Annotated in this window: 53 protein-coding genes and 1 pseudogene (1 of these 54 only partly in view); 22 read left to right on the top strand and 32 right to left on the bottom strand. The window is 71.2% G+C overall.

Annotated elements, in window-relative coordinates:
• From ACIBAD_RS08485 to ACIBAD_RS08495, 3 genes are all read right to left on the bottom strand, one after another.
• A partial coding sequence (locus ACIBAD_RS08485; RefSeq protein WP_398905348.1) for an NADH-quinone oxidoreductase subunit C occupies window positions 1–751 on the bottom strand: 751 nt, incomplete at its 3' end.
• On the bottom strand, window positions 748–1,350 hold the full coding sequence (locus ACIBAD_RS08490; protein WP_134072076.1) for an NADH-quinone oxidoreductase subunit B family protein: 603 nt from the start codon (window positions 1,348–1,350) through the stop codon (window positions 748–750). The genes ACIBAD_RS08490 and ACIBAD_RS08485, both read right to left, overlap by 4 nt.
• Complete coding sequence (locus ACIBAD_RS08495) at window positions 1,341–1,748, bottom strand: NADH-quinone oxidoreductase subunit A (protein ID WP_030298105.1); 408 nt, start codon at window positions 1,746–1,748, stop codon at window positions 1,341–1,343. The genes ACIBAD_RS08490 and ACIBAD_RS08495 overlap by 10 nt, the downstream gene beginning before the upstream one ends.
• A 147-nt stretch (window positions 1,749–1,895) precedes the next feature.
• Here ACIBAD_RS08495 and ACIBAD_RS08500 point away from each other — a divergent pair, with 147 nt between their 5' ends.
• The 5 genes from ACIBAD_RS08500 to ACIBAD_RS08520 all read left to right on the top strand — a co-directional run bounded on the left by ACIBAD_RS08500 (window position 1,896) and on the right by ACIBAD_RS08520 (window position 8,951).
• The gene (locus ACIBAD_RS08500; RefSeq protein ID WP_134072078.1) at window positions 1,896–3,089 is read left to right on the top strand and encodes a sensor histidine kinase; all 1,194 of its coding nucleotides are present in this window, start codon (window positions 1,896–1,898) and stop codon (window positions 3,087–3,089) included.
• Window positions 3,090–3,441: 352 nt separating this feature from the next.
• Entirely contained in the window at window positions 3,442–4,797 is a 1,356-nt protein-coding gene (locus ACIBAD_RS08505) for a sensor histidine kinase (RefSeq protein WP_134074444.1), read from the top strand.
• Window positions 4,798–4,987: 190 nt separating this feature from the next.
• Window positions 4,988–5,647, top strand: coding sequence for a response regulator transcription factor (locus tag ACIBAD_RS08510; protein ID WP_030161942.1), 660 nt, complete (start codon window positions 4,988–4,990; stop codon window positions 5,645–5,647).
• A gap of 300 nt (window positions 5,648–5,947) precedes the next feature.
• Window positions 5,948–7,891 carry a 2-oxoacid:acceptor oxidoreductase subunit alpha gene (locus ACIBAD_RS08515; RefSeq protein ID WP_134072080.1) on the top strand — a complete coding sequence of 648 codons (1,944 nt, stop codon included), beginning with the start codon at window positions 5,948–5,950 and terminating at the stop codon, window positions 7,889–7,891.
• Window positions 7,884–8,951 (top strand): 2-oxoacid:ferredoxin oxidoreductase subunit beta, encoded by a 1,068-nt coding sequence (locus ACIBAD_RS08520; protein WP_134072082.1) that lies wholly within the window; start codon window positions 7,884–7,886, stop codon window positions 8,949–8,951. Before ACIBAD_RS08515 ends, ACIBAD_RS08520 begins: the two co-directional genes overlap by 8 nt.
• 38 nt (window positions 8,952–8,989) lie before the next feature.
• Here ACIBAD_RS08520 and ACIBAD_RS08525 read toward each other — a convergent pair whose 3' ends face one another.
• Window positions 8,990–9,352: a helix-turn-helix domain-containing protein gene (locus tag ACIBAD_RS08525; RefSeq protein WP_134072084.1), complete on the bottom strand. Its 363-nt coding sequence runs from the start codon at window positions 9,350–9,352 to the stop codon at window positions 8,990–8,992.
• Between the two features lie 107 nt (window positions 9,353–9,459).
• Here ACIBAD_RS08525 and ACIBAD_RS08530 point away from each other — a divergent pair, with 107 nt between their 5' ends.
• The 3 genes from ACIBAD_RS08530 (at window position 9,460) to ACIBAD_RS08540 (ending at window position 12,999) form a co-directional block, all read left to right on the top strand.
• Complete coding sequence (locus ACIBAD_RS08530; RefSeq protein ID WP_134072086.1) at window positions 9,460–10,314, top strand: SDR family oxidoreductase; 855 nt, start codon at window positions 9,460–9,462, stop codon at window positions 10,312–10,314.
• 201 nt (window positions 10,315–10,515) lie between these two features.
• The gene (gene rarD, locus ACIBAD_RS08535) at window positions 10,516–11,472 is read left to right on the top strand and encodes an EamA family transporter RarD (protein WP_134072088.1); all 957 of its coding nucleotides are present in this window, start codon (window positions 10,516–10,518) and stop codon (window positions 11,470–11,472) included.
• Between the two features lie 210 nt (window positions 11,473–11,682).
• Window positions 11,683–12,999, top strand: a complete 1,317-nt coding sequence (locus ACIBAD_RS08540; RefSeq protein WP_398905354.1) for a M28 family metallopeptidase — start codon at window positions 11,683–11,685, stop codon at window positions 12,997–12,999.
• Between the two features lie 13 nt (window positions 13,000–13,012).
• On the opposite strand, the gene ACIBAD_RS08545 is transcribed toward ACIBAD_RS08540, so the two are convergent.
• The 4 genes from ACIBAD_RS08545 to ACIBAD_RS08560 form a co-directional block, all read right to left on the bottom strand.
• A complete protein-coding gene (locus ACIBAD_RS08545) occupies window positions 13,013–13,408 on the bottom strand; it encodes a hypothetical protein (RefSeq protein WP_389012140.1) in 396 nt (131 codons plus the stop codon).
• A complete protein-coding gene (locus tag ACIBAD_RS08550; protein WP_134072092.1) occupies window positions 13,405–13,674 on the bottom strand; it encodes a plasmid partition protein ParG in 270 nt (89 codons plus the stop codon). Before ACIBAD_RS08550 ends, ACIBAD_RS08545 begins: the two co-directional genes overlap by 4 nt.
• 43 nt (window positions 13,675–13,717) lie before the next feature.
• Window positions 13,718–14,935, bottom strand: a complete 1,218-nt coding sequence (locus ACIBAD_RS08555; RefSeq protein ID WP_398905357.1) for an outer membrane lipoprotein carrier protein LolA — start codon at window positions 14,933–14,935, stop codon at window positions 13,718–13,720.
• Window positions 14,936–15,142: 207 nt separating this feature from the next.
• Window positions 15,143–16,153, bottom strand: a complete 1,011-nt coding sequence (locus ACIBAD_RS08560) for a polyprenyl synthetase family protein (RefSeq protein ID WP_398905359.1) — start codon at window positions 16,151–16,153, stop codon at window positions 15,143–15,145.
• A gap of 311 nt (window positions 16,154–16,464) precedes the next feature.
• Between ACIBAD_RS08560 and ACIBAD_RS08565 the strand changes: the two are divergent.
• A pseudogene (locus ACIBAD_RS08565) lies at window positions 16,465–16,763 on the top strand (MFS transporter); the annotation flags it as partial.
• Between the two features lie 34 nt (window positions 16,764–16,797).
• Window positions 16,798–18,804 (top strand): CocE/NonD family hydrolase, encoded by a 2,007-nt coding sequence (locus tag ACIBAD_RS08570; protein WP_398905360.1) that lies wholly within the window; start codon window positions 16,798–16,800, stop codon window positions 18,802–18,804.
• 93 nt (window positions 18,805–18,897) lie between these two features.
• Here the strand turns inward: ACIBAD_RS08570 and ACIBAD_RS08575 are convergent, their stop codons facing one another.
• Window positions 18,898–19,719, bottom strand: a complete 822-nt coding sequence (locus ACIBAD_RS08575) for an HAD family hydrolase (RefSeq protein WP_398905362.1) — start codon at window positions 19,717–19,719, stop codon at window positions 18,898–18,900.
• Window positions 19,720–19,859: 140 nt separating this feature from the next.
• Here ACIBAD_RS08575 and fahA point away from each other — a divergent pair, with 140 nt between their 5' ends.
• The 7 genes from fahA to ACIBAD_RS08610 all read left to right on the top strand — a co-directional run bounded on the left by fahA (window position 19,860) and on the right by ACIBAD_RS08610 (window position 28,241).
• On the top strand, window positions 19,860–21,098 hold the full coding sequence (gene fahA / locus ACIBAD_RS08580; protein ID WP_398905364.1) for a fumarylacetoacetase: 1,239 nt from the start codon (window positions 19,860–19,862) through the stop codon (window positions 21,096–21,098).
• A gap of 151 nt (window positions 21,099–21,249) precedes the next feature.
• Entirely contained in the window at window positions 21,250–22,020 is a 771-nt protein-coding gene (locus tag ACIBAD_RS08585) for a GntR family transcriptional regulator (protein WP_398905366.1), read from the top strand.
• Window positions 22,021–22,052: 32 nt separating this feature from the next.
• Window positions 22,053–22,280, top strand: coding sequence for a ferredoxin family protein (locus tag ACIBAD_RS08590; protein WP_030011381.1), 228 nt, complete (start codon window positions 22,053–22,055; stop codon window positions 22,278–22,280).
• Window positions 22,281–22,294: 14 nt separating this feature from the next.
• Window positions 22,295–23,653: an ABC transporter substrate-binding protein gene (locus ACIBAD_RS08595; protein WP_398905368.1), complete on the top strand. Its 1,359-nt coding sequence runs from the start codon at window positions 22,295–22,297 to the stop codon at window positions 23,651–23,653.
• A complete protein-coding gene (locus ACIBAD_RS08600) occupies window positions 23,650–24,528 on the top strand; it encodes an ABC transporter permease (RefSeq protein WP_398905370.1) in 879 nt (292 codons plus the stop codon). Before ACIBAD_RS08595 ends, ACIBAD_RS08600 begins: the two co-directional genes overlap by 4 nt.
• Window positions 24,529–24,645: 117 nt before the next feature.
• The gene (locus ACIBAD_RS08605) at window positions 24,646–25,407 is read left to right on the top strand and encodes an ABC transporter ATP-binding protein (RefSeq protein ID WP_398905372.1); all 762 of its coding nucleotides are present in this window, start codon (window positions 24,646–24,648) and stop codon (window positions 25,405–25,407) included.
• Window positions 25,408–25,490: 83 nt separating this feature from the next.
• A complete protein-coding gene (locus tag ACIBAD_RS08610) occupies window positions 25,491–28,241 on the top strand; it encodes a fumarate reductase/succinate dehydrogenase flavoprotein subunit (protein WP_398905374.1) in 2,751 nt (916 codons plus the stop codon).
• 95 nt (window positions 28,242–28,336) lie between these two features.
• Here the strand turns inward: ACIBAD_RS08610 and ACIBAD_RS08615 are convergent, their stop codons facing one another.
• The 20 genes from ACIBAD_RS08615 to ACIBAD_RS08710 form a co-directional block, all read right to left on the bottom strand.
• Entirely contained in the window at window positions 28,337–28,993 is a 657-nt protein-coding gene (locus tag ACIBAD_RS08615) for a contact-dependent growth inhibition system immunity protein (RefSeq protein WP_134072113.1), read from the bottom strand.
• Window positions 28,994–29,005: 12 nt separating this feature from the next.
• Complete coding sequence (locus ACIBAD_RS08620) at window positions 29,006–29,305, bottom strand: RNase A-like domain-containing protein (protein ID WP_398905377.1); 300 nt, start codon at window positions 29,303–29,305, stop codon at window positions 29,006–29,008.
• A gap of 12 nt (window positions 29,306–29,317) precedes the next feature.
• A complete protein-coding gene (locus ACIBAD_RS08625) occupies window positions 29,318–29,911 on the bottom strand; it encodes a hypothetical protein (protein WP_134072117.1) in 594 nt (197 codons plus the stop codon).
• Window positions 29,908–31,689: an RNase A-like domain-containing protein gene (locus ACIBAD_RS08630; RefSeq protein ID WP_134072119.1), complete on the bottom strand. Its 1,782-nt coding sequence runs from the start codon at window positions 31,687–31,689 to the stop codon at window positions 29,908–29,910. Before ACIBAD_RS08630 ends, ACIBAD_RS08625 begins: the two co-directional genes overlap by 4 nt.
• Entirely contained in the window at window positions 31,689–31,994 is a 306-nt protein-coding gene (locus ACIBAD_RS08635) for a WXG100 family type VII secretion target (protein ID WP_134072122.1), read from the bottom strand. The genes ACIBAD_RS08630 and ACIBAD_RS08635 overlap by 1 nt, the downstream gene beginning before the upstream one ends.
• Before the next feature lie 23 nt (window positions 31,995–32,017).
• Window positions 32,018–32,413 carry a WXG100 family type VII secretion target gene (locus tag ACIBAD_RS08640; protein ID WP_398905380.1) on the bottom strand — a complete coding sequence of 132 codons (396 nt, stop codon included), beginning with the start codon at window positions 32,411–32,413 and terminating at the stop codon, window positions 32,018–32,020.
• A gap of 175 nt (window positions 32,414–32,588) precedes the next feature.
• Window positions 32,589–34,235, bottom strand: a complete 1,647-nt coding sequence (nuoN, locus tag ACIBAD_RS08645) for an NADH-quinone oxidoreductase subunit NuoN (RefSeq protein ID WP_208329000.1) — start codon at window positions 34,233–34,235, stop codon at window positions 32,589–32,591.
• A 5-nt stretch (window positions 34,236–34,240) separates the two neighbouring features.
• Window positions 34,241–35,842 carry an NADH-quinone oxidoreductase subunit M gene (locus ACIBAD_RS08650; RefSeq protein WP_134072126.1) on the bottom strand — a complete coding sequence of 534 codons (1,602 nt, stop codon included), beginning with the start codon at window positions 35,840–35,842 and terminating at the stop codon, window positions 34,241–34,243.
• A gap of 1 nt (window position 35,843) precedes the next feature.
• The gene (gene nuoL, locus ACIBAD_RS08655; RefSeq protein ID WP_134072128.1) at window positions 35,844–37,739 is read right to left on the bottom strand and encodes an NADH-quinone oxidoreductase subunit L; all 1,896 of its coding nucleotides are present in this window, start codon (window positions 37,737–37,739) and stop codon (window positions 35,844–35,846) included.
• A gap of 12 nt (window positions 37,740–37,751) precedes the next feature.
• On the bottom strand, window positions 37,752–38,051 hold the full coding sequence (gene nuoK, locus ACIBAD_RS08660) for an NADH-quinone oxidoreductase subunit NuoK (RefSeq protein ID WP_030864698.1): 300 nt from the start codon (window positions 38,049–38,051) through the stop codon (window positions 37,752–37,754).
• Window positions 38,048–38,857 (bottom strand): NADH-quinone oxidoreductase subunit J, encoded by an 810-nt coding sequence (locus tag ACIBAD_RS08665; protein ID WP_134072131.1) that lies wholly within the window; start codon window positions 38,855–38,857, stop codon window positions 38,048–38,050. The genes nuoK and ACIBAD_RS08665 overlap by 4 nt, the downstream gene beginning before the upstream one ends.
• Window positions 38,854–39,468 carry an NADH-quinone oxidoreductase subunit NuoI gene (gene nuoI / locus ACIBAD_RS08670; protein ID WP_398905384.1) on the bottom strand — a complete coding sequence of 205 codons (615 nt, stop codon included), beginning with the start codon at window positions 39,466–39,468 and terminating at the stop codon, window positions 38,854–38,856. Before nuoI ends, ACIBAD_RS08665 begins: the two co-directional genes overlap by 4 nt.
• Window positions 39,461–40,831, bottom strand: coding sequence for an NADH-quinone oxidoreductase subunit NuoH (gene nuoH / locus ACIBAD_RS08675; RefSeq protein ID WP_134072135.1), 1,371 nt, complete (start codon window positions 40,829–40,831; stop codon window positions 39,461–39,463). The genes nuoI and nuoH overlap by 8 nt, the downstream gene beginning before the upstream one ends.
• Window positions 40,828–43,335 carry an NADH-quinone oxidoreductase subunit G gene (locus ACIBAD_RS08680; RefSeq protein ID WP_134072137.1) on the bottom strand — a complete coding sequence of 836 codons (2,508 nt, stop codon included), beginning with the start codon at window positions 43,333–43,335 and terminating at the stop codon, window positions 40,828–40,830. Before ACIBAD_RS08680 ends, nuoH begins: the two co-directional genes overlap by 4 nt.
• Window positions 43,332–44,678: an NADH-quinone oxidoreductase subunit NuoF gene (gene nuoF / locus ACIBAD_RS08685; RefSeq protein WP_134072139.1), complete on the bottom strand. Its 1,347-nt coding sequence runs from the start codon at window positions 44,676–44,678 to the stop codon at window positions 43,332–43,334. Before nuoF ends, ACIBAD_RS08680 begins: the two co-directional genes overlap by 4 nt.
• A complete protein-coding gene (gene nuoE / locus ACIBAD_RS08690; RefSeq protein ID WP_053693695.1) occupies window positions 44,678–45,442 on the bottom strand; it encodes an NADH-quinone oxidoreductase subunit NuoE in 765 nt (254 codons plus the stop codon). The genes nuoF and nuoE overlap by 1 nt, the downstream gene beginning before the upstream one ends.
• Window positions 45,439–46,779 (bottom strand): NADH-quinone oxidoreductase subunit D, encoded by a 1,341-nt coding sequence (locus ACIBAD_RS08695; RefSeq protein WP_134072141.1) that lies wholly within the window; start codon window positions 46,777–46,779, stop codon window positions 45,439–45,441. The genes nuoE and ACIBAD_RS08695 overlap by 4 nt, the downstream gene beginning before the upstream one ends.
• On the bottom strand, window positions 46,779–47,516 hold the full coding sequence (locus tag ACIBAD_RS08700) for an NADH-quinone oxidoreductase subunit C (RefSeq protein WP_134072143.1): 738 nt from the start codon (window positions 47,514–47,516) through the stop codon (window positions 46,779–46,781). Before ACIBAD_RS08700 ends, ACIBAD_RS08695 begins: the two co-directional genes overlap by 1 nt.
• Window positions 47,513–48,067 (bottom strand): NADH-quinone oxidoreductase subunit B family protein, encoded by a 555-nt coding sequence (locus ACIBAD_RS08705; RefSeq protein WP_030028258.1) that lies wholly within the window; start codon window positions 48,065–48,067, stop codon window positions 47,513–47,515. The genes ACIBAD_RS08700 and ACIBAD_RS08705 overlap by 4 nt, the downstream gene beginning before the upstream one ends.
• A 15-nt stretch (window positions 48,068–48,082) precedes the next feature.
• Window positions 48,083–48,442, bottom strand: a complete 360-nt coding sequence (locus ACIBAD_RS08710; protein WP_030028256.1) for an NADH-quinone oxidoreductase subunit A — start codon at window positions 48,440–48,442, stop codon at window positions 48,083–48,085.
• A gap of 803 nt (window positions 48,443–49,245) precedes the next feature.
• Between ACIBAD_RS08710 and ACIBAD_RS08715 the strand changes: the two genes are divergently transcribed.
• Both ACIBAD_RS08715 and ACIBAD_RS08720 read left to right on the top strand, forming a co-directional pair.
• The gene (locus ACIBAD_RS08715; RefSeq protein WP_134072145.1) at window positions 49,246–50,082 is read left to right on the top strand and encodes a C40 family peptidase; all 837 of its coding nucleotides are present in this window, start codon (window positions 49,246–49,248) and stop codon (window positions 50,080–50,082) included.
• Between the two features lie 213 nt (window positions 50,083–50,295).
• Window positions 50,296–50,613: a hypothetical protein gene (locus ACIBAD_RS08720; RefSeq protein WP_134072147.1), complete on the top strand. Its 318-nt coding sequence runs from the start codon at window positions 50,296–50,298 to the stop codon at window positions 50,611–50,613.
• Between the two features lie 13 nt (window positions 50,614–50,626).
• Here ACIBAD_RS08720 and ACIBAD_RS08725 read toward each other — a convergent pair whose 3' ends face one another.
• On the bottom strand, window positions 50,627–51,910 hold the full coding sequence (locus tag ACIBAD_RS08725; RefSeq protein WP_134072149.1) for a geranylgeranyl reductase family protein: 1,284 nt from the start codon (window positions 51,908–51,910) through the stop codon (window positions 50,627–50,629).
• A 98-nt stretch (window positions 51,911–52,008) separates the two neighbouring features.
• On the opposite strand from ACIBAD_RS08725, the gene ACIBAD_RS08730 reads away from it, so the two are divergent.
• Complete coding sequence (locus tag ACIBAD_RS08730; RefSeq protein ID WP_398905390.1) at window positions 52,009–52,572, top strand: GNAT family N-acetyltransferase; 564 nt, start codon at window positions 52,009–52,011, stop codon at window positions 52,570–52,572.
• A gap of 24 nt (window positions 52,573–52,596) precedes the next feature.
• On the opposite strand, the gene ACIBAD_RS08735 is transcribed toward ACIBAD_RS08730, so the two are convergent.
• Together ACIBAD_RS08735 and ACIBAD_RS08740 are read right to left on the bottom strand one after the other, a co-directional pair.
• Window positions 52,597–53,508: a glutaminase gene (locus ACIBAD_RS08735; protein WP_208329001.1), complete on the bottom strand. Its 912-nt coding sequence runs from the start codon at window positions 53,506–53,508 to the stop codon at window positions 52,597–52,599.
• Window positions 53,509–53,514: 6 nt separating this feature from the next.
• Window positions 53,515–54,210: a demethylmenaquinone methyltransferase gene (locus ACIBAD_RS08740; protein ID WP_398905393.1), complete on the bottom strand. Its 696-nt coding sequence runs from the start codon at window positions 54,208–54,210 to the stop codon at window positions 53,515–53,517.
• Between the two features lie 199 nt (window positions 54,211–54,409).
• On the opposite strand from ACIBAD_RS08740, the gene ACIBAD_RS08745 reads away from it, so the two are divergent.
• Entirely contained in the window at window positions 54,410–55,336 is a 927-nt protein-coding gene (locus ACIBAD_RS08745) for a DUF3152 domain-containing protein (protein ID WP_134072153.1), read from the top strand.
• 50 nt (window positions 55,337–55,386) lie between these two features.
• A protein-coding gene (locus ACIBAD_RS08750) for a helix-turn-helix transcriptional regulator (RefSeq protein ID WP_166682054.1) crosses the window boundary here: on the top strand, window positions 55,387–55,596 show its 5' portion. 102 nt of this gene lie beyond the right edge of the window; the window shows 210 of its 312 coding nt (coding positions 1–210); its start codon is at window positions 55,387–55,389; its stop codon lies beyond the right edge, outside the window.

Below are 55,596 nucleotides of genomic sequence, written 5' to 3' on the forward strand. Positions count from 1 at the left end.
CGGCCGCGGCATCCGCCGGGGGGACGGCCTGGCTCGTCGAGCCGTCCGCCACCGAGCGGGTGCGGCGCGGCGGGCGGGTGGGGGCTTCGGCTCCCGGCGCGCCCGCTCCCGCGCCGGCGGCCGCCGCGCGGGGGGTGCGGGCGGCGCGGGCGGGTCGGGTGGGGGCCGGGGGGAGCTGGCCCTTCAGGGGGCCCCAGTCGTTGGGGTCCGGGACGCCCGGCGGAAGCATCTGGCGGCGCTTCGGGGCGTCGGGGTCGTGCGCCTCGCCCGGCTCCTTGGCTCCCGGCCAGGCCTTCGCGACGCGCGCGGCCAGGACGAAGTCCTTCCGCAGGGGGTGGCCTTCGAAGTTCTCCGGGAGCAGGAGGGGGACCAGGTGCGGGTGGTCCGTGAAGACCACTCCGAACATCTCGTACGTCTCGCGCTCGTGCCATTCCGCTCCCGCGTAGACCGCGACCGCGGAGGGGAGGGAGGGGGCCGTGTGCGGCACCGTCGTACGCAGGAGCAGGCGGCGTACGCGGCGGTTTTCGAGGGACACGACGTGCGCGCAGACACGGAAGCCCTCGCCCGGCTCGTCCACCGCGCTCAGCCAGTCGAAGTACGTGCAGCCCAGCTTGTCCCGGGCGATCTCCAGCGCCGGGATCCAGCTTCCGACCGGGACGTCCACCGTCAGGACCTCGTACGCGTACGAGGCGGTCGCCTCCGCGCCGAAGACCGTGGCGGCAGCGTCGGGGAGGGAGTCGTAGAGGTTCATGCGCCCGCTCCGGGGGCCGGCGGGGGCTTGACCAGGCCGCTCGTGAGCTGGGCCGTCGAGGGGTCGGTCGCGTAGCGGTCCGCCAGCGACTCCCTGGCGATCTTCTCCTGGAGCTTCAGGATGCCCTGGAGCAGCGCCTCCGGCCGCGGCGGGCAGCCGGGGACGTAGACGTCGACCGGGATGATCTGGTCGACGCCCTTCGTCACCGAGTAGGAGTCCCAGTACGGCCCGCCGCAGTTGGAGCAGGCGCCGAAGGAGATGACGTACTTCGGCTCCGGCATCTGCTCGTACAGCCGCTTCACGGCCGGCGCCATCTTGTCCGTGACCGTGCCCGAGACGATCATCAGGTCCGCCTGGCGCGGGCCGGGCGCGAACGGGATGACGCCGAGCCGGATGAAGTCGTGCCGGGCCATCGACGCGGCGATGAACTCGATCGCGCAGCAGGCGAGGCCGAAGTTGAAGACCCACAGGCTGTAGCGGCGGCCCCAGTTCAGGACCACCTTCATGGGCTCGGGCGCAAGGCGGGAGAGGACTCCCAGGCGCTTGGGCTCCGGGAGCAGCTGGGGCTCGGCCGGGATCCCGGCCGGTGTCACGTCCATTCGAGGACGCCCTTCTTGTACGCGTAGAGCAGGCCGACGGCCAGGAAGCCCAGGAAGACGAACATCTCCACGAGCGTGGTGGCGCCGTAGCCGGCGGCGGCGAAAACCGTCGCCCACGGGAAGAGGAAGATCGAGTCGACGGCGAAGATGACGTAGAGGAACGCGTAGACGTAGTAGCGGACCTGGGTGTGCGCCCAGCCCTCGCCGACGGGGTCCACGCCGCACTCGTACGTCAGCAGCTTCTCGGGGGTCGGGACGACCGGTCTCAGCAGGCGGCCCGCACCGAACGCGACGGCCACGAAGAGCACACCGAGGACGGCCAGCAGGCCGACGACCGAATAACTCCGGAAATAGTCCGCCGCGAGCACGGTTACGGTCGATACCGTTGGGTCGGGCACGTCCGTTCCTCGCTCCTTGGCCACTGTCGATGATCTGGTACGGACGGGAGTCTAGGGCCTGGTCCACACAGGGTGGGGTTATCCCCCGTTTACAGGGGCCCGGCTCCCCCATGGCACCGGCGAGCCGGAATTGGCAGGCTGTGCCGCATGACCGCGCGCATTCAAGTCTCCCACCCGGGCCCCGACAACGACCGGCCTCCGCCCGTACGCCCCGCCCTGGGCGCCGTGGCGTGGAAGGAGACCGTCCATCTGCTGGGCAATCTTCCGCTCGCGCTCGTCGGTTTCGTCTACACGGTGACCATGGTGGCGACCGCGGGCGGCCTGTCCGTGACCGCGATCGGCCTTCCGCTGCTCGCGGTCGGCCTGCTCGGGTCCCGCCAGTTGGGACGGGTCGAGCGGGCGCGGGCGCGCGTGTTGCTGGGCGTACGGGTGGAGGAGCCGACTCCGCTGCCGGGGCCGCGGCGGGCCGGCGGGTTCTTCCCCTGGCTGTGGGCGGGGGTGAAGGACCCGGTGGCGTGGCGGACCGTGCTCTACGAGCTGATGCGGCTGCCGTGGGGGGTGCTGACGTTCACGGTGGCGCTGGTGGGGCTGCTGGTGTTGTGGCCGGTGCTGCCGTACGTGGTGCGCTGGCTGTCGAACGTGGACCGGCTGATGGTGCGAGGGCTGCTGTCGCCCTCGGACGAGCTGGAGCGGCGCATCGCGGAGCTGGAGTCCGACCGCGGGGTGGTCGTGGACACGGCGGCGGCCGACATGCGGCGCATCGAGCGGGACCTGCACGACGGGGCGCAGGCGCGGCTGGTGGCGCTCGCGATGGGGCTGGGCCTGGCCAAGGAGAAGCTGCTGGAGGATCCGGACGCGGCGGCGGCGATGGTCGACGAGGCGCACGGGGAAGTGAAGCTGGCGCTTCAGGAGCTGCGGGACCTGGCCCGGGGGATCCACCCGGCGGTGCTGACGGACCGGGGGCTGGACGCGGCGCTGTCGGCGGTGGCCTCGCGGTGCGTGGTGCCGGTGAAGGTGGCGGTGGACCTGGAGGAGCGGCCCGCGGCCGCGATCGAGGGGATCGCGTACTTCACGGTGTCGGAGCTGCTGCAGAACGTGAGCAAGCACGCGCGGGCGCGGGGGGCGAGCGTCGAGGTCCGCCGGACCTCCGGGACCGCCTCGGGGCGGCTGCTGATCCGGGTTTCGGATGACGGGCGGGGCGGGGCCGGTGTCGGGGGCGGGTCGGGGCTGGCGGGGCTGGCCGAGCGGCTGCGCGCGGTGGACGGGGTGTTCGCCGTCGACTCCCCCGAGGGGGAGGGGACGGTGGTGACGGCGGAGCTGCCGTGGCGCGGGCGCGGCTGATTTCGCCTTTCGCCGACCGCGGTCTTCGATCGGGACTCCCGTCCGGTGTGGGGCGGGGGTCCCCGTCGTTTCCGAGGCCGGTGTCGTCTTCCGGGCGCCGGTGGTGTTTCCGGGGCCGGTGTCGTCTTCCGGGCGCCGGTGGTGTTTCCGGGGCCGGTGTCGTCTTCCGGGCGCCGGTGGTGTTTCCGGGGCCGGCGTCGTCTTCCCGGGCGCAGGTGCCGGGGCCGGTGTCGTCTCCCGGGCGCCGGTGGTGTCTGCCGGATCCCGGCGGCCCGGGATCGGGGGCGGATCCAGGGCTGCTGGCTCGGGGGGTGGTGGGGTTATCCCCACCATGGGGACGCCTACCCGCCCGATGGTTCGGGGGGCTCCCGGGCGGGAGGGTGGGGGTGTGGTTACGGGAAGTGTCGAGAGGGCGGGTTGGATGATGGGTTTCGGCCGTGCGTTGCGTGCTCCCCTTGAGGGACGGACCTGGCGGGAGTTCGGGTACCTGGTGCTCGGCCTGCCGCTGAGCCTGCTGTACTTCTCGCTCGCGATCACCGGCGTCAGCCTCGGCGCCGGGCTGCTCGTCACCTTCCTCGGGATCCCGGTCCTCGCCGGGGTGCTCGCCATGTGCCGCGGGTTCGGGCGGCTCGAGCGGGGCCGGGCGCGGGCCATGCTCGGGGTCGACATCGCCGAGCCGGCGCCGATCCGGGCGGACAAGCGCGGGCCGCTCGCCGCCATGGGGGCCCTGCTCAAGAGCGGCAGCGCCTGGCGGCACGCGCTGTACTCCGTGATCCACCTCCCCTGGGCGATCTTCGCCTTCACCCTGGCACTGGTGTTCTGGGCGTACGGCTGGGCCTTCCTGCTGTACCCGGTCTGGTTCTGGGTCTTCCCGGCCTACACCGACTGGCCCGGGCTCCAGCTCTTCCAGAACGGCGACTACACCTTCTACCTCGACTCCCCCGCCGAGATCGCCCTCGCCTTCCTGGCAGGGCTGGCCTTCACGCTGGCCACGCCCTGGGTGGTGCGGGCCCTGACCACCGTCGACCGCGTCCTCATCGCGGGGCTGCTCGGGCCCTCGCGCCTCGACCACCGGGTCACGGAGCTGGAGTCCGACCGCGGGGTCGTCGTCGACACCGCCGCCGCCGACCTGCGGCGCATCGAGCGCGATCTGCACGACGGCGCGCAGGCCCGCCTGGTGGCGCTGGCCATGGACCTCGGACTGGCCAAGGAGAAGCTCGCCGAGGACCCGCAGGCGGCCGCCCGGATGGTGGACGAGGCACACGGAGAGGTGAAGGTCGCGCTCCAGGAGCTGCGCGACCTGGCCCGCGGGATCCACCCGGCCGTGCTGACCGACCGCGGTCTGGACGCGGCGCTCTCCTCCGTGGCGTCCCGCTGCACGGTGCCGGTAAGGGTGTCCGCGGACCTGCCGGACCGGCCCGCCTCCGCCGTCGAGGGGATCGCGTACTTCACCGTCTCGGAGCTCCTCCAGAACATCAGCAAGCACTCCGGGGCCCGTACCGCGAGCGTGGACGTCTGGAGGTCCGGGGACCGGCTGCTGATCCAGGTCGCTGACGACGGGCGCGGCGGCGCGCGCAGCGAGGGCTCCGGCACGGGGCTGGCCGGACTCACCGAGCGGCTGGACGCCGTGGACGGGGTGCTGGTGGTCGATTCCCCGGCCGGCGGCGGCACCACCGTCACCGCCGAGCTCCCCTGGCGTTCCCGGTAACCGCGATTGCCTCCGGTCGTTCCTTCCGGCCGTTCCTGCCGGCGCCCCGTTCGTTCCCGGCTCCCGCTCCCGCGCCCGCCTCATTCGATGATCCCGACTCGCCTCCATCCGGCCTCCGGGCTGGGATGCTTGGCTGCGTCAGGTACATCGGACGACGTGGACTCGGGAGCTGCTGGACGTGGAAGACAGGGTGCGGGTGGTCATCGCCGAGGATTCGGTGCTGCTGCGTGAGGGCCTGACCCGGTTGCTGACCGACCGGGGACATGACGTCGTGGCCGGCGTCGGGGACGCGGAAGCCCTGATCAAGACGGTGGCGGAGCTGGCCGCAGAGGACGCGCTGCCGGATGTGGTGGTGGCCGACGTACGGATGCCGCCGACGCACACCGACGAGGGCGTACGAGCGGCGGTACGGCTGCGGCGCGAGCATCCCGGGATAGGCGTGCTCGTGCTGTCGCAGTACGTGGAGGAGCAGTACGCCACCGAACTGCTGGCCGGTTCCAGCACCGGGGTGGGGTATCTGCTCAAGGACCGGGTGGCCGACGTGCGGGAGTTCCTGGACGCCGTCGTGCGCGTGGCCCGGGGCGGGACCGCCCTGGACCCGGAGGTGGTCGCCCAGCTGCTCGGCCGCAGCCGGAAGCAGGACGTCCTGGCGGGGCTGACCCCGCGCGAGCGCGAGGTGCTGGGCCTGATGGCCGAGGGGCGCACCAATTCGGCCGTGGCCAAGCAGCTCGTGGTCAGCGACGGGGCGGTGGAGAAGCACGTCAGCAACATCTTCATGAAGCTCGGGCTGTCACCGAGCGACGGGGACCACCGGCGGGTCCTGGCCGTTCTCACCTACCTGCGGTCTTGATCGAAAGACGCGGGGCATTGATCAAAGCCTTGATCAACTGACACCCTGTCAGGCGCGGCGTTACCGCACCCTGGCCGCTGGGGCTCGCACTATTTCTGCACGGCACGAATCTCGGAATCTCTCGGAAATCTCTCGGAATCTCTCGGAATCCCGTGGACCCGCTCAATCCCACGGGATTCTCTCGACAGACCGCCGCAGAAGACGGTCCAGAATACGAGCGTCCCCCGGGAAGGCCACTCCTACCGACGTAGGGTTGACCTTGGGAACGGGAACGCCACGCCTCGAAGGAGGTCCAGTTCAGTGACCAGCCAGGTCAGTAGTCCAGCCGAACAGGCCGACGGGGCCGAAGGTGCCGTAGTCGGCGAACAACGGACACCCCCGGCCCCCGGCGGCAAGGAAGTGCGCCGCCTGGACCGGGTGATCATCCGCTTCGCGGGTGACTCGGGGGACGGCATGCAGCTCACGGGGGACCGGTTCACCTCGGAGACGGCTTCCTTCGGGAACGACCTCTCCACGCTGCCGAACTTCCCGGCCGAGATCCGCGCCCCCGCCGGCACCCTGCCGGGCGTGTCGTCATTCCAGCTGCATTTCGCCGATCACGACATCCTGACGCCGGGCGACGCCCCGAACGTACTGGTCGCGATGAATCCTGCGGCGCTGAAGGCGAACATCGCGGACGTCCCGCGCGGCGCCGAGATCATCATCAATACCGATGAATTCACCAAGCGCCCGATGGCGAAGGTGGGCTACGAGACCTCGCCGCTGGAAGACGGTTCGCTGGGCGCCTACAACATCCACCAGGTGCCGCTGACCACGCTCACCGTCGAGGCGCTGAAGGACTTCGGGCTCCCCCGCAAGGAGGCCGAGCGCAGCAAGAACATGTTCGCGCTCGGGCTGCTGAGCTGGATGTACCACCGGCCCACCGAGGGTACGGAGGCGTTCCTGCGGCAGAAGTTCGCGAAGAAGCCCGACATCGCCGAGGCGAACGTGGCCGCCTTCCGGGCGGGCTGGAACTTCGGCGAGACGACCGAGGACTTCGCCGTCTCGTACGAGGTGGCCCCGGCGACCCGGGCCTTCCCCACGGGCACGTACCGGAACATCTCCGGGAACCTGGCCCTGTCGTACGGGCTGATCGCGGCGAGCCGGCAGGCCGATCTGCCGCTCTACCTGGGCTCTTACCCGATCACCCCGGCGTCGGACATCCTGCACGAGCTGAGCAGGCACAAGAACTTCGGCGTGCGGACCTTCCAGGCGGAGGACGAGATCGCCGGCATCGGCGCGGCGCTCGGCGCGGCCTTCGGCGGCGCGCTCGGGGTGACCACCACCTCCGGGCCCGGAGTCGCGCTCAAGTCCGAGACGATCGGGCTCGCGGTCTCGCTGGAGCTGCCGCTGCTGGTCGTGGACATCCAGCGCGGCGGCCCGTCGACGGGTCTGCCGACGAAGACGGAGCAGGCGGACCTGCTCCAGGCGATGTACGGGCGCAACGGCGAGGCCCCGGTGCCGATCGTGGCGCCCCGGACCCCGGCGGACTGCTTCGACGCAGCCCTCGACGCCGCGCGGATCGCGCTGACGTACCGGACGCCGGTCTTCCTGCTGTCCGACGGGTACCTCGCGAACGGCTCCGAACCCTGGCGGATCCCGGACGTCGCCGACCTGCCGGACCTGAAGGTCCAGTTCGCCGCGGCGCCCAACCAGCAGCTCGCGGACGGCACGGAGGCGTTCTGGCCGTTCAAGCGCGACCCGCAGACGCTGGCCCGCCCGTGGGCGGTCCCGGGCACGCCCGGACTCGAACACCGCATCGGCGGCATCGAGAAGCAGGACGGCACCGGCAACATCTCCTACGACCCGGCCAACCACGACTTCATGGTCCGCACCCGCCAGGCCAAGATCGACGGGATCCGGGTCCCCGACCTGGAGGTCGACGACCCGGACGGCGCCCGGACCCTGGTCCTGGGCTGGGGCTCCACCTACGGCCCCATCACCGCCGCCGTCCGCCGCCTGCGGGGCGTCGGCACCCCCGTCGCACAGGCCCACCTGCGCCACGTCAACCCGTTCCCGAGGAATCTCGGGGAGGTCCTGAAGCGTTACGAGAAGGTAGTGGTGCCTGAGATGAACCTCGGGCAGCTCGCCACCCTGATCCGGGCGAAGTACCTGGTCGACGCCCAGTCGTACACCCAGGTCAACGGAATGCCGTTCAAGGCTGAGCAGCTCGCGAAGGTTTTCGAGGAGGCCATCAATGACTGAGGTGACCGACGCCCCCCATCTGCTCTCCCTCGTGCCGAAGGCCGAGGCCAAGCAGTCCATGAAGGACTTCAAGTCGGACCAGGAGGTCCGCTGGTGCCCCGGGTGCGGTGACTACGCGGTGCTGGCGGCGGTGCAGGGCTTCATGCCCGAACTGGGGCTGGCGAAGGAGAACATCGTCTTCGTCTCGGGGATCGGCTGTTCCTCGCGTTTCCCGTACTACATGAACACCTACGGGATGCACTCGATCCACGGCCGGGCCCCGGCCATCGCCACCGGGCTGGCCACCTCGCGCCGCGACCTGTCGGTGTGGGTGGTCACCGGGGACGGCGACGCGCTGTCCATCGGCGGAAACCACCTGATCCACGCCCTGCGCCGCAACGTCAACCTCAAGATCCTGCTTTTCAACAACCGGATCTACGGGCTGACCAAGGGCCAGTACTCGCCCACCAGCGAGGTCGGCAAGATCACCAAGTCCACCCCCATGGGCTCGCTCGACGCCCCCTTCAACCCGGTCTCACTGGCGCTCGGCGCCGAGGCCACCTTCGTCGCCCGGACGATCGACTCCGACCGCAAGCACCTCACCGAGGTACTGCGCGCGGCAGCCGACCACCAGGGCACGGCACTGGTGGAGATCTACCAGAACTGCAACATCTTCAACGACGGCGCCTTCGAGGTGCTCAAGGACAACGCTCAGGCCCAGGAGGCGGTGATCCGGCTGGAGCACGGGCAGCCGATCCGCTTCGGGGCCGACGGGCACAAGGGCGTCGTACGGAGCCAGGCCACCGGGGAGCTGGAGGTCGTCACGGTGACCCCCGAGAACGAGTCCCGGATCCTGGTCCACGACGCGCGCAGCGCCGGCCCGACCACCGCGTTCGCCCTGTCCCGGCTGGCCGATCCGCACACCCTGCACCAGACGCCCATCGGGGTTTTCCGCAGCGTGGAGCGGCCGGTGTACGACACGCTGATGGCCGAGCAGCTGGATGCGGCCGTGGACGCCAAGGGCAAGGGCGACCTCAGCACCCTGCTCGCCGGCAACGACACCTGGACGGTCGTGGGCTGACCCGCACCCGTACCCGCGCGAGGGTGGCCCGGAGTTCCTCAGGAGCTCCGGGCTCCGTCGTACGCGGCCCGTGCCGCCTGGACGTCGGCGGTGCGCCGCTCGGTCCAGCGGGCCAGCGACCACACCTGCTCGGCGGCCTCACGCCCCAGCTCGGTCAGTGAGTAGTCCACGCGCGGCGGGATCACGGGCTTCGCGTCGCGCAGCACGAATCCGTCGCGCTCCAGCGTCTGCAGGGTCTGGGCCAGCATCTTCTCGCTGACGCCGCCCACCTCCCGGCGCAGCTCGCTGAAGCGGTAGGAGCGCTCGACGAGCGCGGCCAGCACCAGGACGCCCCAGCGGCTGGTGACGTGCTCCAGCACTCCGCGGGAGGGGCACATCGGAGCCTTCACACTTACCTTCATACCAGTACCTTACTTTGAAGTGGGTACTTACGAAAGGTTAGCGCTCTCCCTAGGGTGGTGTCATACCCCCGAAGCCGGACACGGCCCCCACGCAAGGAGCGCACCCCATGAGCATCGTCGTCACCGGAGCCACCGGAGCCCTCGGCCGCCTCGTCGTCGAGGAGCTGTTGAGCGAGGTCCCCGCCGAGCGCGTCGCCGTCGTCGTCCGCAGCGAGGAGAAGGCCGCCGACCTGGCCGCGCGCGGGGTCGAGGTGCGCGTCGCGGACTACGACGCCCCCGAGACCCTGGCCGGCGCCTTCCGCTCCGGCGACCGCGTCCTGCTGATCTCCGGCAACGAGGTCGGGCGCCGCGTGCCGCAGCACCTCGCCGTGATCGAGGCCGCACGGGCCGCAGGCGTCGCCCAGCTCGCGTACACCGGGATCCTCGGCGGCCCCGAGGCCGACTTCGACCTGGCGGACGAGCACAAGGTCACCGAGCAGGCGATCCTCGACTCCGGCCTGCCCCACACCTTCCTGCGCAACGGCTGGTACCACGAGAACTACACCGGGCACCTGGGCACCGTCCTGGAGCACGGCGCGGTCGTGGGCAGCGCGGGCGCGGGCAGGATCGCCTCGGCCGCGCGGGCGGACTACGCGGCGGCGGCGGCAGCCGTGCTGACCGGCGAAGGCCACCTGAACCAGGTGTACGAGCTCTCCGGCGACTCCGCGTGGAGCCTGGCGGAGTACGCGGCCGAGGTCGCGGCGCAGACCGGCAAGGAGGTCGCGTACAGCGAGGTCCCGGCGGAGACGCACCTGTCGATCCTGACCGGCGCCGGGGTGCCCGAGGGTTTCGCGGCGATCCTCGTCGACGTGGACGCGGCGATCTCCCGCGGCCGGCTGGCCCACACCGGCGGGGACCTGTCCCGGCTCATCGGCCGCCCGACGACCCCGGTGGCGGACGCCATCGCCTCCGCTCTGGCCTGAGCGGGCGGGCCCCGGCCCGAACCGGGCCGGCGCGGCCCCGGGCCGACGCGGCCTGAGGCCGGGCCGCGCGGCCTGAGTCCGCGCCGCCGCAGCCACGCAAGGCCCCGGACGTGTCATGAGTATCTCCCGTGAACGGGCATGACATCCGGTCCACCCGGCGCTACCTTCGTGAGGTTGGCCGAATGACGACTGGAGGGCCCCGTGAAGGCGGAGAACGAGCAGCGCACGGGTTTGCTCTACGGATTCGGCGCATACGGGATGTGGGGGCTGGTCCCCCTGTTCTGGCCGCTGCTCAAGCCGTCCGGGGCCATCGAGATCCTCGCCCACCGCATGGTGTGGTCGCTGGGCGTGGTCGGGATCCTGCTGCTGGCCATGCGCCGCTGGGCCTGGATGGGGGACCTGCTCCGCCAGCCGCGCAAGCTGGCCCTGACCGCGCTGGCCGCGTCGGTGATCTCCGTGAACTGGGGGCTGTACATCTGGGCCGTGAACAACGGCGCGGTCGTCGAGGCCAGCCTCGGCTACTTCATCAACCCGCTCGTCACCATCGCGATCGGCGTCCTGGTCCTCGGCGAGCGGCTGCGCCGGGCGCAGTGGGCGGCGGTCGGCATCGGCGTGGCCGCCGTACTGGTGCTCGCCGTCGGGTACGGGCGGCCGCCGTGGATCTCGCTCGTGCTGGCCTTCTCCTTCGCCGCGTACGGGCTGATCAAGAAGAAGCTCAACATGGGCGGGGTCGAGTCGCTCGCCGCCGAGACCGCGCTGCTGTTCCCGCCCGCCCTCGGCTACCTGCTGTGGCTGGGCGCGCAGGGCCGGTCGAGCTTCGCCGCAGAGGGCCTCGGGCACGCCTCACTGCTCGCCGCGACCGGGCTGGTCACCGCGATCCCGCTGGTCTGCTTCGGTGCGGCCGCGATCCGGGTCCCGCTGTCCACGCTCGGGCTGCTCCAGTACCTGGCCCCGGTGTTCCAGTTCGGGCTCGGCGTCGTGTACTTCCACGAGGCGATGCCGCCGGAGCGCTGGGCCGGGTTCTCCCTGGTCTGGGCCGCGTTGGCGCTGCTGACCTGGGACGCGCTGCGTACGGCGCGCAGGACCCGGGCCCGGCTCGTAGCGGCCCGCGCCGCCGCCGGGCCGGTGGCGGCCACCCCGGCGCCCGAGCCGGCGTAGCCCCGCCGCTCCTCCCCACCACCCCACGATCCCCGCTACGGAACCTCCGTAGCGGGGATCGTCCGTTTTCCGAACGGCCCTGACCGAATCACGGTCTTGACGGGCAGTCACCCTTCCACTGAACATCAGGCTCGCACTGACGCACGATCGCTCAATTGCGCCACCCCGCACGTTCCGTTCAATCCCCAACGGAATTCCGGAGTCCCCCACATGAGCCTGTCCGTCTCCCGGCGTCTCGCCGCCGTGACCGCCATCGCGGTCGCCGGCCTGTTCGCCTCCACCGCCCCCGCCGCACTCGCCGCCCCGACGGCGGCGACCGCGGCGCCGACCCCGCCCGACATCCCGGTCGCCAACGTCAAGGCGCACCTGGCGCAACTCCAGTCCATAGCCACCGCCAACGGAGGCAACCGCGCCCACGGCCGGGCCGGCTACAAAGCCTCGGTCGACTACGTGAAGGCCAAGCTGGACGCGGCCGGCTTCACCACCACCCTGCAGACCTTCACCAGCAGCGGCGCGACCGGCTACAACCTGATCGCCGACTGGCCGGGCGGTGACCCGAACTCGGTGCTGATGGCCGGATCGCACCTGGACTCGGTGACCGCGGGTCCCGGCATCAACGACAACGGATCCGGCTCGGCCGCCATCCTGGAGACGGCGCTGGCCGTCTCGCGCGCACAGCTCCAGCCCACCAAGCACCTGCGCTTCGGCTGGTGGGGCGCGGAGGAGCTCGGCATGATCGGCTCGAAGTACTACGTGAACAACCTGCCGGCCGCCGAGAAGTCGAAGATCTCCGGGTACCTGAACTTCGACATGATCGGCTCGCCGAACCCGGGCTACTTCGTCTACGACGACGACCCGACCATCGAGCAGACCTTCAAGAACTACTACGCGGGCGTCGGCATCCCGACGGAGATCGAGACCGAGGGCGACGGCCGCTCCGACCACGCCCCGTTCAAGAGCGCGGGCATCCCGGTCGGCGGCCTGTTCTCCGGCGCCGACTACACCAAGACGGCGGCGCAGGCGCAGAAGTGGGGCGGCACCTCCGGGCAGGCCTTCGACCGCTGCTACCACGCCTCGTGCGACACGTCGGCGAACATCAACGACACCGCCCTGGACCGCAACTCCGACGCCATCGCGTACGCGATCTGGAACCTGGGGGCGGCCACCCCGGTCCCGCCGGGCCCGTCCTTCGAGAACACGACGGACGTGAACATCCCGGACTCCCCCGGCGCCGCGGTGACCTCGCCGATCACGGTTTCCGGCGTCGCGGGCAACGCCCCGGCCACCACCAAGGTCGACGTGAACATCGTCCACACCTACCGCGGTGACCTGGTGGTCGACCTGGTGGCCCCCGACGGCACGGTCTACAACCTGCACAACCGCAGCGGCGGCAGCGCCGACAACCTCGTCCAGTCGTACACGGTCAACGCGTCGAGCGAGGTGGCCAACGGAGTCTGGAAGCTCCAGGTCAAGGACGGGGCGGCGCAGGACACCGGCTACATCAACAGCTGGAAGATCACCTTCTGAGACAGGAGCGGGCCTAGGACGACGCCGTCTGCGGCTCCTGTATGAGGGCGCGGAGTTCCTCGGCGACCGCGGCGACGTCGGCGCGGCCCAGCTTGGCCGCCTCCACCAGGTCGCCGAGGTCCTCCGGTGAAGGCAGCTGTTTGGCTCCCGCCACGCGCAGGTACGAGCGCGTGGCGGCGGCCGCGTAGAACTCGTTCATCGGCGATTCCAGCGCCGGGCACACCGCGAGGGTGTGCAGAAACGCGGCGGCCCGCCACGCGGTGTCCGGGGCGGGCTGTTCGGGCACCAGGACGAGGTCGTTCTGGTGTCGGGCGACCGCGGCGGCCACCCCGGAGGGGTCCCACACGGCGGGATCTGACGGGAGATGGTGGGCCAGAGCGGTCCAGGCCCACTCCATGGTGATCTTCAATTGCCGAACCGCTCCTGGAAGTAGCCCCAGTGGTCGGCGAACTCCTCGATGCCGGAAAGGAAGTTCTCCCGGTCCTCGTCGAGCTCGCGTTCCGTTACCTCGGTGATCAGCGCGGTGACCGTCGTCCCCAGTGCCGCCGCACGCGCTTTGAGGCGCTCGTGGAACTCTTCGTTCAGGCGGATGGTGACGTGTCTCGACATGCTTTTCACGGTACAGCGGGGCCGCTGTACACAGGGCCACAACGGCCGAAGGGTGGGCAGGGACACAGTCCCCGCCCACCCTTCGGAACGTCCTACCCGCCGTGCGGCACTACTTGTCGGCGTCGGCCGCCTTCACCAGCGCGTCCTTGGTGACCGCGCCGACGTAGACCTTGCCGTCGTCCGTGATCAGGGCGTTGACAAGGCGGGTCTTGAAGACCCGGCCCTCGCCGAACTTGCCGGTGACCTTGCCCCCGAGGGAGTCGAGGAACTGCTTGGCCTCCTTCGGAGTGTCCTTGCCGTTCTCGATGTCCTTCAGGCTCTTGCCGGCGCCCGTCTCGACGCGGGCGATGGTCGCCCAGCCCTCGCCGAGCACCTTGGTCTCGCCGCCCTTTCCGCCCGGGACGCCCATGCCGCCGGTCAGGGCGTCGAGGCCGGGGAAGGAGTCCAGGCCCTTGAACTCCCTGCCGTGGCCGCGGCCGTCCTTGCCCGCTCCGGCGGCGCCCTCGGTCAGCTTGGCGCCCTTGGGCGCGGTGAAGGCGAACGTGTCGGCGGCAGGCTTGGCGAAGTCCACCTTGGTGAACCCGGCGTCGAAGATCGGCTTGCCGCCCTCGGCCGCGAGCAGCTGCACCCGCAGCGGCACGCCGTTCTTGGCGTCCACCGCGATCTTGACCGAGCCGACCGTGGATCCGCTCTGCTTCGGCTTCAGCACCAGCTGGTAGGCGTCCCGGCCGGCCACCTGCGCGGTCTCGCCCACGCTGACGTCCGTGGTCGGGCCGGCGGCCTTCAGCACGTCCTGGGCCAGCTGCTGGGGCGAGGCGCCGCCGAGCCGCTCGGCCGTCTTCTTCTCGTCCTTGCCGGCCGCCGCCTCGGGGTTCTTCTCGTGCCAGACCTCGTTGGCCTTGCTGTCGTACCCCCAGACGTCGGCGCCGTTGTGGATGAGGCTGTACTCGTCCTTGCCGTCCACGAACGTGAGCTTCTGGCGGTCCGGCCCGTCGGCCGCGACGCGCAGGGTGTGCGTGCCGTTCGCCAGCTGCGCGAGCTTGTCCTCGGGGTTCGCCGAGCCGCCCGCGATGCCCTTGCCGCCGAGGAGGCCGCTCGCCAGGGTCGGCAGACCCAGGTCGGTGCTGATCTTCGCGCTGCCGGACAGCTGCTGCACGTCGGAGGCGGCGACCTTCTCTATGAGCTGCTGCGCGGTCGTCTTCGGCAGGTCGGGGCCGCCGGAGTTCGCGAAGGCCGGGACCATCGCCACGGTCGCGGCGGCCACACCCGCCACCGCTACCGGTACGGCGTACCGGGCGGCCTTGCGGGTCTTTGCGTTCGTTGCCATGTCTGCCCTACCTCTGTGTCACCCGTTCTGGTGTGTCTCCATCTGACCAAAAGGGCAGGGGCCGGGGCGTCACTCCCCGGGGCCAACTCGGCGTACGCCGCAGGGATGACACGACGAGGGCCCGGCATCCTCCACCCGTAGGGGATGCCGGGCCCTCGCCCTGCAGAACGGCTTGTCCGGACGTATCCGGGCGTACCGGGACGCGTCCTAGCCGGCGCGGTGCACCACCGCGTCGCACAGCTCCTCCAGCGCCGACTTCGCGAAGCCCTCCGGCAGCGGCGCCAGCGTGGCCCGCGCCTCCTGCGCGTACCGGATGGTGTCGCGGCGGGCCTGCTCCAGCGCGGGGTGCACCCGCAGCCGGGCGAGCACCTCGGCGTGCAAGGCGTCGTCCGTCAGGTCTCCGTCGAGGAGGCGCACGAGCTCCAGGTCCTCGGGGTCGCCGCCCCGGGCGGCCATCTCGCGCAGCCGCAGGACGGGCAGCGTGGGGATGCCCTCGCGCAGGTCCGTCCCCGGCGTCTTCCCGGATTCGTGCGCGTCGGAGGCGATGTCCAGGACGTCGTCGGCGAGCTGGAAGGCGATGCCGAGGCGCTCCCCGTACTGGGTCAGGATGTCGACGACCGACTCGTCGGCGCCGGACATCAGGGCGCCGAACCGGCCGGAGACCGCGATCAGGGAGCCGGTCTTGCCCGCCATGACGTCGAGGTAGTGGGCGATCGGGTCGCGGCCGTCGCGCGGGCCGGCCGTCTCCAGGATCTGGCCGGTGACCAGCCGCTCGAAGGCCTCGGCCTGGATGCGTACGGCCTCCGGCCCGAGGTCGGCCAGGATGTGCGAGGCGCGGGCGAACAGGAAGTCACCCGTCAGGACGGCCACCGAGTTGCCCCAGCGGGCGTTGGCACTGGCCACGCCGCGGCGCTCGTCCGCCTCGTCCATGATGTCGTCGTGGTACAGCGTCGCCAGATGGGTGAGCTCGACGACCACCGCGGCGGGCACGATGCCGGGCGCGTAGGGATCGCCGAACCGGGATGCGAGCATCACCAGCAGCGGCCGGAACCGCTTGCCCCCGGCGCGCAGCAGGTGCTGCGCGGCATCGGTGATGAAGGGGACTTCGCTCTTGGTGGCCTCCAGCAGACCCGCCTCGACGGCGGCCAGTCCGGCCTGGACATCGGTCTCAAGAGCCTGGTCCCGCACGCTCAGTCCGAACGGCCCGACGACGGTCACGAGGGGTACTCCTGTCTGCTGACGATCACGGTGACGATCACCTGGATTGTCGATGTGTCGCTGCCATCACTCAAGCCAGCGTATCCGGTCTGTTTTCGATCACCGAGAGCGGCCGCCATGTCGCCACCCGCGCACTGCCCGATGCGCACCGGTATGTTCGTGAGGAGCCGAAACAACCGGAGAATGTCCTTTGTCCAGAACTACCACGGCAGCAGAGGAACCGGCGGAGCCGTCCGACCCGGAAGCGGACCGGACTCCGGCCGCCGACGACCACGCCCTCCTCGGACACCCCCGGGGCCTCGCCGCGCTGTGCCGTGCTCCGGGGCGGCGTCCTGATCGCCTGCGGCCACTACGCCATGGCGGGCCGACGGCCGCCATGACCTGGACGGGTCTAGGCGTGATCAGCGCGGGCACCGGCCTGCTCAAGCCCAACGTGGCCAGCACCGTCGCCGTCGGCATGACCGCGGGCCTGGTCCGGTACGTCCTCGGCCGCCGCCATCTGGCCGGGCGAAAGCACTCGGCCGAGTGCGCCCCGGCCCCCGACGCGATGCGCCGCGCCGTTCGCCGGATGGCCGCCGGACTCCTCGCCGTGGCTGCGGCGCACGATGCACCCCGTCCACTGAGGCGAACGAGGTGGTTCCCCCATGATCATCCGTACCGAGTTCCCGTACGAGACGGCGCACGAGGATGTCCGGATCCCGATGCCGGACGGGGTGGAGCTGTACGCCCGGATCTGGCGCCCCAGGACCGAGGAGCCGGTCCCGGCGCTGCTGGAGTACCTGCCGTACCGGCTCACCGACTGCACCGCGCCGCGCGACTGGCAGCGCCACCCCTGGTACGCGGGCCACGGCTACGCCTCGGTCCGGGTGGACGTACGGGGCCACGGCTGCAGCGGCGGGAACCCGGGCGACGAGTACGACGCGCGGGAACTGGCCGACGGGGTCGCGGTGGTGGAGTGGCTGGCGGCGCAGCCGTGGTGCTCGGGGTCGGTGGGGATGTTCGGGATCTCGTGGGGCGGGTTCAACTCCCTCCAGATCGCGGCGCTGGCCCCCGAGGCGCTCAAGGCGGTCGTCACGGTCTGCTCGACGGACGACCGGTACGACAACGACGTCCACTACATGGGCGGCTCGGTGCTGGCCGTCGACATGCACGCGTGGGCGGCGACCATGCTGGCCTTCGCGGCGCGGCCACCGGACCCGCTGTTCGTCGGCGAAGGCTGGCGGGAACAGTGGCTCGCCCGGCTGGAATACGTCGAACCCCTGATCCACACCTGGCTGGCGCACCAGACGCGGGACGGCTACTGGCGCCACGGCAGCGTCTGCGAGGACTACCCGGCGATCCGCGCGGCCGTGCTGGCGGTCGGCGGCTGGCACGACCCGTACCGGGACACGGTGCTGCGGCTGGTCTCCCACCTGCCCGCCGACCGGGTACGGGGGCTGATCGGCCCGTGGTCGCACCAGTACCCGGACCGGGGGCTGCCGCCGGGGCCGTCGATCGGGTTCCTCCAGGAGACCCTGCGGTGGTGGGACCACTGGCTGAAGGGCGCTGACAACGGGGTGACGGACGAGCCCCTGCTGCGGTCCTGGATCTCGGAGTCGCATCCGCCGGCGACCACGTACGAGGAGCTGCCGGGCCGCTGGGTCGGGGTCTCCGAGTGGCCCTCCCCCGCCGTCACCCCGGTCACGTACGCGCTCCAGGGCGCGCCGGTGGCCGTGGCCTCCCCGCAGCACACGGGGCTGGACGCGGGGCGGTTCTTCCCGTTCGGCAACGCCGCGGACCTGGCGCCGGACCAGCGGGAGGAGGACGCGAAGTCGGCCTGCTTCGAGTTCCCGGTGGGCCGCGAGCCGGTGGAGGTGCTGGGCCGCGCGCAGGTGACGGCCCGGCTGCGGATGGACGTCCCGTACGGGCAGGTGGTGGCGCGCCTGTGCGACGTGGCGCCCGACGGGTCCTCGACGCTGGTGACGCGGGGCGCGCTGAACCTCTCCGCCCGGCTGGGCCGGGACAAGGCGGTGCCGTGGCCGGTGGGCGCGTACGAGGACGTCGTCTTCGAGCTGAACGGCATCGGGCACCGGTTCGCCGCGGGCCACCGGATCCGGCTCGCGCTGTCCTCGGCGTACTGGCCGTGGATCTGGCCGCGGGCCGGGTCGGAGGCAGGGTGGACGCTGGATCCGGCGGGGAGTTCGGTGGTCCTGCCGGTCCGGGACGCCGGAGCGGACGCCTCCGGCCCGGAGGTCCGCTTCGAGCCCCCGGAGCAGGCTGAGCCGCTCGGGGTGTCGCACCCGGCCACGCTGGACGAGCCGCGGCCGGAGCGGCTGGTCGTACGGGACGTGGCGCGCGGGCGGTGGCGGCTGGAGGTGGACCCGCGGTACGGCGGCACGCGGGTGTTTCCGGACGGGCTGGAGTACGGCGAGGACGCGGAGGAGGTCTACGAGATCGACTCGGCGGATCCGCTGTCGGCCCGGACCCGCTCGGAGTGGCGGATCCGGTTGCACCGGCCGGAGTCGGGGTGGGACGCCCGTATCGACACCCGGTCGGAGATCTCCTGCGACGAGGGCGGGTTCGCGACCTCGAACGAAGTGGTGTGCCGGGAGGGCGACGAGGTCGTCTTCCACCGGACGTGGGAGCGGCGGTTGCCCCGCGCGGCGGGGTGACGCCCCCTCGGACCGGGATCGGCAGGCCGGCCCGGGATCGGCAGCCGGAGCAGCCGGATCGGCCGGATCGGCCGGATCGGCCGGATCAGCGGATCAGCCGGGGAAGAGGCGCTCCAGGACCACCGCGATGCCGTCCTGCTCGTTGGAGAGGGTCAGTTCGTCGGCCACGGCGATCAGTTCGCGGTGGGCGTTGGCCATGGCCACGCCGTGCGCCGCCCACGCGAACATCGGGATGTCGTTCGGCATGTCGCCGAAGGCGATCGTCGAGGACGGGCCCACCCCCAGCACCTCCGCCGCCAGCGCCAGTCCGCTCGCCTTGCTGACGCCGGGCGGCTGGAGCTCCACCGTGTGCTCCCCCGCCATCGTCACGTTCACCAGGTCCCCGACCACCTCGCGCGCGACCCGCGTCAGCTCGTCGTCGTCCAGCTCCGGGTGCTGCAGCAGCACCTTGTTGATCGGAGCGGCCCACAGGTCGCCGCGCCTGCGCACCCGGACCGTCGGCAGGTGCGGGTGCCACATGCGGTAGCCCGGCCCTATCAGCATCTCGGCGTCCACCCCCTCCTGGTTGACCGCCGCGTACACCTCGCCGATCTCCGCCTCGATCTTCCCGAGGGCCACCTCGGCCAGCTCCCGGTCCAGTGCGACGGAGTGCAGCAGGCACGCGCCCGCCGTTTCGTACACCTGCGCGCCCTGCCCGCACACCGCGAGCCCCGTGTACCCGAGGTCGTCCAGTACATGGCGGACCTGCGGGACGGGGCGTCCGGTGACGATGATGTGCTGGGCGCCCGCGGCGCGCGCCCTCGCGAGCGCCGCGTACGAGCGGGCGGAGACGGTGTCTCCGGCGCGCAGCAGGGTCCCGTCCAGGTCAGTGGCGATCAAGGCGAACGGGAGGGCCGAAAGCGGGGCGGAAGTCACGGCGCAAGGATACGGACCCCTTTGGACAAGTCCTACAAATAGAACCCGAATCCGGCCTCCCACCGGCCCCACTGGCCACGTAACGTATCAACCAGCCCCCGGGACACCCCCGGACCGCATCGAAAGCGAGGCAGTACCCCATGCCCCAGCAGAGCCCCCTCGATGTCCCCGAGGGCGACCCGTTCGGGCCGCACAACCTCCCGTACGGCGTCTTCTCCACCCCCGGGCCCGCCTCCGCGGAACCCGGCCGCCGTCGCATCGGTGTGCGCATCGGCGGACACGTGCTCGACGCGGGGGCGGCCGCGGCCGCGCTCGGTTCCCCGTACGCCGCACTGCTCGGGCAGTCCTCGCTCAATCCGCTGCTGGCCGCCGGCCGCACCGCCTGGCGCGACGTGCGCCGCGCGCTGACCGCGTGGGTGACCGACCCCGGCCACCGGGAGACGGTCGAGCCGCACCTCCTCCCGCTCGACGCCGTGACCCTGCACCTGCCGTACGAGGTCGCCGACTACGTCGACTTCTACGCGAGCGAGCACCACGCCACCAACGTGGGCCGCATCTTCCGCCCGGACGGCGAGGCACTGACCCCCAACTGGAAGCACCTGCCAATCGGTTACCACGGCCGGTCGGGCACGATCGTGGTCTCGGGGACCGATGTCGTACGGCCCTCCGGGCAGCGCAAGGCCCCGGCCGACGCGGCGCCCGTCTTCGGCCCGTCCGTCAAGCTCGACATCGAGGCGGAGGTCGGCTTCGTCGTCGGCACCCCGTCCGAGCAGGGCCGCCCGGTGCCGCTGGCCGATTTCGAGGACCACGTCTTCGGGCTGTTCCTGCTCAACGACTGGTCGGCGCGCGACATCCAGGCCTGGGAGTACGTGCCGCTCGGCCCCTTCCTCGGCAAGTCCTTCGCCACCTCCGTCTCCGCCTGGGTCACCCCGCTGGAGGCCCTGGAGGCGGCCCGGGTCGCCCCGCCCGCCCGCGACTTCCCGCTGCTGCCCTACCTCGACGACGCGGAGGCCGACCGGCCCGGCGGCTTCGACCTGCGCATCACCGTCTCCATCAACGGGCAGGAGGTCGCGCAGCCGCCGTTCGCGACGATGTACTGGACCGCCGCCCAGCAGCTCGCGCACATGACGGTCAACGGCGCCTCCCTGCGTACCGGCGACGTCTACGGCTCGGGCACGGTCAGCGGCCCCGAGGTCGGGCAGCGCGGCTCGCTGCTGGAGCTGACGTGGAACGGCCGCGACGCGATCGAGCTCACCGACGGCAAGCGCACCTTCCTCGAAGACGGCGACACCGTCACCCTCACCGCCTGGGCGCCGGGCACGGGCGGCACCCGCGTCGGCCTCGGCGAGGTCACCGGCCGCATTGTGGGATCCCGCTAGTCCGCCCCTCGGGACGAACGGCTGCACCGGGGTGGCGGATCTTTCCGCCACCCCGGCGTCGTAGCAGGTCACAGCCCTTCCGCTGAGTCCCCGCGGTGGCGCAATACTGTGGCAACACCACTGGCCGGAAGCCGTCGGTATGTTCCGTGCCATGCCAGCCGAACGCACCCGTGAGCACACCGTCCCGGTCGCCGCCGCGCGCCGGCGGAGACTGCGCGCGGACCGGGCGCGCCAGCTCGCCGACCTGCTGCGCCACCAGATCCTGGCCGACGGCTACCCCGGCGGGGTCCTCCCGCTGGAGGACGTCATCGCCGCCGACTACGGAGCCGGCCGCAACACCGTCCGCCAGGCCCTCGACCTGCTGCGCGGCGAGCGGCTCGTCGAACGCCGGCCGGGGGTCGGGACCGTGGTCGTCTGCGAGAAGTACCCGCACGGCCTCGACCGCCTCCAGGGCCTGGCCGAGACCCTGCACGAGCACGGCCGGGTGACCAACGAGGTCCGTACCGTCGGCCCGGTGCGCGCGCCCGCCCCCGTGGCCGGCCGGCTGGGGCTCCCCGAGCACGCCGACGTGCTCTACATCGAGCGGTTGCGGCGGCTGAACGGGCTGCCGCTCTCCCTCGACCTGACGTACGTCCCCCTCGACATCGGGGCCGAACTGCTCGGCTGCGACCTGGAGAACACCGACGTCTTCCGGCTGCTGGAGTCCCTGACCGGACAGCCCCTCGGCCACGCCGAGATCACCCTGGAGGCCGTCAACGCCGACGCGCACTCCGCCGCCGTGCTGCAGGCCCCGCGCGGGGCCGCCGTGCTGATGCTGGAGCGGCTCACCCATCTGGGCGACGGCCGGCCCGTGGACCTGGAGTTCATCCGCTTCCGCGGCGACCGGATCACCATGAGCGGCCTGCTCCGCCGCTCCCTCTGACCCCCTGCGTACCCACCTTCCTGGAGACAGCCATGCCTGTGGTCCCCCAGCGCGGCGACGTGCCCGTGACCATCGACGAGTCCCTGTGCATCGACGGCTGCACCCTCTGCGTCGACATGTGTCCGCTCGACTCGCTCGCGATCCGCGAGGACAACGGCAAGGCGTACATGCACGTCGACGAGTGCTGGTACTGCGGCCCGTGCGCCGCCCGCTGCCCCACGGGCGCGGTGACCGTCAACATGCCCTACCTGCTCCGGTGAAAGGCCCCGTTCCGATGCGCAGTTCGAGACCGCCGCTCGCCCTCGTCCTCTCCGTGCTCCTCGTCCCGCTGGCCAGTGGGTGCGGCGCGAGCGCGTCCGGGGCCGACAGCGCCAAGACCGTGACGGTGGCCGTCGGCTACCAGTCCAAGACCATCAACACCGTCACCGCGGGCACCCTGCTGCGCTCCCTCGGATACTTCGAGCAGCAGCTCGCGGAGCGCGGCCGGCGGGACGGCGTCACGTACAAGGTCGACTGGCAGGACTACGCCACGGGCGCGCCCATCACCGCCCAGATGACCGCGGGGAAGATCGACATCGGCTCGATGGGCGACTTCCCGCTGCTGATCAACGCGGCGCGCGGCAAGGAGCTCAAGCAGCCGACCCGGCTCGTCTCCGTGACCGGCTACAACCTGCGCGGCGGCCTCAACACCATCGTCACCGCGCCCGGCGCGACGTACGCCTCGCTGGCCGATCTGCGCGGCAAGAAGGTGTCGACCTCGGTCGGCTCGGCCGCGGACGGGACCCTCGTACGCGCCCTCCAACGCGCCGGGATCGATCCCGCGAGCGGCATCCAGAAGCTCAACCAGCAGCCCAGCGTGGGGGCTTCGGCCCTCCAGGCGGGCAGTGCGGACGCGCTGTCGCAGTTCGTGGCCTGGCCGGGGCAGCTCGCGTACGAGGGGAAGGCCAAGGCCCTGTACGACGGCGCCGAGCTGAACCTGCCGACGTTCCACGGGGTCACGGTGCGGCAGAAGTTCGCGGCGCAGCGGGCCGGCGTACTGGACGACTTCCTGCGGGCGCAGCGCAAGGCGACCGAGTACCTGCGGACGCAGCCGGTCGCGGCGGCGGAGTCGGTGGCGAAGGAGACCGGGCTGCCGGCGGAGGTCGTGTACCTGTACAACGGCGCGAACGGGATCGCGACCTTCGACCCGGCGCTGCGGCCGGAACTGCTGGCGGCGCTGAAGGAGGACGTACCGGTCCTCAAGGACGCGAAGCTGGTCGGGGACGTGGACGTGGACGCGTTCGTGGACCCGGCGCCGCTGAAGCGGGCCGTACCGGAGGCCGCCTACCCTGCGGCGGCGCCCGCCCGCCCCGAGCTGTGGCTGAGGAACGAGCCGGCCACGCGGACGTTCGACACCCCGGCGGCCCTGCTGAAGGCCCTGAAGGGCGCGGACGCGGCGGCGGTCCGGGCGGCGTACGTGCCGGACGCGGTGACCGGGACCCCGTGGTTCGCCGACAAGGCGGTGTGGGTGGCGGAGGGCGCCGAGCTGCGGGCGTTCGTCACGCCGGCGGGCGCGAAGTCGTACGTGGACCGGCACCCGGGATCGGGGGCGCGGATCGTGGGCTTCGCCGAGGCCGAAGGCATCGCGTCGTGACCCCGGGGCGCAGGCTGCTGCGGCTGGCTTCGCTCGGGGCGGCCCTGGTGGCGTGGCAGCTGCTGACTTCGCTGGACGTCGAATTCTGGCTCCGCTTCGGGCAGTTCCCGACGGTGGGAGAGGTGGCGTCGAAGCTGGCGGAGCGGGCGTCGACGGCCCCGTACTGGGAAGACCTCTTCTCCAGCCTGCGCAGGATCGTGTCGGGCTTCGCGCTGGCGGCGGTCCTGGGTGTGGCGGTGGGCACGGCGATCGCCCGCTCGCGGGTGGCCGCGGACGTGCTCGGCCCGGTCCTGGAGGTGGTGCGCCCGATCCCGGCCATCGCGCTGGTCCCGGTGGCGATCCTGCTCTTCCCCTCGAACGAGCAGGGGATCGTGTTCATCACGTGCGCGGCGGCGTTCTTCCCGGTGCTGGTCTCCACGCGCCACGCGGTGGCGGCGCTGTCGCCGGTCTGGGAGGAGGCGGCCCTCACGATGGGCGCGTCGCGGGGGCGCGTGCTGCTGTCGGTGGTCCTGCCGGGCTCCCTCCCCGGCGTCTTCGGGGGCTTGTCGGTCGGGATCGGGGTCTCCTGGATCTGCGTGATCTCGGCGGAGATGATCTCGGGGGAGTACGGCGTCGGCTACCGCACCTGGCAGGACTACACGGTGGTGGACTACCCGGGGGTCTTCGTCGGCATGGCCACGATCGGCGCCCTGGGCTGGCTGACTTCGACGGCGGTGGAGCGGCTGGGGCGGCTCCTGACCCGGTGGCTACCGACCCGCGCCGCGGACTTCGCCCCCACTCCGAGTCCGAGCCCCAGCCCCAGCCGGGGCCCGAGCCGGGGCCCGGGCCCGAGTCCGGGCCCCGGCCGGCCGGCCCCCGAACCGGTTGTCCCGTGAAGCCGTCCCCCACCCGCCCCTCTCCCTCCCCCGGCCACCGCGGGGAGGCGCCCCCCGACCGGGCTCTGCCCGGCCCCGGTCCTCACACGCCGGACGGGTTGGACTCGGAGGTCCCCCATGCCCGCATCAGCAGCCCCGTTCACCACGGCCGTCTCCACCACCGCCCCGCCGCCCGGCGCCGCCCTCCGGCTCGACGGCGTCCGGCTCGGCCGCCCCGGCGGGAGCGCCGTCCTCGACGGCCTCGACCTCGACATCCGGCCCGGTGAGGTGCTGGCCGTCGTCGGGCCCTCCGGGTGCGGGAAGTCCACACTGCTGCGCACCCTCGCCGGGCTGCTGCCCCCGCTCGCCGGCACCGTCACGCAGGACGGGGCCCCGGTCACCCGGCCCGACGCCGACCGGGCGCTCGTCTTCCAGGACGACGCGCTGCTGCCCTGGCGCACCGTACGGGGGAATCTGGAACTGCCCCTCCTCATCCGGCGCGTGCCCCGCGCCGAGCGGCGCCGGACCGCCGAGGAGTGGCTGGCGCGCGTCGGACTCGCCGATCACGCCCTCAAGCTGCCCCACCAGCTCTCCGGCGGCCAGCGCCAGCGCGTCCAGCTCGCCCGCGCCCTCGCCGCGCGCCCGCGCGCCGTCCTCATGGACGAGCCCTTCGGCGCGCTCGACGCCCAGACCCGCGGCGGGATGCAGGACCTCCTGGTCGGCGTCCTCGCGGGCACCGGGGCGACGGTCGTCTTCGTCACCCACGACGTGGACGAGGCCCTGTTCGTGGGCGACCGCGTCGCCCTCCTCGCCACCGGCGCGGTGCTCGACGTACCGGCTCCGCGCGACCGGTCCGCGGACCTTTCGGCCCTCCGCCGCCGGATCCTCGCCTCCCTCTGACCTCCTGGACCTCTGACCTCCTGGACCTCTGACGTCTCCGAGGCCTCAGAGGCCTCCGACCATCCCGAAGGGCAAGCCCCACCATGGACATCCCCGCACTCGCCGACGCCGAGGAACTCTCCTGCGACGTCCTCGTCATCGGCGGCGGCACCGCCGGCACCATGGCGGCCCTGACCGCCGCGGGCCGCGGCGCGCGGGTCCTGCTGCTGGAGAAGGCGCACGTTCGCCACTCCGGCGCCCTCGCCATGGGCATGGACGGGGTCAACAACGCGGTCGTCCCCGGCCGCGCCGAGCCCGACGACTACGTCGCCGAGATCACCCGTGCCAACGACGGCGTCGTCGACCAGTCCACGGTCCGCCAGACCGCCACCCGCGGCTTCTCGATGGTGCAGCGCCTGGAGTCGTACGGCGTGAAGTTCGAGAAGGACGAGCACGGCGAGTACGCGGTCCGCCGGGTCCACCGCTCCGGCTCGTACGTGCTGCCCATGCCCGAGGGCAAGGACGTCAAGAAGGTCCTCTACCGGCAGCTGCGCCGCCGTGAGATGCGCGAGCGGATCCGGATCGAGAACCGGGTGATGCCGGTGCGGGTCCTCACTTCGCCCGAGGACGGCCGGGCCATCGGCGCCGCCGCCTTCAACACCCGTACCGGCGCCTTCGTGACGGTCCGCGCGGGCGCCGTGATCCTCGCGACCGGCCCCTGCGGCCGGCTCGGACTCCCCGCCTCCGGATACCTGTACGGGACGTACGAGAACCCCACCAACGCCGGTGACGGCTACGCCATGGCCTACCACGCGGGCGCGGCCCTCACCGGGATCGAGTGCTTCCAGATCAACCCGCTGATCAAGGACTACAACGGCCCGGCGTGCGCGTACGTGGCGAACCCCTTCGGCGGCTACCAGGTCAACCGGCACGGCGAGCGGTTCGTCGACTCCGACTACTGGTCGGGGCAGATGATGTCGGAGTTCGCGGCCGAACTCGCCTCGGACCGGGGGCCGGTGTACCTGAAGCTCAGCCACCTGCCCGAGGAGTCGGTCTCGGCCCTGGAATCGATCCTGCACACCACCGAGCGGCCGACCCGCGGCACCTTCCACGAGGGCCGCGGCCACGACTACCGCACGCACGACATCGAGATGCACATCTCGGAGATCGGCCTGTGCGGGGGCCACTCGGCGTCGGGCGTGCGCGTCGACGACCACGCGCGCACCACCGTGCCGCGGCTGTACGCGGCCGGGGACCTGGCCTCCGTACCGCACAACTACATGATCGGGGCTTTCGTCTTCGGCGATCTGGCCGGCGAGGACGCGGCGCAGTACACCGCGTACGAAGGACCCCTGCCGGCGGACCAGGTGGCGGCGGCGCACGAGCTGGTCTACCGGCCGCTGCGCCGGCCGGACGGGCCGCCGCAGCCGCAGGTGGAGTACAAGCTGCGGCGGTTCGTCAACGACTACGTGGCCCCGCCGAAGACGGGCGCGAAGCTGTCGCTGGCCGTGGAGGCCTTCACCCGGATGGGCCGCGAGATCGAGGAGATGGGGGCGCGGACCCCGCACGAGCTGATGCGGTGCGCGGAGGTGTCGTTCATCCGGGACTGCGCGGAGATGGCGGCGCGGGCCTCGCTGGCGCGCACGGAGTCCCGCTGGGGCCTGTACCACGAGCGGCTCGACCACCCGGAGCGCGACGACCCTGCCTGGCTGCACCACCTGGACCTGCGCAAGTCGCCTTCGGGGGCGATGGAGTTCACGGCCCGTCCGGTCGAGCCGTACGTGGTCCCCGTCCCGGAATTCCGCCCGACAGGCGGCGCGTCCCGCCACCTGGGCGAGGTCGAACTCGTCGGAGTGGCGACGGCGGGCCCGCGCGGGGCCGCGCCCCGGCCGGGTGGCGCCGGACCTTCCGCGGCGGCGGGGCGCGCAGCCGGCGCGCCACCGTCGGCCGAGGGGGCGGGGGGCTCGGCCGCGACGGCCGGCAGCGGCTCCCCCCGGATCCTCGAACTCCTCGCCCTGGCCGAGGAGTCCCCGGACCTCACGGCCCTGCGGCCGTACCTGGGAGACCCCGATCCCGCGGTGCGGGCCGCGGCCGTCACCGTGATCGGCGAGACCGTCCCGGCCGGCGCGGGCCCGGAGCTGGCGGCCCGCCTCGCCGACGCCGATCCGGCGGTACGGGCCGCCGCCGCGGCCGCGCTGCGCGAGCTGCTGGAGGTCCTGCCCGGCGACCCGGAGCTCGGGGCCGCCCTGCGCGCCGCGCTGCCGGTCCCCGATGCGGCGGTGCGCGCGGCGACGCTCGAAGCCCTGCGCGCGCTACGGCTCGGCGACGCCGACCTGTACGCGGAGTCCCTCGCGGACCCCGACCCGGAGGTCCGTATCCATGCCGTACGGGCACTGGTCTCGGTGGACGCCGTCGACGCCCTCGCGCGGGCCGCGGCGGACCCGGCCCGGGAGGTCCGGGTCGCGGTGGCCAAGGGGCTCGCGGTGGTCCACGCCCCGGCCCCGGCCCCGCTGGACCCCCTCCTCACGGACCCCGATCCGCTGGTCCGCGCCGCGGCCCTGGCCGCGCTGGCCGCCACGGGCTGCCCGGCGCCGTACGCCGCCACGGCCGTGGCGTCCCTGGCCGACCCGGCCTGGCAGGTCCGCGCGGGGTCGGCCACCGCCCTCTCGGCGGCCGACCCCGCCACCGCCGTCGGCCCCCTGGCCTCGGCCCTGAAGGACGACAACGCGGACGTCCGCAAGGCCGCGGTCCTTTCCCTCCGCTCCCACCGCGCCCACCCGGCGGCCCGCACGGCCCTGGCCACCGCCTCCTCCGACCCTGACGCGGATGTACGCGCATATGCCGCCCGGATCTGACTCCGTCTACACCGAGCAGCCGTTCACGCGTGCGGGCGGAGGGGGAGTCCCGACCCGCCGCCGCGCCGAATAGCGCGACCGGGACGGCCAGGCGATCAGCCGTGCGCCAGGCTCGTCGCCACCGACTGGAACCACGCGCCGTACGAGAACGGCTCGGGCGGGGCGACCTCCATGCCGAGTTCCGCCGCGGCCAGGGCATAGTCGTCTTCGCCCAGCGGGAGGGCGAGGAGTTCGTGGAGCTCGCCGACGAGGCGGGCGGTGAGCTGGGGGTCGGTGGTGGCGGCGTAGTCCGCGACGGCGGCCTCGTGGCCAGGGAACTCGTCGACGATGTCCTGGGAGAACCAGCCGCCCAGCAGCTGCGCGGTCTCCGGGAACCGGGCGTGCCACTCCCAATGGGTCTGCGGGGTCGACGGCGGCGGCACTTCGCCCTCCTCGATGCTCCGCTTGAGGTGGTCAGCGAGCACGAGCAGCCAGTCGCCGATCGCGGACTGCGGCATCCCGGTGTCGGGGACGGCGTAGAACTCGCCGAGACCGATCCGCAGGCGGCCCGGGGGATTGCGGCTGTATTCGCGCAGTTGGCGCTCGGCCTCGGCGATGGCCCAGGGGCGGGTGTGCCAGGTGTGGCGCAGATAGGCGTCCAGCGCGCGGCTGCGCTGTTCGCTCGTATCGTCTGCGGGCTGCCCGAGATAGGCGCGCATCACCTGATCGAGCTCGCCGTAGCGCCGATCGTGTTCGAGGGGCTTCATGGACACGCTCGGCTGCCTCTACAGGTAGAACGGGACGGTGGTCTGGACGACGAAACCGTGCGGGCTAGCGGGCTCGCGCCGCAGGACGACACGGGCCGCCCGGACCCCGACGGGTTCCTGTCCAGCGTGCAGCATCGCCTCCAGCAGTACCCGGCCGACGGGCTCCTCCCGGGACGGCCAGGCTGCCTCGATCGTGAGGCGGGCACGCGTGCCCTGGGCCAGCCAGCGGTGGATGACCTGCTCATTCGCGTTCACCACCTGCTGGGTGGCCCACTGGGCTGTCTCCCGGTCTGGGTAGGTGGCGGATCGGGTCAGCATGGGAGCATTCTCTCAATTCGCATTGAACGACCAGAAGACGCCGACCTCGTCCGGGGACACCGCGACGAGACCCAGGTCCATCATGTAGTCGGTGAACGGCCTGCCGCCTTCCAGGTCCCGGGCGAGGAAGTCCGGCGAGGCGGACGTGCGCGCTGCCTCGGAGGAGGACCAGAACGTGGCGTCCGGTCCGAACCTGGCCAGTACGGTCCTGGCGTCGGCCAGCACCTCGTCGACGTCCGCCCGCGAGCGGACGGGGGCGGCCTCGAAGAACCACTCCTGGGACAGCGAGGCAAGCAGCTCGACGGCAGCGGCGGAGTCGACGGGGGACATCCCCTCGCGGACCTCCTCGGCCGTAAGGGCCATGAAGGGGTGGGAGGGACGACCGGCCTCGCGCCCCTGCCTGTCGACCTGCCACTCCATGACGCGCCAGCCCCGGGGATCGGCGACCGTGCGTTCCATGACGGCCAGGACGTCTTCGGACCAGTCCTCGTGTCGGCGGGGTCCGGTCATCGCGAAGGTGTAGACGTCGTCGAGGAGCCGCACCAGCGCGGCTTCCCAGGTGTTGCTGTCGAGGGGTTTCATCGAGTTTCCGGAGCGGTCGGTCACGGCGCTGGCATGGACGTGTAGATGATGTAGGGCGGATCGAGGCTGGAATCGTACTTGAGGACGGTCTTGACGTTCCTGACGTCGATCGCCTTCGCGCCCAGGCCGTGGTCCTTGTATCCCGTCCCCGGAATCGTGCCCTGCCCCGACGGGTCAGGGGTGGGCTGTTTGGACACGTACCGCCCGCTGACCTCGTTGTTGGGTGCCTGGCTGGTGAAGGGCATCGTCTTGCCCTCCGGCGGATTGCTCGCCAGCCAGGCGTCGATGTCGGCCTGATTGGCCTTGAGGTTGTGCTCCGTGAGCCGCTGCGCGTCCGCCATGTTCTTGAAGCTCGACGAACCGCCGATGGTGGGCTTGCTGTTCTCCGGCCACGTGTTGGACGGATCCGACTGGTCCCGCAGCCGCTGGGCGAGCTGTTCGTCGGTCTTGCCCACGTGCTTGTCCAGCGTGTGGCCGCCCCCGAGGTACTCGTTGGCCGCCAGGTCGAAGGCCTGGTTGCCGTTCGCCCCCTGGACCGTCCACTGCTGTTCGTGCTTGAACTCGTTCAGGGCGCGGGCACCGAAACCGTGGGCGCGTGCGACGCCGGCCTCGAACTTCGGGGCGCTGCGATCTGCCTCCCTCAGGGCGGGCTCCAGCGCCTCCATCCGTGTGGTGAGGCCGTCCAGGATGCCGGTGTACTTGTCCACGATCCGGTTCAGCTTGGCCGTGTCCGTGTTCAGGACCGTCTTGACGTCGAAGCTCAGCATGAGCTCGACGCCCTTGCCGACCACGTGGGTCACCGCTCCGATGATGCTCTTGACGCTCAGGTCCTTCTTGGGCTTCTCCAGGTCGTCGAGGATCTCCTTGGCGGCCTTCTTGAGAGCCCTCTTGTACTCCTCGGAGACGTCGTGGTTGAGCTCGACGGCCGCTTCCGCGTACTCGCGCAGCAGATCACTGATCTTGGCCGCCGTGTCGTTGAGCACGCTCATCACCGGCTCGCTGCCCGTGGCCACCCTGGCCCCGTGCGGGCCAGTAGAGTGCGCCCACTGGTAGCCGTGCCGGGACCGACCCCAGTCCGTCCCGCCCCACAGCGCGCTACAGAACGTCCGCATGGCCGATTCCCAGTCGGCCTGCTGGTGGTTGGTGATGCCGCCGAGGGCCATGGTCAGGTTGTCCCCCACCATGGTCACGCAGGTCCCTGCGTCCATCCAGCTGTGGCAGTGCGAGTTGAGGTAGTGCTGCTGCGGGAACGGGTGGACGTCGGCCACCTTGCCGAGCCGGAACACGTGCTTGGCGACGGGCTGCAGGATGTCCCGGACGATCTCCGGTATCCCCTCCATCGCACCGCGCAGGAAGTCGTCGCCGCCGTCGTCGTCACCCCACTTGATGTCGGGGACGGAGGCGAAGACGGGCGCTTTGTCGATGACGGTGGGCCGAGGCCGCTGCTCCGGGGTCTGGCCGGGCTTGGGGTGGGCGGCCGCGTCCGCTTTGGTGTAGGCGTTGGCGGTCTCCGTGAAGCCGACGGCGACGCCGCCGACGCTGAGCACGCTCTTGCCCCACACGTCCAGCCAGAGGTTGCCGATCTTCTTGTACGCCTGGGCGAACTTCTGCGCGTGGCTGCCGGCGCCGCCGGCGTCCGGGTATTTCTGGAGCTCCTCCAACAGCTTGTTCGCGCCGCGCATGAGGAGGTCCTGCTGCCCGGCCACCCGGCCTGAGACGCCCCAGAGGTCTTTCGGCTTGACGTCGATCGTGCCGCTGCCGCCGGGGGGCGGAGCCGGGGGCCCCGGGGTCGGTCCGGCCATCAGGCGCCGCCTCCCCACCCTTGCAGCACCGACCGGTTTGCGGCGGCGTAGTTGAGGTGTCCCTTGACCACGACCTCGTGGAGCCAGGCCTGCGCGGCCTTGATGTCCTGGGCCGAGCGGTCCCACTTGTCCAGCTCGTCGATGAAGGCCTCACGGGCCTCGCCGTCCCAGCTCAGGACGGCCTTCTTGGCGCGCTCGTAAAGCACGTCCAGCTTCTCGTTGAGGTCGCGGAGGAGGTCCTCCAAGTCGCCCGAGAGGCGCTGAAGAGTGGCGAAATCGACGGTGATTCGGTCTTCGTCCGACATGGTGATGCTGATCCTCGGTGCTGTCAGATGTCCTGGAGGCGGCTCTGCGGGCGGGGCGCCGCCGGAGCCGGGTCGGGGACCGTCAGCTCCTCGGCGGCCGCGGTCACGTCCTCCCTGCTCTGCACCCGCTTGAACGCCGCCAGGATCTCCAGCTCTTGGGCCGTGAAGCCGTCGCGGGAGGCACGCGTGGCCTCTTCGAGGAGCGAGAGCACCTGGCGGATCCGGACGGCGTCCTCGGCGACTCCGCGGTGCAGGGAGCGGTAGGCCGTGGCCGTGGGGCCCTGCCAGCCTCCCGCGATCCTGTCGACCACCGCGTCCATGGCCCGGACCTGGCGGTCCAGATGGCGTTGCATCTCGTCAAGGTCGCCGGCGAGCCGGGTGAGGCCGTCCTCCGAGACCGTGAGATCGCCGTCCTGCATGTCTTGTCCCCCGTCACGCTGTGGCGCATTTCCGGTCCATCACGCGCCGATGATCACACTAATGGACCGGTGGAATTCAAGGGTCCGCGGCAGGGCATGTCGGCGGCCCGGCTGCACACGGCACCGGGCCCGGCCCCCCGGTGGGGGGCCGGGCCCTGTCGTGGAAGCGGCGGGGCTACCGCACGAACGTGCTCGCCTGCCCCGCCAGGTCCAGGAAGTACTGCGGGGCCACGCCCAGGACCAGGGTGACGGCCACGCCCACTGCGATCGTCGTCATCGTCAGCGGCGAGGGGACGGCCACCGTCGGGCCGTCCGCCTTCGGCTCGCTGAAGAACATCAGGACGATCACCCGGATGTAGAAGAACGCGGCGATCGCGGACGAGATCACACCGACCACGACCAGCACCCCGGCGCCGCCCTCCGCCGCCGCCTTGAACACGGCGAACTTCCCGGAGAAGCCCGAGGTCAGCGGGATGCCGGCGAAGGCCAGCAGGAACACCGCGAAGACCGCCGCCGTCAGCGGCGAACGGCGGCCCAGGCCCGCCCACTTGGACAGGTGCGTCGCCTCCCCGCCCGCGTCGCGCACCAGGGTGACCACCGCGAAGGCGCCGATCGTCACGAAGGAGTACGCGCCCAGGTAGAAGAGGACGGACTGGACGCCCTGCGCCGACGTCGCGATCACACCGGCCAGGATGAAGCCCGCGTGCGCGATCGAGGAGTACGCCAGCAGCCGCTTGACGTCGGTCTGGGTCACCGCGATCACGGCGCCCGCCAGCATCGTCAGGATCGCCACGCCCCACATCACCGGCCGCCAGTCCCACCGCAGGCCGGGGAGGACCACGTACAGCAGCCGGAGCAGCGCTCCGAACGCGGCCACCTTCGTCGCCGCCGCCATGAAGCCCGTGACCGGGGTCGGGGCGCCCTGGTAGACGTCCGGGGTCCACATGTGGAACGGGACCGCGCCGACCTTGAAGAGCAGGCCCGTCAGGATCAGCGCCCCGCCGATCAGCAGCAGCGCGTCGTTGCCCATGGTGTCGGCGAGCGCGGGGTCGATCTTGGTGACGGTGCCGTCGACGACGTCGGCGATCGCCGCGTATGAGACCGAGCCCGCGTACCCGTAGACCAGGGCGATGCCGAAGAGGAGGAAGGCCGAGGAGAAGGCGCCGAGCAGGAAGTACTTGACCGCCGCCTCCTGCGACATCAGCCGCTGGCGGCGGGCGACGGCGCAGAGCAGGTACAGCGGGAGGGAGAAGACCTCCAGGGCCACGAACAGCGTCAGCAGGTCGTCGGCGGCCGGGAAGATCAGCATGCCGGAGACCGCGAACAGCGCCAGCGGGAAGACCTCGGTGGTGGTGAAGCCCGCCTTGACGGCGGCCTTCTCGCTCTCGCTGCCCGGTACGGACGCCGCCTGCGCGGCGAAGGAGTCCACCCGGTTGCCGTGGGCGGCCGGGTCCAGGCGCCGCTCGGCGAAGGTGAAGACCGCGACGACCGCGGACAGCAGGATGATGCCCTGGAGGAACAGCGCCGGGCCGTCCACGGCCACGGCGCCCATCGCCGCGATGTGCGCCTTGCCGCCCGCGTACCCGCCGGCGGCGAGGCCGACGACCGCCGCGAAGGCCGAGGCCAGCGCGGCGACGGCGAGGAACACCTGGACGTAGTAGCGGGACCGGCGCGGCACGAAGGCCTCGACGAGTACGCCGAGGACCGCCGCGCCCACCACGATCAGCGTGGGCGCGAGCTGCGCGTACTCGATGTGCGGGGCCGGGATCCGGTCGACCGGCTTCCCGGCCGCCAGCGTCAGCAGCCCTTGGGCAGCAGACATCGTGCTCACTTCGCCGCCTCCCCGTTCTTGGCCTCGACGGCCACCTGTGGCTTCGGGTCCTTCTGGTGTACGTCGGACATGGTGTGCTCCACCGCCGGGTTGACGATCTGGGTGAGCGGCTTCGGGTACACGCCCAGCCCGATCAGCAGCACGATCAGCGGGGCGACCACCAGCACCTCGCGCAGGCGCAGGTCCTTCATGGTGCGGACCTCCTCCTTCACGGGGCCGGTCATCGTGCGCTGGTAGAGCACCAGGGTGTAGAGCGCGGCCAGCACGATGCCGATGGTGGCGATGATGCCGATGACCGGGTACCGGGCGAACGTGCCGACCAGAACCAGGAATTCACTGACGAAGGGCGCGAGGCCCGGCAGCGACAGGGTGGCGAGGCCGCCGATCAGGAAGGTGCCGGCCAGTACCGGGGCCACCTTCTGCACACCGCCGTAGTCGGCGATGAGCCGGGAGCCGCGGCGCGAGATCAGGAAGCCGGCCACGAGCATCAGCGCGGCCGTCGAGATCCCGTGGTTGACCATGTACAGCGTCGCGCCCGACTGCCCCTGGGAGGTCATCGCGAAGATGCCCATGATGATGAACCCGAAGTGGGAGATCGACGCGTACGCGACCAGCCGCTTGATGTCCCGCTGCCCGACCGCGACCAGAGCGCCGTAGACGATGCTGATCAGGGCGAGGACGAGGATCACCGGCGTGGCCCACTTGCTGGCGTCGGGGAACAGCCCGAGGCAGAAGCGGAGCATCGCGAAGGTGCCGACCTTGTCGACGACCGCGGTGATCAGTACGGCGACCGGGGCGGTGGACTCGCCCATCGCGTTGGGCAACCAGGTGTGCAGCGGCCACAGCGGGGCCTTCACCGCGAAGGCGAAGAAGAAGCCGAGGAACAGCAGCCGCTCGGTGTTGGTCGCCATGTCGAGCGTGCCCGCGGCACGGGCCGCGGTGATCTCCTGCAGCGAGAAGTTCCCGGCGACCACGTACAGGCCGATGACGGCGGCCAGCATGATGAGGCCGCCGACCAGGTTGTAGAGGAGGAACTTGACCGCCGCGTACGAGCGCTGCGCGGCCGCGTTCTCATCGGACCCGGCGTGTGCCCGGTCCCCGAAGCCGCCGATGAGGAAGTACATCGGGATGAGCATGGCTTCGAAGAAGATGTAGAAGAGGAAGACGTCGGTGGCCTCGAAGGAGATGACCACCATCGCCTCGACCAGCAGGATCAGGGCGAAGAAGCCCTGCGTCGGCCGCCACCGCGAGTTCGCCGGGGACTCGGTCTCCAGCGGGTCGGCGTCGTGCCAGCCGGCCCCGATCACGAAGGGGATCAGCAGGGCGGTGAGCGCGATCAGCGCCACCCCGATGCCGTCGACGCCCAGTTCGTAGCGGACGCCGAAGTCGGGGATCCAGGCATGCGACTCGGTGAGCTGGTAGCGGGCGCCACCGGGCTCGAAGCGGACCGCGACGAGCGCGGCCAACGCCAGCGTCGCCAGGGAGAAGAGCAGCGCCAGCCACTTGGCGGCGGTCCTGCGGGCGGCCGGGACGGCCGCCGTCAGGACGGCGCCGACCGCGGGGACCGCGGCCGTCACCGTCAGAAGCGGGAAACTCATCTCACACCGCCCTCATCAGCAGGGTCGCGGCGATGAGGATCGCCGTGCCCCCGAACATCGAGACCGCGTAGCTGCGGGCGTAGCCGTTCTGCAGCTTGCGCAGCCGGCCCGAGGACCCGCCGACCGAGGCGGCCGTCCCGTTGACCACCCCGTCGACCAGGCTGTGGTCGACGTACACGAGCGAGCGGGTCAGGTGCTCCCCGCCGCGCACCAGCACGACGTGGTTGAAGTCGTCCTGGTACAGGTCCTTGCGCGCCGCCCGGGTGATCCAGCTGCCGCGCGGGGCGGCGACCGGGACGGGCTTCCTGCCGTACTGGACGTAGGCGAGGCCCACGCCGATGAGCAGGACCACCACCGTCGAGGCGGTGATGGCGGCGGCTCCGATCGGCGGGTTCCCGTGCTCGAAGGAGGTGACGGGCTCCAGCCACTTCACGAAGGACTCGTTGAAGCTGAAGAGGGCGCCGGCGAAGACGGATCCGAAGGCCAGGACGACCATCGGGAGGGTCATGGACTTCGGGGACTCGTGCGGGTGCGGCTCGTGGCCCTCGGCGTCCGGCTGCCAGCGCTTCTCGCCGAAGAAGGTCAGCAGCATCACGCGGGTCATGTAGAACGCGGTGATGGCCGCGCCCAGCAGGGTGACCGCGCCGAGGATCCAGCCCTCGGTGCCGCCCTTGGCGAAGGCCGCCTCGATGATCTTGTCCTTGGACCAGAAGCCGGACAGGCCCGGGAAGCCGATGATGGCGAGGTAGCCGAGGCCGAAGGTGACGAAGGTGATCGGCATGAACTTGCGCAGGCCGCCGTAGCGCCGCATGTCCACCTCGTCGTTCATTCCGTGCATCACGGAACCCGCGCCGAGGAAGAGGCCGGCCTTGAAGAAGCCGTGCGTCACCAGGTGCATGATCGCGAAGGCGTAGCCGATGGGGCCGAGGCCCGCGGCCAGGATCATGTACCCGATCTGCGACATCGTCGAGCCGGCGAGGGCCTTCTTGATGTCGTCCTTCGCGCAACCGACGATCGCACCGAAGAGGAGCGTGACCCCGCCGACCACGACGACCGCGGTCTGGGCGTCCGGCGCGGCGTTGAAGACCGCACCGGAGCGGGTGATGAGGTACACGCCGGCGGTGACCATGGTCGCCGCGTGGATCAGGGCCGAGACCGGGGTCGGGCCCTCCATCGCGTCCCCGAGCCAGGACTGCAGCGGCACCTGGGCCGACTTGCCGCACGCGGCGAGCAGCAGCATCAGGGCGACCGCCGTCAGCTTGCCCTCCGTCGCGTTCCCCACCGAGGCGAAGACCGGCCCGAAGGTGAAGGTCCCGAACGTGGTGAACAGCAGCATGATCGCGATCGACAGGCCCATGTCGCCGACCCGGTTGACCAGGAAGGCCTTCTTCGCGGCGGTCGCCGCGCTGGGCTTGTGCTGCCAGAAGCCGATGAGCAGGTACGAGGCGAGGCCGACGCCCTCCCACCCGACGTACAGCAGCAGGTAGTTGTCGGCGAGGACGAGCAGCAGCATCGCCGCGAGGAACAGGTTCAGGTAGCCGAAGAAGCGGCGGCGGCGCTCGTCGTGCTCCATGTACCCGATCGAGTACACGTGGATGAGCGTGCCCACTCCGGTGATCAGCAGGACGAACGTCATCGACAGCTGGTCCAGCTGGAAGGCGACGTCCGCCTGGAAGCCCTCCACCGGGATCCAGGTGTACAGCTTCTGGGACAGGGTCCGGTCGTCGGCGCCGCGTCCGAGCATGTCGGCGAACAGGGCCACGCCGATGCCGAAGGAGGCGGCGGCGAGCAGGGTGCCGAGCCAGTGGCCGGCCTTGTCGAGGCGCCGGCCGCCGCACAGCAGCACCGCCGCTCCGAGCAGGGGCGCCGCGATCAGCAGCCCAATCAGATTCTCCACTGTGAGCGCCCCTTACAGCTTCATCAGGCTGGCGTCGTCGACCGAGGCCGAGTGGCGGGTACGGAACAGCGACACGATGATCGCGAGGCCCACCACGACCTCCGCGGCGGCGACGACCATCGTGAAGAAGGCGATGATCTGGCCGTCGAGGTTGCCGTGCATCCGGGAGAAGGCCACGAACGCGAGGTTGCAGGCGTTGAGCATCAGCTCGACGCACATGAACAGCACGATCGCGTTCTTCCGGATGAGCACTCCGGCCGCGCCGATGGTGAACAGCAGGGCGGCCAGGTACAGGTAGTTGACCGGATTCACTTCGATGCCTCCTCGCGGCCGAGGCGCTCCGCCGACGCCTGCTCCAGCGCCTTCAGGTCGTTCAGCGCCTCGCTCGACACGTCCCGGATCTGGCCGCGGGCGCGCAGCGTCTTGCTGACGGTCAGCTCGGACGGGGTGCCGTCCGGCAGCAGGCCGGCGACGTCCACTGCGTTGTGCCGGGCGTAGACGCCGGGCGCGGGCAGCGGCGGGAGCTGGACGCCCTCGCGCACGCGCCGCTCGGCCAGCTCGCGCTGCGTGGCGGCCCGCTCGGTGCGCTCGCGGTGGGTGAGGACCATCGCACCGACGGCGGCTGTGATCAGCAGCGCGCCGGTGATCTCGAAGGCGAACACGTACTTGGTGAAGATCAGCGTGGCCAGCCCCTCCACGTGCCCGGCGGAGTTGACCCGGCCGAGCCCGTTGAAGTGGGTGAGCTTGGCGTTGGCGAGGCCCGCGATCAGCAGGACGCCGAAGCCGAGCCCGCACAGGACGGCCATCCACCGCTGCCCCTTGAGGGTCTCCTTCAGGGAGTCGGCGGCGGTGACGCCGACGAGCATGACCACGAAGAGGAAGAGCATCATGATCGCGCCGGTGTAGACGATGACCTGGACCACACCCAGGAAGTACGCCCCGTTGGCGAGGTAGAAGACCGCCAGGACGATCATCGTCCCGGCCAGGCTCAGCGCGCTGTGCACGGCCTTCTTCATCAGGATCGTGGACAGCGCGCCGATGACGGCGACGGTGCCGAGGACCCAGAACTGGAACGCCTCGCCGGTGGAGGTCGAGGTGGCCGCTGCGAGGGCGCTCATGCCTGCACCTCCTCGGCGTCGGGCGCGGCGGCGGTCTCGCCCTTGGAGACCGCGACCTGCCGGACCGTCCCCGGAGCCGCCCCCGTCACCAGCCCGCGGTAGTAGTCCTGCTCGTCCGTGCCCGGGAAGATCGAGTGCGGCGTCTCCACCATGCCCTCGGTCAGGCCCGCGAGCAGCTGCTCCTTGGTGTAGATGAGCGATTCACGGCTGGAGTCGGCCAGTTCGAACTCGTTCGTCATCGTCAGCGCCCGCGTCGGGCACGCCTCGATGCACAGCCCGCACAGGATGCAGCGGGCGTAGTTGATCTGGTAGACCCGCCCGTACCTCTCACCCGGGGAGTAGCGCTCCTCCTCGGTGTTGTCCGCGCCCTCCACGTAGATGGCGTCGGCGGGACAGGCCCAGGCGCACAGTTCGCAGCCGATGCACTTCTCCAGGCCGTCCGGGTGCCGGTTCAGCTGGTGGCGTCCGTGGAAGCGCGGGGCGGTGGTCTTCTGCTGCTCCGGGTACTGCTCGGTGAGGCGCTTCTTGAACATGGCCTTGAAGGTCACGCCGAAGCCGGCCACCGGGTTCTGCCACTTCTCGCCCTGTTCGGCATCAGACTTGTCAGACATTCTCAGCACCCTCCTCTCGGTCACTGTCGGTGTTCGTCCCGCCACTGACGATCAGCTCCCGCTCGCTGCGAGGCCGCCTGCGCGGTACGGGTGCCAGGTGCTGGCCGGGCTTGGGCGGTACGGGGAACCCGCCCGCCAGCGGGTCGAACGGCTCCGCCCCGGCGGCCTCTTCGGCCTGCCCGGCGGCCGCCTTCTCCTTCCGGTCGCGGAAGAGGTCCGCAACGAAGGACAGCAGCAGGATCGCGACGACCCCGCCGCCGACGTACAGCACGATCTCCGAGAAGTCGTAGTTCTCGTTGCGCAGCGCCCGGACGGTCGCGACCAGCATCAGCCAGACCACGGAGACCGGGATGAGGACCTTCCAGCCGAGCTTCATCAGCTGGTCGTAGCGGACGCGGGGCAGCGTGCCGCGCAGCCAGATGAAGAAGAAGAGCAGCAGCTGGACCTTGATGACGAACCAGAGCATCGGCCACCAGCCGTGGTTCGCGCCCTCCCAGAAGTGGCTGATCGGGTACGGGGCCCGCCAGCCGCCCAGGAAGAGGGTGACCGAGACCGCCGAGACGGTGACCATGTTGACGTACTCGGCCAGCATGAACAGCGCGAACTTGATGGAGGAGTACTCGGTGTTGAAGCCGCCGACGAGGTCGCCCTCGGACTCCGGCATGTCGAACGGCGCGCGGTTCGTCTCGCCGACCATCGTGATGACGTAGATGATGAACGACACCGGCAGCAGCACGATGTACCAGCGGTCCGCCTGCGCCTCCACGATCGCCGAGGTCGACATCGACCCGGAGTAGAGGAAGACCGAGGCGAAGGCCGCGCCCATCGCGATCTCGTACGAGATCATCTGCGCGCAGGAGCGCAGGCCGCCGAGCAGCGGGTACGTGGAGCCGGAGGACCAGCCGGCCAGGACGATGCCGTAGATGCCGACCGAGGCGACCGCGAGGATGTAGAGCATCGCGATCGGCAGGTCGGTCAGCTGCATCGTGGTGCGCTGGCCGAAGATCGAGACCTCGTCGTCGGCCGGGCCGAACGGGATCACCGCGATGGCCATGAAGGCCGGGATCGCCGCGATGATCGGAGCCAGGACGTACACCACCTTGTCGGCCCGCTTGACGATGATGTCTTCCTTGAGCATGAGCTTCACGCCGTCGGCGAGCGACTGGAGCATGCCCCAGGGGCCGTGCCGGTTGGGGCCGATGCGCAGCTGCATCCAGGCGACGACCTTGCGCTCCCACACGATGGAGAAGAGCACGGTCACCATCAGGAAGGCGAAGCAGAACACCGCCTTGACGACGACGAGCCACCAGACGTCCCTGCCGAACAGGGAGAGGTCCTCGGCCGCGAGCTGTACCGCGTTCACGCGCCCACCTCCGCAGGGGTGCCGCTGCCGTCGGCCGGCGTCGCCGGGCCGATCCGTACGAGGGTGCCCGGGTGGGCTCCGGTGTCGGCGAGGACGCCGTGCCCGGTGGAGTTCAGCGGGAGCCAGACCACCCGGTCGGGCATCTCGGTGATCCGCAGCGGGAGTTCCACGGAGCCGGCCGGGCCGGTCACCGCGAGGACGTCGCCGTCCTTGACGCCGGTCTCGGCGGCCGTGGCGGCCGACAGCCGGGCGCTCGCCTCGTGCCGGGTGCCGGCCAGGGCGTCGTCGCCCTCCTGGAGCCGGCCCAGGTCGAGCAGGAGCCGGTGGCCCGCGAGGACCGCCTCGCCCGCTGCGGGGCGGGGCGGCGGCGCGGCGTCCGCGGACTGCGCGGTGGCGCGCTCCCCGGCCCACGGGCCCAGCGCGTCGAGCTCGCGGCGTACGGCGTGTACGTCGGGCAGCGCGATCGGCCGGTCGGCCGCGTCGGCCAGCATGTGCAGCACGCGGGCGTCGGCGGGGGCGAGCCGGCGGGTCATCTGGTCGGGCTTGAGGGCGGCCTCGAACGGCCGGACCCTGCCTTCCCAGTTGATGAACGCGCCGGCCTTCTCGGCGACGGCCGCTACGGGCAGGACCACGTCCGCGTGGTCGGTGACCTGGCCGGGCCGGAGTTCCAGCGAGACCACGAAGGCCTCCTGGAGGGCGACCAGCGCCCGGGCCGGGTCCGGCAGGTCGGCGACCTCGACGCCCCCGACCAGCAGGGCGGAGAGCTCGCCCCCGGCGGCGGCTTCGACGATCTGGCCGGTGTCGCGTCCGTAGCGGTGCGGGAGTTCGTCCAGCCCCCAGGCGGTGGCGACCTCGTCGCGGGCCCGCGGGTCGGTGGCCGGACGGGCCCCCGGCAGCAGCGACGGCAGGGCGCCCGCCTCGACGGCGGCCCGCTCACCGGCCCGCCGCGGGATCCACACGAGCTGCGCTCCGGTGGCGGCGGCGGCCCGTACGGCGGCGGTCAGCGCGCCGGGCACCCCGGCGAGCCGCTCCCCGACGACGATGACCGCGCCGGACCGGCGCAGCGCGTCGGCGGCCTCGGCCCCACCGGCCTCCAGGCCCGTCCGGGAGGCGAGCGCATCGAGCCACTCGGGCTCGGTGCCGGGGGCGGCGGCCAGCAGGGTGCCGCCCGCCTTCTCCAGGCCGCGGGTGGCGAACGGGGCGAGGGCGAAGGTCCGCTGCTTGTGCTTGCGGTGCGCCTTGCGCAGCCGCAGGAAGACGCCGGGGGCCTCCTCCTCGGACTCGATGCCGACGAGCAGGACGGCGGGCGCCGCCTCCAGCTTCGCGTACGTCACACCGCGGCCGTCGAGGTCCTTGCCGGTGCCGGCCACGGTGGCGGCCAGGAACTCGGCCTCCTCCGCGCTGTGGATCCGGGCCCGGAAGTCGATGTCGTTGGTGTCGAGGACGACGCGGGCGAACTTGGCGTACGCGTACGCGTCCTCGACGGTGAGCCGCCCGCCGGTCAGGACTCCGGCCCGGCCGCGCGCGGCGGCGAGCCCGGCGGCCGCGGCCTCCAGGGCCTCGGGCCAGCTCGCCGGGGCGAGGATCCCGTCGGCACCGCGCACCAGCGGGGTGGTGAGCCGGTCCGGGCGCTGCGCGTAGCGGAACCCGAAGCGGCCCTTGTCGCAGATCCACTCCTCGTTGACCTCGGGGTCCTCGGCGGCCATCCGGCGCAGCACCTTGCCGCGTCGGTGGTCGGTCCGGGTCGCGCAGCCGCCCGCGCAGTGCTCGCACACGCTCGGGGAGGAGACGAGGTCGAACGGGCGGGAGCGGAACCGGTAGGCGGCCGAGGTGAGGGCGCCGACGGGGCAGATCTGGATGGTGTTGCCGGAGAAGTACGACTCGAAGGGGTCGCCCTCGCCGATGCCCACCTGCTGGAGCGCGCCGCGCTCCAGGAGCTCGATCATCGGGTCGCCCGCGACCTGTGTGGAGAAGCGGGTGCAGCGCGCGCACAGGACGCACCGCTCGCGGTCCAGCAGGACCTGGGTGGAGATCGGGACCGGCTTCTCGTACGTGCGCTTCCTGCCCTCGAAACGCGAGTCGCTCTGCCCGTGGGACATCGCCTGGTTCTGCAGCGGGCACTCGCCGCCCTTGTCGCAGACCGGGCAGTCCAGCGGGTGGTTGATGAGCAGCAGCTCCATCACCCCGCGCTGGGACTTCTCGGCGACCGGGGAGGTCAGCTGCGTCTTGACGACCATGCCGTCCGTGCAGGTGATGGTGCAGGAGGCCATCGGCTTGCGCTGGCCCTCGACCTCGACGATGCACTGGCGGCAGGCGCCGACCGGGTCGAGGAGGGGGTGGTCGCAGAACCGGGGGATCTCGATGCCGATCTGCTCGGCGGCCCGGATGACCAGGGTCCCCTTGGGCACCGACAGTTCGATGCCGTCGATGGTCAGGGAGATCAGGTCCTCCGGCGGCACCGCTGCCTCTCCGCCACCGGTCGGAGCATTAGTGGTGACGGTCATGCGTTCACCTCCGTGTCAGCCCAGAGGGTCGACTTCCTGGGGTCGAAGGGGCAGCCCTTGCCCGTGATGTGCTGCTCGTACTCCTCGCGGAAGTACTTGAGCGAGGAGAAGATCGGGCTGGCGGCGCCGTCGCCGAGCGCGCAGAACGACTTGCCGTTGATGTTGTCGGCGATGTCGTTCAGCTTGTCGAGGTCCGACATGACGCCCTTGCCGGCCTCGATGTCGCGGAGCAACTGCACCAGCCAGTACGTGCCTTCGCGGCAGGGGGTGCACTTGCCGCAGGACTCGTGGGCGTAGAACTCGGTCCAGCGGGTGACGGCCCGCACCACGCAGGTCGTCTCGTCGAAGCACTGCAGCGCCTTGGTCCCGAGCATGGAGCCGGCCGCGCCGACACCCTCGTAGTCCAGCGGCACGTCCAGGTGCTCGTCCGTGAACATGGGGGTGGAGGAGCCGCCCGGGGTCCAGAACTTCAGCCGGTGCCCGGGGCGCATGCCGCCGCTCATGTCGAGCAGTTGGCGCAGGGTGATGCCGAGCGGGGCCTCGTACTGGCCGGGGCCGGCGACGTGCCCGGAGAGCGAGTACAGGGTGAAGCCGGGGGACTTCTCGGTGCCCATCGCCTTGAACCAGTCCTTGCCCCGGTTCAGGATCGCGGGAACCGAGGCGATGGATTCCACGTTGTTGACGACAGTGGGGCACGCGTAGAGACCCTCGACGGCGGGGAAGGGGGGACGCAGCCGGGGCTGGCCGCGCCGGCCTTCGAGGGAGTCGAGGAGTGCAGTCTCCTCACCGCAGATGTACGCGCCCGCGCCCGCGTGCACCGTGATGTCGAGCTTCAGTCCGCTCCCGAGGATGTCCTCCCCGAGGTAGCCGGCCTCGTACGCCTCGCGCACCGCCTCGTGCAGGCGCCGCAGGACCGGCACGACCTCGCCGCGCAGGTAGATGAAGGCGTGCTCCGACCGGATCGCGTAGCAGGCGATGATCATTCCCTCGATGAGGGAGTGCGGGTTGGCGAAGAGAAGGGGGATGTCCTTGCAGGTTCCCGGCTCCGACTCGTCCGCGTTCACGACGAGGTAGTGCGGCTTTCCGTCGCCCTGCGGGATGAACTGCCACTTCATGCCGGTGGGGAAGCCCGCGCCGCCGCGGCCGCGCAGACCGGAGTCCTTCACGTATGCGATGAGGTCGTCCGGGGTCATCGCGAGCGCCTTGCGCAGGCCCTCGTACCCCTCGTGCCGCCGGTAGGTCTCCAGCGTCCACGACTGCGGCTCGTCCCAGAAGGCCGACAGCACGGGCGCCAGCAGCTTCTCCGGGGCGCCGTTCTCATGCATTTCTGCAGTCACGGTCATCACTCCCCCTCCTCTGTGGCGGCAGAGGCCTCACCACGCGGGTGCACGACCTTGCCGAGCTGCGGGGTCTCGCCGCGCGCGATGCGCAGACCGATCAGGGAGGCGGGGCCGGCGCCGCCGCTCGCCTCGACCGCGCCCTCGCGCTCGTCCGGGAAGCCGGCCAGGATCCGGGCCGTCTCCTTGTACGTGCACAGCGGCGCGCCCCGGGTCGGCGCGACGGGCCGGCCGGCGATCAGGTCGTCGACCATGGCCTTGGCGGACTCGGGGGTCTGGTTGTCGAAGAACTCCCAGTTGACCATCACCACGGGGGCGTAGTCGCAGGCCGCGTTGCACTCGATGTGCTCCAGCGTGACCTTGCCGTCCGGGGTGGTCTCGTTGTTGCCGACCCCGAGGTGCTGCTTGAGCTCGTCGAAGATCGCGTCGCCGCCCATGACCGCGCACAGGGTGTTCGTGCAGACGCCGACCTGGTAGTCGCCCGAGGCCTTGCGCCGGTACATCGTGTAGAAGGTGGCCACGGCGGTGACCTCGGCGGTGGTCAGGCCCAGCACCTCGGCGCAGAAGCGGATGCCGGTGCGCGAGACGAAGCCCTCCTCCGCCTGGGTCAGGTGCAGCAGGGGCAGCAGTGCGGAACGGCTGTCGGGGTAGCGGGCGATGATCTCCTTCGCATCCGCTTCGAGCCGGGCGCGTACGTCCGCCGGGAAATCGGGGGCCGGCAGCTGGGGCATGCCCAGACCCACCCCTTGACCGGGCGCATTGGCGGTCATCGGTCGACGCCTCCCATCACGGGGTCGATGGAGGCGACGGCGACGATGACGTCGGCGACCTGGCCGCCCTCGCACATCGCTGCCATGGCCTGCAGGTTGGTGAAGGACGGGTCGCGGAAGTGGACCCGGTAGGGGCGGGTGCCGCCGTCGGAGACGACGTGGACGCCGAGCTCGCCCTTGGGGGACTCGACGGCCGCGTACGCCTGCCCGGCCGGCACCCGGAAGCCCTCGGTCACCAGCTTGAAGTGGTGGATGAGGGCCTCCATGGAGGTGCCCATGATGTTCTTGATGTGGTCGAGCGAGTTGCCGAGGCCGTCCGGGCCCATCGCGAGCTGCGCCGGCCAGGCGATCTTCTTGTCGGCGACCATGACGGGGCCCGGCTCCAGCCGCTCCAGGCACTGCTCGACGATCCGCAGGGACTGGCGCATCTCCTCCAGGCGGATCAGGAACCGGCCGTACGAGTCGCAGCTCTCGGTGGTCGGCACGTCGAACTCGTAGGTCTCGTAGCCGCAGTACGGGTCCGCCTTGCGCAGGTCGTGCGGCAGGCCGGCGGAGCGCAGGATCGGGCCGGTGGCGCCCAGTGCCATGCAGCCGGTGAGGTCGAGGTAGCCGACGTCCTGCATGCGGGCCTTGAAGATGGGGTTGCCGGTGGCGAGCTTGTCGTACTCCGGCAGGTTCCTCTTCATGGTCTTGAGGAAGTCGCGCAGCTGGTCCACGGCGCCCGGGGGCAGGTCCTGGGCGAGGCCGCCGGGGCGGACGAACGCGTGGTTCATGCGCAGACCGGTGATCAGCTCGAAGATGTCGAGGATCAGCTCGCGGTCCCGGAACCCGTAGATCATGATCGTGGTCGCGCCCAGCTCCATGCCGCCGGTGGCGATGCACACCAGGTGGGAGGAGAGCCGGTTGAGCTCCATCAGCAGGACGCGGATGACGGTGGCGCGGTCCGGGATCTGGTCGGTGATGCCGAGCAGTTTCTCGACGCCGAGGCAGTACGCCGTCTCGTTGAAGAACGGCGTCAGGTAGTCCATGCGCGTCACGAAGGTGGTGCCCTGCGTCCAGTTCCGGAATTCGAGGTTCTTCTCGATGCCGGTGTGCAGGTATCCGATGCCGCAGCGGGCCTCGGTGACCGTCTCGCCGTCGATCTCCAGGATCAGCCGGAGCACGCCGTGGGTGGACGGGTGCTGCGGCCCCATGTTGACGACGATCCGCTCGTCGTCGGCCTTGGCCGCGGACTGGACGATCTCGTCCCAGTCGCCGCCGGTGACGGTGTAGACGGTGCCTTCGGTGGTCTCCCGGGAGGCCGCGGGGTTCGAGGAGGCGTTGTTCGACGTGGACATCAGCTGTACGACCTCCGCTGGTCGGGAGCCGGGATCTGGGCGCCCTTGTACTCGATGGGGATGCCGCCGAGCGGGTAGTCCTTGCGCTGCGGGAAGCCCTGCCAGTCGTCCGGCATCATGATCCGCGTGAGCGCCGGGTGCCCGTCGAAGACCAGGCCGAAGAAGTCGTACGCCTCGCGCTCGTGCCAGTCGTTCGTCGGGTAGACGGATACGAGGGACGGGACGTGCGGGTCGGCGTCCGGGGCCGTGACCTCCAGGCGCACCACCCGGCCGTGGGTGATCGAGCGCAGGTGGTAGACGGCGTGCAGCTCGCGGCTCTTGTCGTCGGGGAAGTGGACTCCGCAGACTCCGGTGCACAGCTCGAAGCGCAGGGCCGGATCGTCGCGCAGGGTCTTCGCGACGCGGACGAGGTGCTCGCGGGCGATGTGGAGCGTGAGCTCGCCCCGGTCGACGACGACCTTCTCGATCGCGTTCTCCGGGAGCAGGTCCTGCTCCTCCAGGGCCCCTTCGAGCTCGTCGACGACCTCGTCGAAGTAGGAGCCGTACGGGCGGTGGCTCGCGCCGGGCATGGCCACGGTGCGGACGAGGCCGCCGTAGCCGCTGGTGTCGCCGCCGCCCCGGGTGCCGAACATGCCCTTGCGGACGCCGATCACCTCAGGGCCGCCGGCGGTGCCCCGCGGGGCAGGAACGTTGTTCCCGTTGCCGTTGTCGTCGGTGCCTGGGGAGGTCTCGCTCACCGGAGCAGCCCCTTCATCTCGATCGTGGGGAGGGCCTTGAGGGCCGCCGCCTCCGCCTCGCGCGCCGCCTCTTCCCGGTTCACGCCGAGCTTTCCGCCCTGGATCTTCTGGTGGAGCTTGAGGATCGCGTCCATCAGCATCTCGGGGCGCGGCGGGCAGCCGGGGAGGTAGATGTCCACCGGGACGATGTGGTCGACGCCCTGGACAATCGCGTAGTTATTGAACATTCCGCCCGAAGATGCGCAAACCCCCATGGAGATGACCCATTTGGGAGCGGGCATCTGGTCGTACACCTGCCGCAGCACCGGCGCCATCTTCTGGCTGACACGCCCGGCCACGATCATCAGATCGGCCTGGCGCGGTGATCCGCGGAAGACCTCCATGCCGAAGCGGGCGAGGTCGTACCGGCCCGCTCCGGTGGTCATCATCTCGATGGCGCAGCAGGCCAGGCCGAAGGTCGCGGGGAACACGGATGACTTGCGCACCCAGCCCGCGGCCTGTTCGACGGTGGTCAGCAGAAAGCCGCTCGGCAGCTTCTCTTCCAGTCCCATGGGAAATTCAGCCCCTCAGTCCCATTCCAGGCCGCCGCGGCGCCACACGTAGGCGTAGGCGACGAAGACGGTGAGCACGAAGAGCAGCATCTCGACGAGCCCGAAGATCCCCAGGGAGTCGAAGGTGACGGCCCAGGGGTAGAGGAAGACAACTTCGATGTCGAAGACGATGAAGAGCATCGCCGTCAGGTAGTACTTGATGGGGAAGCGACCGCCGCCGGCCGGCGTGGGTGTCGGCTCGATGCCGCACTCGTACGCCTCCAGCTTCGCCCGGTTGTACCGTTTTGGGCCGATCAGCGTGGCCATGACCACGGAGAAGATCGCAAACCCTGCGCCGAGGGCGCCGAGCACGAGGATGGGCGCGTACGCATTCACGCTCCTCGCTCCTTCCAGTCGTCCTTGACCGTTGGACCGCTGTGCCGGCACCGAGCGAGCGGCCCCGCGAAGATCGCCCAACTCGACGAGATCGCATGTGAGGCAGTTCACAAGCCGGACTGCTGCGCATCTTATGCCCGGTGGTCTGTGATCTGCGACACGGGTAACAACAACGAGTTTGTGATCTCCACCACCTGACGAACGATCATGAAGTCCGATGAGCCGTGATCTTCATACGCGAAGCATCCACATGATCACCAAAGGTGACATCCGACCCCGTTACCGCAGGTAGAAGGGGGGCGTCACTATCAAACGATGGTGGGTGCAGGCAAATTTGCAGGATCAAGGCTTGCACGGTAAAGGAAATCGCCGTCGCCCGGCCGGGGGAGGCCCCGGGGACGGGAGTGGACGGACGCGGAGAGGGGCGGGACGCGTGCACGCATTCACGAGCGGCGGGCGCGAACGGCCGGCCCGGCGGGGGCGGCACCGCACGGGAAGTTCACGGACAGGTCACGGACGGACCACAGGGCCCTCACAGCGAGACGGTTCTGTGACCTGCGCCACTCCGAATTATTGGTTCGAAAAGCGGGCTTGGCCATCTGTACACGGGGATGGTAGGCCGTGGATCAATTCGGACTTATTGCGGAAACCCCTTGATCACAGCCTTGTGACGGCGTGTCCGATACGTCCGTTACGGCGTCAATAAGACGCGCGGCGCGCCCGGTTAGCCCGGTTCGCGGACAACTGTGGCGCAGACCACGTTTCTTGAAGGGAACCCGGGCCCCCTGATAGCGGTTGTCCTCATGTCCCACACCGCTCACATACCCAGCCACCGGAAGCCCCGCCGCAGCGCCTCGAAGCTCGCGGTCCGCGCCGGAGTTGCCGGTGGCGTCCTCAGCACCCTGGCGATGGCCGGCACGGCGAGCGCGTCCCCGTCCGAGCCCGTGACCGAGACGACGCTCGAAATGCCGGTCCTGAACCTGGACCTGGCCGCCGACGTCTCCTCCGCCGTCACCACCGCCGCCGAGAACACGGCCGCCGCCGCCGTCACCGGCGAGCTGCGCACCCAGGAGGAGCAGGCCCGTACGGGCGCTGCCGCCGAGGCCAAGAAGGCCAAGGAAGACGCCCAGAAGGCCGACGCCGAGAAGAAGGCGAAGGAGGAGGCGGACCGCAAGGCCGACGCCGAGCGCGCCACCCGCAGCTCCTCCCGCAACACGCTCCAGAACGCCTCCGCGTCGGACTCGGGTTCCGAGCTGGGCTCGGGCACCGTCACCGCCCCGGCGACCGGCTCCGCCGCCGCCATCGTGAACTTCGCCCGCGCGCAGGTCGGCAAGGCGTACATCAGCGGCGGCACCGGCCCGTCCTCGTTCGACTGCTCCGGCCTCGTCCAGGCCGCCTACCGCCAGGCCGGCGTCACCCTGCCGCGCGTGTCGCAGGACCAGTCCACGAGGGGCCGTTCGGTCTCCCTGAGCGCCCTGCAGCCCGGCGACATCCTGTACTGGGGCGCCAGCGGCAGCGCCTACCACGTCGCCATCTACGTCGGCGGCGGCAAGTTCGTGGGCGCCCAGAACTCCGGCACGGGCGTCGTCGAGCGCTCCCTGAGCTACGACCCGCCGACGGGCGCCCGCCGCGTCCTCTGAGGCCCCTGAGGCCCCCGAGGTCCCCTGAGGTTCCCCAGGGGCTCCTGAGCCCCTCTCAGCGCGCTCCGGCATGCCTCGGCGCGTCCACGGCACGGCCCGAGGGCCGGCACTCCCCCGCTCGGGGCGCAGTGCCGGCCCTTTCCGCGTTCGCCGGCGCCCTGAGAGGATGGCAGTGCGCAGCGCCCGATTCAGGCCAGGAGGTGGCGGACCGTGATGACCGATGCGTACGAGGAGCACGACGGCGCCGCCGACCCCACCCCGGTGCCGGCCGCCACCGGGCTCTTCCTGCTCGCCGTCGGCGGCTGGCTGCTGAACACCACCCGCCCCTGGCACAAACCCGGACATCCCGTCATCCTGGGGCTCGGCTGGGCCGTTGCGTTCGCGCTCCTGCTGTGGGGCTCCGTGCTGGTGGCCCGCTGCGTACGGACGGTCCACGGCCCGCGGCGGTCGGCGTACGGGGGCGGTACCGGCCGAGCCGGGAACGACGAAGCGGGCCGAACCGGTGGAAACCCGGCCCGACCCGCTCCCTAGCGCCGCGCGCGACTCAGGCCTTGGGGGCCACCTTCGAGAGGCCGTTGATGATGCGGTCCATCGCGTCGCCGCCCGCCGGGTCGGTGAGGTTGGCCAGCATCTTCAGCGTGAACCGCATCAGCACCGGGTGCGTCAGCCCGCGCTGCGCGGCGACCTTCATGACCTTCGGGTTGCCGATCAGCTTCACGAAGGCGCGGCCCAGCGAGTAGTACCCGCCGTACGTCTCCTTGAGCACCTTGGGGTAGCTGTGCAGCGCCAGCTCGCGCTGCGCCGGGGTGGCCCGGGCGTGCGCCTGCACGATGACGTCGGCGGCGATCTGACCGGATTCCATCGCGTACGCGATGCCCTCGCCGTTGAACGGGTTGACGAGCCCGCCCGCGTCGCCGACCAGCAGCAGGCCCTTGGTGTAGTGCGGCTGCCGGTTGAAGGCCATCGGCAGGGCCGCGCCGCGGATCGGCTGCGTCATGTTCTCGGGGGTGTAGCCCCAGTCCTCCGGCATGGACGCGCACCAGGCCTTGAGGACCTCGCGCCAGTCCAGCTCCCGGAAGGCGGAGGAGGAGTTGAGGATGCCGAGGCCGACGTTGGACGTGCCGTCGCCCATGCCGAAGATCCAGCCGTAGCCGGGCAGCAGCCGGTCCTGCGCACCGCGCCGGTCCCACAGCTCCAGCCAGGACTCCAGGTAGTCGTCGTCGTGCCGGGGCGAGGTGAAGTACGTACGGACGGCGACGCCCATCGGGCGGTCCTCGCGGCGGTGCAGGCCCATCGCGAGGGACAGCCGCGAGGAGTTGCCGTCGGCGGCGACCACGAGCGGGGCGCTGAAGCTGACCGGGGTCTTCTCCTCGCCCAGCTTCGCCTGCACGCCGGTGATGTGGCCGGTGCGGGGGTCGCGGACGGGCTCGCCGACGTTGCAGCGCTCGTACAGCCGGGCGCCGGCCTTCTGGGCCTGCCGGGCCAGGGTCTCGTCGAAGTCGTCGCGCTTGCGGACGAGTCCGTAGTCCGGGAAGGAGGCGAGATCCGGCCAGTCCAGCTGGAGCCGCTGGCCGCCGCCGATGATCCGCAGGCCCTTGTTGCGGAGCCAGCCGGCCTCTTCGGAGACGTCGATGCCCATCGCCACCAGCTGCTTGGTGGCGCGCGGGGTCAGACCGTCACCGCAGACCTTCTCGCGCGGGAACGCCGTCTTCTCCAGCAGCAGGACGTCGAGTCCGGCCTTGGCGAGGTAGTAGGCGGTGGTCGAGCCGGCGGGCCCGGCCCCGACGACGATCACATCCGCGGAGTGTTCGGAGAGGGGCTCGGTCACTGCGGGGTCTCCCGAAGGCTCGATAAGGGGTGCCCAACGGCACGGGACATGTGCAGTCTATGCAGCGAGAGAGATCACGAACCCGAAGGGCTGCCCCGATGACCGCTTCGCCCACGTCGCCCACCTCGCCCGCGTCGCCCACCCCGCCCGCCTCGCTCCCCGCCGTGCGGCTGCGCGTGCCGACCGACGAGGACGCACGGGCCTGGCACGAGGCCTTCGACGACCCCGACGTCATGGAGTTCCTCGGCGGCCCCGCCGAGCTGTCCCTGTACGAGGAGTTCACGGCGCGCCAGCGGATGCACGACGCACAGCTCGGCTTCTGCCTGTGGACGCTGCTGGACGCGCAGGGCGCGGTGATCGGCTTCACCGGCGCGCAGCCGTGGCCGCAGGAGAAGGCGTGGGGCCCGGTCGGCGAGATCGAGATCGGCTGGCGCCTGGGCCGCTCCGCGTGGGGCAAGGGCTACGCGTACGCCGCGGCCCTGGCCACGCTGGAGCGGGTGCGCGCGGCCGGGATCGGACACGTGGTGGCGATGATCAACGACGAGAACCGCCGCTCGATCGCGGTGGCGGAACGCCTGGGCATGACCCTGGCGGACCGCTTCCTGCTCCCCGACGGCGTCCGCTACGGCCGCCGCTACGTCCTGGCGCTCGGTCCCGAGTAGCCCCGGCGGACGGAGTCCGGCGGGTCAGAAGACGGACAGTCCGGTCAGCGTCGTGAAGCGGTCCAGGGCGGCCACGCCCGCAACGGAGTTGCCGTGCGGGTCCAGGCCCGGTGACCAGACGGCCAGGGTGCACACGCCCGGGACCACCGCCACGATGCCGCCGCCCACACCGCTCTTGCCGGGGAGGCCGACGCGGTACGCGAACTCGCCTGCCGCGTCGTACGTCCCGCAGGTCAGCATCACCGCGTTGACCTGCTTGGCCTCGCTCCGCGTCAGCAGCCGCGAGCCGTCGGCCCGCAGCCCGTGCCGGGCCAGGAACCGCGCGGCCCGCGCCAGGTCGGCACAGGTCATCTCGATGGAGCACTGCCAGAAGTAGTGGTCCAGCAGGGCCGGCACGGGGTTGTCGATGTTCCCGTACGAGGCCATGAAGTGCGCCAGCGCGGCGTTGCGGTCGCCGTGCTCGTGCTCCGAGGCCGCCACCTCCGCGTCGAAGCCGAGCTCCGGGTTGCCGCTCTCCTCCTGGAGGAACTTCAGCAGCTCGCTGCTCGCGTCGCCCGTCAGCGTCTGCAGCCGGTCCGTGACCACCAGCGCGCCCGCGTTGATGAACGGATTGCGCGGAACGCCGTTCTCGTACTCCAGCTGCACCAGGGAGTTGAACGGGTTGCCCGACGGCTCCCGGCCGACCCGCTCCCACAGGCTGTCGCCGCCCTCGGCCAGCGCCAGGGCCAGCGCGAAGACCTTGGTGATCGACTGGGCCGAGAACGGAACCTTCCAGTCCCCCACCCCGAAGACGTTCCCGTCGAGATCGGCGACGGCCATCCCGAACTGCCCCGGATCCACGGACGCGAGCGCCGGGATGTACTCGGCGGGCGTTCCGCTGCCCAGCAAGGGGGCGACGTCCGCCGCTATCCGCTCCAGGAGGGCCTGGTAGTCCACGGCCCGCTACGCCGTCTTGACGCCGCGGTGCAGCGCCACGATGCCGCCGCTCAGGTTCCGCCACGCCACCTTGGACCAGCCGGCCTTCTGCAGCAGCGCGGCCAGCGCCGGCTGGTCCGGCCACTCGCGGATCGACTCGGCGAGGTACACGTACGCGTCGGGGTTGGAGGAGACCGCGCGGGCCACCGGCGGCAGCGCCCGCATCAGGTACTCCATGTAGACCGTCCGGAAGGGGGCCCAGGTGGGCTGCGAGAACTCGCAGATCACGACCTGCCCGCCCGGCTTGGTCACCCGGTACAGCTCCCGCAGCGCCGCGTCCGTGTCCTGCACGTTGCGCAGCCCGAAGGAGATCGTCACCGTGTCGAAGACGTCGTCCTGGAACGGCAGCCTCGTCGCGTCGCCCGCGGTCATCGGCAGCCAGGAGTGCCGCTTCTTGCCCTCGCGGAGCATCCCGAGCGAGAAGTCGCAGGGGACGACGTACGCGCCCGTCGCGGCGAACGGCAGCGAGGAGGTCGCGGTTCCGGCGGCCAGGTCCAGCACCTTGTGTCCGGGGCGCGCTCCGACCGCCTTGGCGACCTCCTTGCGCCACAGGCGGGCCTGCCCGAGGGAGAGGACGTCGTTGGTGAGATCGTAGTTCGCCGCCACACCGTCGAACATGGAGGCTACTTCGTGCGGCTGCTTGTCCAGGGAAGCGCGGGTCACTGGCGTTGGCCCCTCAGGTGCGGTGCGGTACGGGTGGGCGGATACCAGGCCATTCTCGCAGGCGGCACCCGGCCCCACCGCCGGGGGCACAACTGGCCCGATGGACAGTTACGCGGAGCCCAGGCGTCCGCGTTGACTGGCGGGTATGGCCTGAAGAAGGCCTACCGAAACACGATATTCACGAACAAAGGGCTCCACGATGCCGGCAGGCAAACCCACCGGTCACGGTCAACGCTCCCGCCTCGGCCCCCGCGCACAGCGGCGGGCCGAGCGGCGCAAGCGGCTCCGCCGCACGCTCCTCGGAACGGCCGCGGCGGTCACCGTCGCCGCGACCGCGTACGCGGTCGTGCCGCTGGACGACGCCTCCTCCGCGTCCGACTCCGTGGCCGCTTCGCCGTCCGGTACGCCCGGTGCCGCCTCCGGTGAGCCCGGCCGGGTTCCCGCCGCCGCGGCCGCCTCCCCCTCGGTCCCGGCCGGGTCCCCCGCGGCCGGGGAGCCCTCCGCCGACGCGTCGAAACCGAGCGGCGGTGCCGCCGGCGGCCCGGCCGCCGGCAAGACCCCCCAGTCAGGCTCGGGCACCTTCGCGGCCTCCTCCCACTCGGGGCAGCCGCAGGGCAAGGGGCCCTCCCGCAAGTGGCGGATCGAGGTGGAGGAGGGCAGCGGGGTCGACGCGAACGCCGCCGCGCAGTCCGTGGAGAAGATCCTCGGGGACCCGCGCGGCTGGATCAAGGACCCCGCGTACGGCTTCCAGCTCGTCGGGGCCGGCCAGCCCGTGGACTTCACCGTGAAGATCGCCACACCCACGACCACCGACCGGCTGTGCGAGGTGGTCACCCCCGAGCTCATCGGCGAGACGAACTGCCGGGCCGGGCACACGGTCGTGGTGAACCTCAAGCGCTGGCTGGAGGGATCCCCGCAGTTCAAGGGGGCTGTGGAGGAGTACCGGGCACTGATCGTCAACCACGAGGTCGGCCACGAGCTGGGCCACGACCACGAGACCTGCCCGGGCCCCGGAAAGCCCGCTCCGGCGATGATGCAGCAGATCAAGGGGCTGCTCGGCTGCAAGGCCAACGCCTGGCCGTTCGACGGAAATGGAACCTACCTGTCAGGACCACCCGTCCCATAGGGCAGAGGGAGCGGCCGCCGGCCGCCGGCCAGGGACGAGGAGCGGAAACCGTGCGCGTCGTGAACTTCAGCGTCCCTGTGTGGTTCCCGCCCCGTGCGAGGGAGAGAGCGCGGCGGGACGAGGTGCAGCTCACCGAGCAGGAGTCGGCCGTGTTCCTGTGCCTGGCGACCGGCGCGTCCAACGCGGAGCTGGCCGGCGAGCTCCAACTCTCCGTCAGTACGGTCAAGTTCCACGTGCACAACATAAGAGCGAAGCTGGGC

Source organism: Streptomyces sp. NPDC051109 (genome assembly GCF_044455885.1).
Taxonomy (GTDB): Bacteria; Actinomycetota; Actinomycetes; order Streptomycetales; family Streptomycetaceae; genus Streptomyces.

Bases quoted from the DNA above. Each gene is read 5' to 3' on its own strand.
- nuoF (WP_134072139.1), bottom strand. From the start codon at position 44,678: ATGACCGTGACTGCAGAAATGCATGAGAACGGCGCCCCGGAGAAGCTG.
- ACIBAD_RS08525 (WP_134072084.1), bottom strand. From the start codon at position 9,352: ATGAAGGTAAGTGTGAAGGCTCCGATGTGCCCCTCCCGCGGAGTGCTG.
- ACIBAD_RS08680 (WP_134072137.1), bottom strand. From the start codon at position 43,335: ATGACCGTCACCACTAATGCTCCGACCGGTGGCGGAGAGGCAGCGGTG.
- ACIBAD_RS08595 (WP_398905368.1), top strand. From the start codon at position 22,295: ATGCGCAGTTCGAGACCGCCGCTCGCCCTCGTCCTCTCCGTGCTCCTC.
- nuoE (WP_053693695.1), bottom strand. From the start codon at position 45,442: ATGACCGCCAATGCGCCCGGTCAAGGGGTGGGTCTGGGCATGCCCCAG.
- ACIBAD_RS08505 (WP_134074444.1), top strand. From the start codon at position 3,442: ATGGTTCGGGGGGCTCCCGGGCGGGAGGGTGGGGGTGTGGTTACGGGA.
- ACIBAD_RS08520 (WP_134072082.1), top strand. From the start codon at position 7,884: ATGACTGAGGTGACCGACGCCCCCCATCTGCTCTCCCTCGTGCCGAAG.
- ACIBAD_RS08490 (WP_134072076.1), bottom strand. From the start codon at position 1,350: ATGGACGTGACACCGGCCGGGATCCCGGCCGAGCCCCAGCTGCTCCCG.
- ACIBAD_RS08610 (WP_398905374.1), top strand. From the start codon at position 25,491: ATGGACATCCCCGCACTCGCCGACGCCGAGGAACTCTCCTGCGACGTC.
- ACIBAD_RS08590 (WP_030011381.1), top strand. From the start codon at position 22,053: ATGCCTGTGGTCCCCCAGCGCGGCGACGTGCCCGTGACCATCGACGAG.
- ACIBAD_RS08635 (WP_134072122.1), bottom strand. From the start codon at position 31,994: ATGTCGGACGAAGACCGAATCACCGTCGATTTCGCCACTCTTCAGCGC.
- ACIBAD_RS08640 (WP_398905380.1), bottom strand. From the start codon at position 32,413: ATGCAGGACGGCGATCTCACGGTCTCGGAGGACGGCCTCACCCGGCTC.
- ACIBAD_RS08720 (WP_134072147.1), top strand. From the start codon at position 50,296: ATGACCGATGCGTACGAGGAGCACGACGGCGCCGCCGACCCCACCCCG.
- ACIBAD_RS08650 (WP_134072126.1), bottom strand. From the start codon at position 35,842: ATGAGTTTCCCGCTTCTGACGGTGACGGCCGCGGTCCCCGCGGTCGGC.
- ACIBAD_RS08555 (WP_398905357.1), bottom strand. From the start codon at position 14,935: ATGGCAACGAACGCAAAGACCCGCAAGGCCGCCCGGTACGCCGTACCG.
- ACIBAD_RS08570 (WP_398905360.1), top strand. From the start codon at position 16,798: ATGATCATCCGTACCGAGTTCCCGTACGAGACGGCGCACGAGGATGTC.
- ACIBAD_RS08605 (WP_398905372.1), top strand. From the start codon at position 24,646: ATGCCCGCATCAGCAGCCCCGTTCACCACGGCCGTCTCCACCACCGCC.
- ACIBAD_RS08620 (WP_398905377.1), bottom strand. From the start codon at position 29,305: ATGCTGACCCGATCCGCCACCTACCCAGACCGGGAGACAGCCCAGTGG.
- ACIBAD_RS08630 (WP_134072119.1), bottom strand. From the start codon at position 31,689: ATGGCCGGACCGACCCCGGGGCCCCCGGCTCCGCCCCCCGGCGGCAGC.
- nuoN (WP_208329000.1), bottom strand. From the start codon at position 34,235: ATGTCTGCTGCCCAAGGGCTGCTGACGCTGGCGGCCGGGAAGCCGGTC.
- nuoI (WP_398905384.1), bottom strand. From the start codon at position 39,468: ATGTCTGACAAGTCTGATGCCGAACAGGGCGAGAAGTGGCAGAACCCG.
- ACIBAD_RS08665 (WP_134072131.1), bottom strand. From the start codon at position 38,857: ATGAGCGCCCTCGCAGCGGCCACCTCGACCTCCACCGGCGAGGCGTTC.
- ACIBAD_RS08705 (WP_030028258.1), bottom strand. From the start codon at position 48,067: ATGGGACTGGAAGAGAAGCTGCCGAGCGGCTTTCTGCTGACCACCGTC.
- ACIBAD_RS08540 (WP_398905354.1), top strand. From the start codon at position 11,683: ATGAGCCTGTCCGTCTCCCGGCGTCTCGCCGCCGTGACCGCCATCGCG.
- ACIBAD_RS08715 (WP_134072145.1), top strand. From the start codon at position 49,246: ATGTCCCACACCGCTCACATACCCAGCCACCGGAAGCCCCGCCGCAGC.
- ACIBAD_RS08745 (WP_134072153.1), top strand. From the start codon at position 54,410: ATGCCGGCAGGCAAACCCACCGGTCACGGTCAACGCTCCCGCCTCGGC.
- fahA (WP_398905364.1), top strand. From the start codon at position 19,860: ATGCCCCAGCAGAGCCCCCTCGATGTCCCCGAGGGCGACCCGTTCGGG.
- ACIBAD_RS08585 (WP_398905366.1), top strand. From the start codon at position 21,250: ATGCCAGCCGAACGCACCCGTGAGCACACCGTCCCGGTCGCCGCCGCG.
- ACIBAD_RS08500 (WP_134072078.1), top strand. From the start codon at position 1,896: ATGACCGCGCGCATTCAAGTCTCCCACCCGGGCCCCGACAACGACCGG.
- ACIBAD_RS08730 (WP_398905390.1), top strand. From the start codon at position 52,009: ATGACCGCTTCGCCCACGTCGCCCACCTCGCCCGCGTCGCCCACCCCG.
- ACIBAD_RS08530 (WP_134072086.1), top strand. From the start codon at position 9,460: ATGAGCATCGTCGTCACCGGAGCCACCGGAGCCCTCGGCCGCCTCGTC.
- ACIBAD_RS08695 (WP_134072141.1), bottom strand. From the start codon at position 46,779: ATGTCCACGTCGAACAACGCCTCCTCGAACCCCGCGGCCTCCCGGGAG.